We start from the raw sequence: 42,149 nt of genomic DNA, 5'->3' as shown, positions 1-42,149 counted from the left end.
CCTCAGCCACGGCCATCTCGATCCGGGCATGCAGGTCGTGACGAAGCCCTTCGACATGACGGTGCTGGCGAACCGCATCAAGGCCATGGTCTCGGACTAAACCAAGGGGCGCTGTGAAGCGGACCCACGACATAGCGGCCATACATCGTACGCCGGAGTGATAGCCGTGTTGCTGTCGGGTCAGGATGAGTGTCGTCATTAGCCTTCTCGCCACCGTACGCTGAACCCACGGCATATCAATCTCAGTTTACGAGCCCTTGGGGATGATGAACGTTTGGAACCCCTCTCTTTAAGCGCTGTTGTCCGCGCTGCCGGGGCTGTACGGGTTATCCGCCAGCGTTTGCCCGGTACGGGCCGCCGAGGCCCCTCTTGGCAGGCATTCGCGTCCCGGGTCTTTTGTGTTTCGACTTGATGTTCCATCGTGTTTAGACCCCAGGAGTTCAACCGCGACATAGAGGGTCGAGGCTAATCAGGAGGCCGAATGCGTTTCTTCCACTCTTAGGCCCACATCGTACAGTTGGAACAACGACAAAAGGTTGGTTTGCAAGGGTCCTATCGAGCGACGGATCGGTCAAGGGTTACTGGGTCGATCTTTTCCCCTTCGATCTCGCGTGACGCTGCGGCCCAGAACTCGTGCTCTTGCCCCCAAGGGCTCCCAGCCTCCTCCCAAAGCTCGTACGCCCGTTCCCTGACCTTGGCATCGAGATTGGTGGGCTCCATCGTCATCCTCCTTGGCTGTGATCAAGAAGACGTTGACCGACCAGATTAGTTTCCAACTATCGAACACATACGAGGCGAGGGGGCGAACATACTGACTGGGTACAATGTGTCGCGGCCAGACCTCCCGTCAGGCTTAGGCGCGGCGGACCTTCAAGCGGGATTTCGCGAACCTATTCATCCAAGCCTTTCGGAGAGAGAAGTCCTCATGCGTATGAGGGCAATGCCCCGAAAATTGCGCCAGATCAAGACCGAACTTGTAGCCTTCCTGGAAGGCGGTCAGCTTTTGGGAAGAAAGTGTATCGAGGTCAACCTCGTACGGTTTGACCTCAAGACCGCCGATCAACGTTAGTCCCCATTCCTAGCGTGCATGTAGTCCGAAATTTCCGTGAGCCGTCCTTCCCAATCGTCCGTTATGACGGCCTGGATCTGTCGGGCTCGGTCGCGCCAAGCATCACTACGAAACAGTATCGGCTCCCGGACGACGACCTCACTTCTCTGGTTGCGTGTCAAACGGCATGCAAAGCTTGCACGCTGAATGCCAGAAGTGTCGATCGACAGTCAGTACGGCAGCAAGGCGAACTGCTGCTTTGACAGCGAGGATCAAGACCAGAATACAAGGTATTCAGACCGACAGGCAGAACCGCCGGCGAACGTGGCCCTCCAATGGAAATCTTACTCGCTTCAAGCGTCCGCCATCATCCTACAGATCAGACAATCGAGTATTTCGATACAGCACTTCCGCCATGGTATTGATCGTAGCCGGCGAATAGACACTGCCGTTCGTCGTCCAAATCCGAGGGTGCAGCCCTTTCGCTGCCTTGTCGTATCGCATCGCCATGGCGAACGCGATCGCTTCGTTCAGGTTCGGCCAGCGCTCGCCCTCATCTCGGCGCCATGAGGCCGGAGAGGGTTTGATCTGCTCGTCGCCCCACAGGAGAATGACGGGTTGAGGATCCTGCATCTCAGAACGACAAAAGGCCGGGCAGCGCCCAACCTTTCCCCATTTCCAGTTCCCATGCAGGTCCATCCGTGACCCTGGGGTGGATCATCTCAGAGAACCTGAAGATTCTCGGCCGCGTTCTTGCCGGAGCGGCGGTCGGCGACGACCTCGAAGCTGACCTTCTGCCCTTCGGCAAGTCCGCGGATGCCGGAGCGCTCCAGCGCGGAGATGTGGACGAAGACGTCGGTGCTGCCGTCTTCGGGAGCGATGAAGCCGAAACCCTTGGTGTCGTTGAAGAACTTGACGGTTCCAGTGGCCATGATGATGCCCCTTCAAAACAAGGCGAATAGCTCGCAGCGCCGTGTGCGCTCCGATGCGTAGATCGACAGTGAGGATGCGTAGATCGACAGTGAGAAAGAGGATCGCTCGGGCGCCTGAGTGCCAAAAATAAGATCGACTACCAAAGTTCGATCAGTGAGAACTACGCTCTCGCCATCCGATTTACAAGGATGGCTAGAAATAAATCTGGCATCGATTTTCCATTCCATAACGCAAAATCGATCCGGTTCGTCGAATTAACGCAATTGGCGTTTGCTATTCGAGAGATCAGGACTATCTCTAGTGCGAGGGCGATGAAGAAATACGGTCTGGCGAGATCCTCAGCCGTCCGTGCCTCTGGCGCTTCCGCCCTACGGAGCCAGTCCCATGTTCGGATACCAAGGCGGCGAGAGCGGCGAAACCGTCGCGCGCAAACGCGGCTACATGGCTGAAGCGCAGCAGCGCTGGCCCTTCCTGACCCGCTTCGATGTCACGACCATCCATAACGAGCAGCAACTCGCCACGATGGTGCGCGACCGCTCGGGTCGGTTGAAAGCTGACGTCGACGAGGAGGTTCATGCCTGGATGCAAGGCAAGACCTTCTAGGCGCGGTTCGACGCTGGCCATCAATCCACCGAACTCATTCATCCAGGAGGTTTCGCATGTCCGTCTCCCGCTTCGCTCCCACACGGGATGCCCATTTGAAGCTCGTCATCGAACTCTTCCCCGGACTTCAAAGCTCGGAGATGCTGACCATCGTCACCTCAATGGCCGATCAGCGGCTTCGCAGGATTCGCATGGAACTTGAGGATCAGGCGAATGCGATCCGCATGCCAACTTCGACGGTGGGAGTACCAACATGAAACCCTCGCTCGCGCAGTTCTATCTCGATCGAGCGGACGAGTCCCGAATGGCCGCAGCCGACGCCTCGCTCGCGAACGTACAGAAGAAGCACAGCGAAGCAGAGGCCACGTGGCGCGCCATGGCGGATCTCGCCACACTTCGCAATGCGGGTGGATTGTCGACTTGAACGTCATGTACGGGTCCGCCGCGAACCTCGTGCTTCTCGCGATGGAATCGCAGCAGGCGATGCATCTCCGGCTCTACCGTCTTGGACTCGGTGGGCCGAAGGCGATCGACGAAGCGAGCCTGATGGTGCGTGAGAAGATCGTGGCCTTTAGCAACGCGATGGCGGCTGCGATGGCCGGCGGATCGTTCGAGAGCCTGATCGACGACTACAGGACCGTCGTTCGAGCCAACATCGAACGCCTGGAGCCGGCGGACTGAAGCGACCCGAGCCCGCTGCCTGCGACCCCAGCGAAGTTTGCTTTTGGCGAACCATTCCCTGCATTTTTGAAAGGTGTCTTTGATGACCCGCCTCCATGCACTCAACGCTGCCAACAAGCACTTCAAGACAGGGGCCTCCTCGGCGTCGCCCCCGTCGACCTTCGAAGCGGTGACGGCCGCCGCACGGGCGACGCGTGCGAAATCCCTTTCGCTTCGGAAGGGGCGCATGGAGCGAGAGGACGCTGCTACCGCGATCTGTCTTCCCGATAGGACGGTGGGGTCAGGCAAATGAGCGGCGCGAAGACGATCGACTACACTCGGCCGGCCGAGGTTTTCTGGTGCGCGTCCGCCAAGCGGCAGATGCCGAAAGGATCACTGAGGTTTCGAAAGTTCGCCACTCTCGATGCGGCAGTCCGGTTTCTTGTCGCGGACAAGAGCGAAAAGCGTTTCCAATGCACGATCGACACGGAAACAGCGCACTACGAGGGCGGCGAGATCGAAGACTTGTTCGATCGTCCGGATTTTCCGGCATCCGACGCGCTACGGTCGCCTCAACCCTCACGTCGGATCGGCATCGATTTCTTTTCCAGACCAGAGATGGTGGCAGCCTACGCGATCACGCGGGACGACCACGGCACCTGGACAGTGACCTCCGCTGCCACGGGGGAGACGGTCTCGATCAACGACGTCGATATGAACCGGATGAGCCTGCCTGACGCGGAGCGCATGATGGACGTTCTGAACAGTGCCGATGGCCCGGATATGCTGGCTCTCGGGCCGTAAATGGCTGCCTCGGACACATCAGGGACTTCTTCCCGACCCGGCATCCATTTACCTGCGTAAAGGCCGGATCGTTGGAAAGTCGCAGCTACCAAATGTCCGCTTTCCGGCTCATAACCGTGTGCTTCTGAATGACGTAGATTGGTCGAAACCCGCCTGACCGCTTCTGGACGTCCGCTTTTTCGAGACCGATCGGCTCTACCGGGTGGATAGCTTCCATTCCGCATTGAGGCTCCAACAGGAGTGAAGCGGACATTGCAGCGATTGGCGCGCCTTCAGAACAGTCCTTGAATCCGAACTTTCGATTGGATGTTTGGTCCGCGTTGGTTGGGATCAAGCGAGGAGCGGGCCATCATGGTCGAGGTAGGCCCTGTCGAAATCGGCGATCGCCACCAAGCGATCGAAATCGTGGAACGTGACCTGCCCGCGCTGGAAGGTCACCAGACCTCCCTCCCTCAACTCGCGCAGTACCCTGTTCACGTGGATGGCGCTGAGGCCCAGCGCGTCCGCCAGCATGTACTGGGACAGTGGGCAGGCGTATCCGTTCTTCGTGCCAAGCCCGACCAGCTTGAGCCGGGCGCCCAGCTCCAGGAGGAAGTGGGCGGTCCGCTCCAGGGCGTCGCGCCGTCCGATCCCGACGAGATGCTCTACGACCATCGCCTCGTCGCGTGAGGCCGCCCAGAGGACGGCGGTGGCAAGGCGCGGCGTCCGGCTGAAGGTGCTCAGGAGGTCGCTTGCCAGAACCTCGGAAGCCTCGACTTTCGTGACCGGCTCGATGTTGTGGTCGGCCGTCCGGAAGAGCACCGACCTCAGGCCGAGGAAGTCGCCCGGAAGTTGGAAGTCGACGATCTGACGCGTGCCGCCGGGCATCAGCTTGTAGGAACACACCCATCCCGACGCCAGGATGAAGGCGGACTGGTTGGTCTGCCCCTCGAACGCCATGTCCCGTCCGAGTGCGAACGAGCGTCGACGGCTATGTAATTCCGAAAGCACTCGAAGCTCTTCCGGCGACAGTGCGACGAACGCCGCGAGCTTCCGTGCAAGAGGGCTATGTTGGAAGTCCATCGATGGGATTTCCTCGAGACCCGTCCCGAAGGACACGCAAATGATGGCGAGTTTTTCAGCGAAATATTTCTTTGCGGATCCGGTCGGCACTGATCTGCATCAGCAAGTCCTACCACATCCATGCGATATTGCGACCTCATCTGAAGGCAAAGGGCATGAACCCTTTTCCGCGATGCCGAGCGAAGGCTGCCTCGATGATCCCAGTGCCCGACGTGAACGGATCGGCGGCACTCGCGATCTGTGAATCTCTCCTGCTGGCCCTGAACGAACGGAACGTGCTGCCCGAGCGCGAGATCGTCGGAATCCTGAAGGATGCCGCGGCGGCCCACGCCGATGCCCCGGGCACCGACGGGCTGGCGGACCACCACCGGGCCGTCGCCGCGTTGATCGACGGCATTCTGGCGGGCGGCAACTCCGTCCGGCGCCGATAGCGCGCCGACGCCTGCGACAGCCTCAGCCCTTCGGCTTTCCGAAGGTCCGCGAACCGTTCCGTCCGGAACGGTCGCCAAGCCAATGGAGCATCCACCGATGTCACGCCAGTTCAAGAACGTCTTCGTCGTCCTAGCGCCCCAGGAGAAGACCGTCGAGAACCCAACCGCGGCGATGAGGATGGCGCTGGCCTTGGCTCGGGAGGACGGAGCCTTCGTTACGGTCAGCTTCCTGTCCCCTCAGCCCGCCTGGATCCCGGTCAGTCTTTTCTCCGACGCCCCGGGCCACATGATCGCGGCCGAACGCAGGCGGCTCGACGCCCTGGCGGAGTCGTGCCTGGCCGACGCCGCGAAGTCGGCCCACGCCGCAAACGTCCCTTCGAGCACGGAATTCCTGTCCCTTCACTTCCCAGCCTTGATGGGGCGGGCGACGCGATTGGCACAGTTGCAGGACGTCGTCGTGATGGACGCGAGAAGCGCCGCTCTCCTCGAATATCCGGAGATCGTCGAGGGCATGCTGTTCCGGAGCGGGCGCCCGGTCGTCCTTGTGCCCGAAGGCTGGGACCGCGGACCTCCACGGACCGTCTCGATCGCTTGGGACGGCAGCATCCAGGCGACGCGTGCCGTCGCCGACGCGCTGCCGATCCTACAGAAGGCGGAAAAGGTCCGCGTGGTCACGGTCACGGGCGAGAAGGACCTCGGAAACGAGACGCCGAGCGAACGCCTGGCTGTCTATCTCGGGCGCCACGGCGTGCAGGTGCGCGAAGAGGCTCTCACCGCGCCAAACGGAAGGGTCGCCGATACGCTCCGCGCCCATTTCGTGGCCAACGACTCGGACATGCTGGTGATGGGTGCCTACGCGCATTCGCGCCTGCACGAGGCAGTCCTCGGTGGGGTCACGCGCACCCTTCTCGCCGCCGCCCCGATACCCCTGTTTCTGAGCCACTGAGCGTCGGAAACCGGCCGAGGCATCCAACGGAAACCGTGCACGCGCAACTCCAGGATCACGAGACCGAATGGACAACCTCATTGAGCCCGACCTCGGCGCATCCACCACGGCAATTCCCGAGTCGCTGTTCCATGCCCGGTTCTCCGACGACGTCCTTCGATCGGTCGGAGGCTGCCTCGGGGGGGCTAACTGCGCGCGAAGCGGCCGAGAGACTGCGAACCAGCGGACCGAACGAACTCCCTCAGGCCCTCGGTGTCCATCCGGTCGTTCGCTTCCTCGCGCAGTTCAACAACGCACTGATCTACTTCCTCATCGCGGCGGCCGTGGCGACGGCGCTGCTCGGCCAGTTCGTGGACACGACCGTCATCGTGGCGGTCGTGATCGTCAACGCGATCGTCGGCTTCGTCCAGGAGGGCAAGGCCGAGAAGTCCCTCGACGCCATTCGAACAACTCGCAAAGGAAATGAGCCATGTCCACCGTCACGCCGGATACCGTCGAACGTTCTCGGCTACGCCAAGCCGCCCTATCACGCTGGGACAACGAGGGCGGCGCCGGAAGCGGAAGACCCGAAAGGATCGACTCCTTTCGCAGGCAAGAAGCCGATGCCACGAAGCTAACGGATACCGAGCTGGTTCATCTGCGCTTGCGAGTGATCGCACTCGAGAACCTCATGATCTCGATCCTCGCCGGGTCGTCCGAATGGCAGCTTCGAGAGGCGCGGGCGATGGCGGCCTACATCTCACCGCGTCCCGGCGCCACCCAACATCCGCTGACGATCCACGCGGCGGAACACATGGTCGATCTCGTCCAGCGGGCCGTCCATTTCCGCTCCCCGTCAGTGACCTACCCTGAGACGTGACGGAGTTGCATATTCACCAAGACGCGATCGGGCAGGAAGCTTTACCCTGAGACGCAGGCGATCGACTGCTGGTAGCGGAAGCCGCGATAGGCTTCTCAGTCATGGGATCGAACGATCGGTGGGTTGACGACGGGCAGCGGAATGACATGCTACGACAAACGGTTCTGGCTACTGGTCGTGGGCCTGTCCGGGGTTGCCGGCTATGTGGACGCGATCGGGTTCATCAAGCTTGCTGGCCTCTTCGTGTCGTTCATGAGCGGCAACTCCACTTGGCTCGGGGTGGGCGCCGTCACGGATCCGCAGACGGCGGTCACCGCCATGTGCGTCGTTTCCGCCTTCGTCGCGGGCGTGATGGCCTCAACGCTGATCGCGGTGGCCGCTGGCTCGCGCAGGAAGCCTGTCGTGCTGGTGTTCGTCGCGGCGATCCTGGCGATCGCCGCCATTGGGAACGGGCGTTTCCCGGACGAGTGGACGGCGGTTGCGTTGGCGATGTCCATGGGTGCCGTCAACACCGTCTTCCAACGGTCCGGCGAGGTGAGCATAGGCGTCACATACATGACGGGAACGCTCGTGAAGCTCGGTCAACGAATGGCCGGCGCTTTGGTCGGCGGTCCGCCTTGGGCGTGGCTACCGTACCTGGTGCTTTGGGGTACTCTCGTGGGTGGCGCCGCCGTCGGCACGATCGCCCACTCACGGCGTGGCACCATCAGCATCTGGATCGCCGCGGCGGCAATGATGCTCTTATCATGCTACGCTGCGATCCTCGGTCCCGTAGAACCCGCAGCGGCACGGTCTCCAAAAGACGCCTGACGACCCGTCGCCGTTGCGATGTCAGCGCGCAGCCTTCACTAATGTCGTCTCGAGGCTCTGCAAGCCCGTCCGCTGTCGGGTCGCAACGAGCCGCTCGACGAAGAATCGATTTGCCGTTGAGCACAGCGCAGGGCTAACCGCGCGTCGCCAGCGGAATGACTGGTTGATAGCAGCGACCTAGGAGCAAAGAACGCGCAGGTCCATGGATCGGGCATGGACGCACCTCCTAGCGCACGACGAGCACCGACACTTCGGCACCTTGGACCACGCGCGCGGCCTGGCTGCCCATGACGAAGCGCTCGAAGCCACGGAGGCCGTGCGAGGCAAGGACGATCAGGTCGCAGGAGCGGAACCTGGCAGCCTCGAGTATGGCCGCCGCGGGGGCGCTGTTTTCGATGTGGAGCGTCTCGCAGTCCACGGCGCGGGCCGCGGCTTTCCCGCCGGCCTCGGCAAGGATGCGTTCCGCCACCGACTTGCAGGTGGTGTTGTAGCTCTCGATCTCCTTGGGATCCTGAAACAGGCCCATCTTGGAGGCGAGGTCGTAGACCGGGAACGGTTCGCTGACGGTGAGGACGGTCACCTTTGCCCCGGCGAACTCGGCGATGTCCAAACCCGCCGTCAGCCCGCCCTTGGACTGCTCGGATCCGTCCACCGCGATGAGTATGTGCCTGTACATGGTGTCTCTCCGGGTTGCAGGCGACTGGCCGGGGTTCCCGGCATCCGTCGCGGACGTGGTCGGGTGGTACGTGGACGTCAGTTCGGCGACGATCGGAGGCTCTTCATGTAGCCGACAAGCTCGCCGACCTCCTGTGACGACAGCTTGAAGACGGGCATCGGCGAATGGCCGACGAAGATCCCTTCCGCCAAGGCCTCCTCGATGCTCTCGACGGGATAGCGTTCGTGAAGGGAACGGAACTGCGGCGCCGACTCCAGAGGGCTCATGCCGGAGGAGCCGACCGCATGGCATTGGGAGCACTTGGTCTCGGCGATCGCGCGCCCGGCTGACAGGTCCTCGGCCATCGTGGCCGTGACGGCGCCCGAGAGCAGCGCGCACAAGCCCAGAGCCCCGCGTTGGAGGCGCAGGTTGCCGAGCCGGACCCGCCAATGAAGAACGGGCGTCGCGGCCATGCTTATCTCCCCGGTGGCCAGTCCGGGACGGCCCGGCGGTCCGTGTCTTATGGGGCGGGTTTTCACTTCCCTCGCTAACCTGGATCAGCTTTCCGGATCGCAACCGTGCGAAAGTGCGCGATCACCTTCTGACAGGGAGCCGACCCGGCGCGGCAAGACGTCCGGTCCCCGACGCGGACCGCGTCGCCACTTCCGTTTCCGCATTGTCCGCTGATGCGTCCGATACGGGTGCATGAGAGATCGCATGTCCTCCTGCATTCAAAAACCTTCCGAGGACGACGACGCAATGTACACTCATCGATCGATTATCGCTTGGTGCAGGACGGCGCCGTCATGGGCCGGTGCCGGCCCCATTCGTGAAGAACTCTTCGGAGCGGACCGTCTCGAGCAACATGCCGAGACCTTGGCCGCGGCCGACTCCGTCGAGGACAGACACGCAGCGGTCTACTCCCTCCACGACCGCCTTGCGGAAAACGCGAGGGTCCTGCTCGCGGCCTACCGGGCGAGCGCCGCCGACGTCGCGTCGGGACAGGGTGTCGTCCCCGCCGCGGAGTGGCTGCTCGACAACTACCATATCGTCGAGAAGCAGGTCCGCGAGATCCAGACCGACCTGCCGAGGGGATACTATCGGCAGCTACCCAAGCTCGCCGCCGGTCCCTTCGTTGGCTATCCCCGTGTGTTCGGCATCGCCTGGGCGTACGTGGCCCATACGGACAGCAACTTCGAGCCCGAAAGCCTCGAAAGGTTCGTTGCGGCCTACCAACGCGTCCAGCCGCTGACGATCGGAGAGCTCTGGGCCATCGCGATCACCCTGCGCATCGTGCTGGTCGAGAACCTGAGACGCTTGGCGGACCAGATCACCACCGCGAAAATCGCCCGCGACGATGCGGACGCCATGGCGGATGCCGTGCTCGTCGCGGGGCACGAACGCCAGGCGCTCGAGATCGACATCCTGTCGCGTCCGAAAGACCCGTTGTCCGAGCACTTCGCGGCACAGTTGGCCAAGCGGTTGCGTGACCAGGATCCTCGAACCACGCCAGCCTTGCAGTGGCTTGAGGAGCGGCTTGGACATCAGTCCCTTTCGGTGGATCAAGCTGTCCATCACGCGCAGCAGAGTCTCGGCATCTCCAACGTCACCATGCGGAACATCGTCACCAGCATGCGCATGATGTCGGACATCGACTGGGCCGACTTCTTCGAGAGCGTCAGTCTCGTGGATGTCCTGCTTCGGCGGTCGGGCAGCTTCGACGCCATGGATTTCCCGACCCGCAACCTGTACCGGAGCGCGGTCGAGCACCTCGCACGCGGTTCCGCACTCACCGAGCAGGACATCGCCGACAGGGCCGTGGACGTCGCCGCCGACGCCGCGCGGTCAGCGACCGACGACGAGGCGCGACGTGTCGGGGACCCGGGCCATCACCTCGTAGGGGAGGGGCGGCCGGCCTTCGAACGGACCGTTTCCTACAGGCCCGGACCGCGGGCGTCGTTCCGGCGCCTCAGTTCGCGTCTCGGCATCTGGGGGTATCTGGGATCGATCCTGGTGCTGACGGCGGCGTTCCTGGCGCTCGCCGCGTGGGCGATGTCCCTTGCGTCGCTCGGCGTCGGCTGGCTCGCCGCTTTCCTCGTTCTCGCCTTCGTGCCGGCCAGCGAGGTCGCGACCGTCCTCGTCGACCGCGCCTTGACGCTCGGCCTCGGAGCCACTGCCCTTCCGGGATTGGCTCTCGCGGACGGCGTTCCGACGGCCGAGCGGACGCTCGTCGCCGTGCCGACCCTGATGACGGACGAAGCCGATCTTCTCGAGCAGATCGGACGCCTTGAGGTCCATCATCTCTCGGGAGCCGGGGGCGACCTCACCTTCGCCCTGCTGGTCGACGGCCTCGACGCCGACTACGAAACCGTCGAGGGCGACGAGGCCCTGCTGCGCATCGGGGTCGCCGCCATCGACGAACTCAACCGTCGCCACGGCCCGGGCCCGGGCGGGGCACGCTTCCTTCTTCTCCACCGTCGCCGTGTCTACGACGCGGGCGAAGGGGTGTGGATGGGGTGGGAGCGCAAGCGCGGCAAGCTGCACGAGCTGAACCGTCTCCTGCGCGGCGCCGAGGATACGACCTTCGAACCGATCGCAGGACGTCTGCCGAAGGTGCCGGGCGGCGTCCGCTACGTCATCACCCTCGACGCCGACACGCGCCTGCCCCGGGACGCCGCGACACGTCTCGTCGGCAAGATGGCCCATCCCCTGAACCGTCCGAGGTTCGATGCGCGGAGCCGTCGCGTCGTTTCGGGCTACGGCATCCTCCAGCCACGCGTCACGCCCTCGCTCCCGATCGGGCGTGAAGGCTCGTTCTTCCAACGGGTCGTCTCAGGGCCGGGAGGCATCGACCCCTACGCCGCGGCCGTGTCCGACGTCTACCAGGACCTTTTCGGGGAGGGGTCGTTCACTGGCAAGGGCATCTACGACGTCGACGCCTTCGAGATGGCGCTGGCGGGCCGCGTTCCCGCGAGCGCGATGCTGAGCCATGATCTCTTCGAGGGAATCTTCGCCCGGGCCGGCCTCGCGTCCGACGTCGAAGTATTGGAGGAGCAGCCCTCTCGGTACGACGTGGCCGCCAAGCGACGGCACCGCTGGACGCGGGGCGACTGGCAGCTCCTTCCCTGGGCGCTCGGCCGGTCGCCGATCGGCGACGGCCTTCCGGCGGTCGGTCGCGGCAAGGTCGTCGACAACCTGCGACGTTCGCTGGTCGCGCCGACCACCTTCGCGTTGATCGTCCTGTGCTGGCTGCTTCCGTTGCCGTCCGCGGCCGTCGGCATCCTTCTCGTCCTCGCGGCCCTTGCGGTGCCAACAATTCTCCAGGCGATCTTCACGCTCGTTCCCGGTGCACCCCGCATCCGGCTTCGCAACCACATCGGGATGCTCGTCGGCGATCTGCGCATGGGACTGGCACAGGTCGTCCTGTCGCTGGCCTTCCTGCCCGACCAGGCTTGGCAGATGGTGGACGCCATCTCGCGGACGCTGTGGCGCCTCTACGTCAGCCGCCGCCACCTCCTGGAGTGGACGACGGCGGCGCAATCTTCTGGCAGTCCGCGACTGGATGCGATCGGCTTCTATCGCCGGATGGCCGGGGGGACCGTCGTTTCCCTCACGGCCGTCCTGTTCGCGCTTGCCGTCGCGCCGGGCTCCTGGCCAGTCGTCGTGCCGTTCGCGTTGCTCTGGCTGGCGGCGCCAGCCGTGGCCCTCTGGTCGAGCCGCTCGCCGACCGCTTCCGGCCGCCTCGGGATCTCGACGGACGAGGCAAGGAGCCTGCGTCTGATCGCGCGGCGCACCTGGCGCTTCTTCGAGACGTTCGTCACGCCGGCCGACAACATGCTGCCGCCCGACAACTTCCAGGAGGACCCGAAGCCCGTCGTCGCGCGCCGGACCTCGCCGACCAACGTCGGGCTCTACCTGCTGTCGTCGGTCGCCGCGCGGGACTACGGCTGGACGGGAACGTTGGAGACCGTGGAACGGCTGGAAGCGTGCTTCGCGTCCCTGGTCAAGCTCCAGCGCTTTCGGGGACACTTCCTGAACTGGTATGCGACCGAGGATCTCCGGCCGCTCGATCCTGCCTACGTCTCCTCCGTCGACAGTGGCAACCTTGCGGGCCATCTCATCGCCTTCGCGAACGCTTGCGAGGAGTGGGAGAAGGCCCCGATCGAGGCCGACGTGCGCTCGGGTCTGTCCGACACCCTGGACATGGTGCGTGGCGCTCTCGCGTCATTCCCCATCGCCGATCCGCGTCCGCTCGGCGACATACTCGACCGGATCGAAGCCCTCCTGAAAGATGCCTTGCCCATCGAGGCCAGTCTCGCGGTTATCCGACACCTGACGCAGGACGCGTCCCGGGCGGTCCCCGACGACACCGCGACGACCGGCGGGGAGTGGTCGGACGTCCGCTACTGGACGCGGGCTTTGGGCATGCGCGTCGACGAGCACTCCCGCGACCTGTCGAACGTCGCCAGCGCGCCGGGCATGTTGGAGCGAAGGCTCTTGGAGCTGGCCGCCGGAGCGCGGACGATGGCGATGGAGATGGATTTCGCCTTTCTCGTCGATCCCGACCGCAAGCTTCTGTCGATCGGGTATTCGGTTGCCGACGAGCGGCTCGATGCCAGTTGCTACGACCTCTTGGCGTCCGAGGCGCGCCTCGCCAGTCTTTTCGCCATCGCGAAGGGCGACGCACCGACACGCCACTGGTTCCGCCTAGGGCGGACGGCGACACCGCTCGGCAACGGCTCTGCCCTGGTATCGTGGTCGGGCTCGATGTTCGAATACCTCATGCCATCTCTTGTGATGCGCGCCCCGGCGACCAGCTTGCTCGCCGACACCAACCGTCTCGTGGTCGAGCGCCAGCAGGCCTATGGCCGATCCCTGAACATCCCGTGGGGCATTTCGGAATCGGCCTACAACGCCCGCGACATGGAGTTGACCTACCAGTACTCGAACTTCGGCGTGCCGGGACTTGGACTGAAGCGAGGCCTTGCGGACAATCGCGTCGTCGCTCCCTATGCGACCGGGCTCGCTGCGATGGTCGACCCGCTGGGTGCGCTGCGCAACTTTGGGCGTCTCGAAGGGCTCGGGGCACGGGGCCGCTTCGGCTTCTACGATGCGCTCGACTTCACGCGTTCGCGGGTCCCTGAGGGTGCCGAGGTCGCGATCGTGCGCAACTACATGGCCCATCATCAGGGCATGACGATCGTCGCGATCGCCAACGCCGTCGGCGGCGGCCCCATGCGGGACCGTTTCCACCGGGAGCCGATGATCCGCGCAAGCGAACTCTTGTTGCAGGAACGCATGCCCCGGGACGTTTCCGATGCCCACCCGAGGGCGGAGGATGTCCGGGACATCTCCTCGAACCCCGCGTCGGCGAAGTCGACGGTCCGGCGCCTGAAGACCTCGCCAGGGGCGGCGCCGGTGACACATCTCCTGTCCAACGGACGCTACACGGTCATGCTCACGGCGACGGGGGCTGGCTACAGCCGCTGGCGGGACATCGCGGTGTCGCGCTGGCACGGCGATCCGACCCGCGACGCGCAAGGTTCGTTCGTCTTCCTCCGGGACGTCGCGACCTCGAAGGTATGGTCTCCCGGTCTCCAGCCGGACGGCCCATCCGACGCCGATGAAGTCGTCCTCTTCGACGAGGACCATGCCAAGTTCTCAAGACGCGAGGACACGCTGACGACGGCCATGGAGGTCTTGGTTTCCGGTGAGGACGACGGAGAGGTTCGCCTTGTCTCCATCACCAACGCTGGTTCGGAGCGACGTGAGATCGAGCTTACCTCCTACGCGGAGCTTGTCCTGACGACACCGGCGACAGACGATGCGCACCCGGCTTTCGCCAAGATGTTCGTGGAAACCGAGTATCTGTCGGAGTTCGGTGCCCTCGTTGCGACACGCCGCCGGCGTTCTCCCGCCGAGCCGGAGATCTGGGCCGCCCATACGGCTGTCGTGCAGGGCGAAGTGTCCGCTCCGCTGCAATACGAAACGGATCGAGCGCGTTTCCTCGGGCGAGGACGTACCGTCGCGACGGCCATGGCCATGAGCAACGGGACGTCACTGACGAACACCGTCGGCACAGTCCTCGATCCCGTCTTCTCGCTGCGCCATCGGGTCGGCGTGCCGCCCGGCAAGGTCGTGCGCATCGCGTTCTGGACGCTCATCGCCTCCTCGCGGGCGGCCCTTCTCGATCTTATCGACAAGCACCAAGACCGCAACGGCGTGGAGCGGGCCCGGACGCTAGCCTGGACGCAGGCCCAGGTGCAGCTTCGTCACATCGGCGTCACGCCCGAGGAAGCGGCCGACTTCCAGCGGCTTGCCGCACCGCTCATCTATGCCGACCGACGGTTCCGGCCGTCCTCTGACGCCATCCTGCGCGGTGCGGGTCCGCAGTCCGGCCTCTGGCAGCATTCGATATCCGGCGACCTCCCGATCGTGCTTCTGAAGATCGACGACATCCAGGACATCGAGCAGGTCCGACAACTGCTCCGCGCCCACGAGTACTGGCGCATGAAACGGCTTGCCGTCGATCTCGTCATCGTCAACGAGCGGGCATCCTCCTATGTTCAGGATCTTCAGGTCGCCATCGAGACGGCAGTCCGCAGCAGCCAGTCGCGGCCGCGCCTAGGCGCTGAACTCGCGGAGGGTTCCGCGTATGTCCTGCGCGCCGACCTGATGAGCACGCAGTCTCGCCTGCACCTCGACGCGGTCGCCCGCGTCGACTTCGTCGCCCGCCGCGGCGCGATCGCGGAGCAACTCGCTCGCGTGCAGCGGGAGTACCCGGGTTCTCCGCCCGCGTTTCCCTCGAAACGTCGGCCGGCCCGGGGAACGCTCCGGCCGAACCTGCCGGACCTCGAGTTTTTCAACGGTTTCGGCGGCTTCGACAAGGAGGGGCGGGAGTATGTCACCGTCCTCGAACCCGGCGTCGCCACGCCCGCGCCATGGATCAACGTTGTCTCCAACCCGTCGTTCGGCTTCCAGGCTTCGGCCGAGGGCGCGGGGTACACCTGGGCCGGGAACAGCCGCGAGAACCAGTTGACGCCCTGGTCGAACGATCCGGTGAGCGATCCTCCGGGCGAAGCCTTCTACGTTCGGGACGAGGACACCCTTGAGATCCTCAGTCCGACGGCCCGACCCGTCGTGAGCCACGGCGCGCATATCGCCAGGCACGGTTGGGGCTACAGCCGCTTCGAACACGAGGCGGGAGGGCTCCATCTCGATCTCTTGCAGTTCGTGCCGCTCGCGGATCCCGTGAAGATCTCCCGGCTGAGGATCCGAAACACTTCCGAAGCGCCGCGCCGGCTAACCGTCACGGCTTATGCGGAACTCGTGCTAGGCACCTCGCGAACCACCTCGGGATCATTTCTGACGACTGAGATGGACGAAGCCACCGGGGCCATGTTTGCCCGCAATCCCTGGAGCACGGCGTTCCCCGGTCGCGTCGCTTTCGCCGATCTTCTCGGACGCCAGACGAGTTGGTCGGGGGACAGGACGGAGTTCCTCGGTCGGGGGGGATCGCTGGGAGTTCCTGCTGCGCTCGAGCGGCATGAGCCCCTTTCCGGCAGGACAGGCGCCGGTCTGGATCCGTGCGCGGCGCTGGCGACCCATGTCGAGGTCCCCGTCGGCGAGACCGTCGAGATCGTCTCGTTGCTCGGACAGGGCGGTTCCGCGGAGGAGGCGCGCGGCCTCGTCGAGCGCTACCGGGCGGCCAGCCTCGACGCTGTCTTCGCCGAGGTCCGCAATCACTGGACCGATCTTCTGGGCACCGTCACTGTCAGGACGCCGGACCGGGCGATGGACATCATGCTGAACGGCTGGCTCCTCTACCAGACGCTCGCGTGCCGCATCTGGGCACGGTCGGCCTTCTACCAGGCGAGCGGAGCCTACGGTTTCCGCGACCAGTTGCAGGACGGCATGGCGTTGACCTTCGCCCGTCCGGAGACGACGCGTCATCACCTCCTACGAGCCGCCGGTCGCCAGTTCGTCGAGGGCGACGTGCAGCATTGGTGGCTGCCGCAGTCGGGGCAGGGCGTGCGGACGCGCATCTCGGACGACCGCGTCTGGCTCGCCTTCGCCGCGGCGACCTACGTTCGCGCCTCGGGCGATGCGGCCGTGCTCGACGAGGACGTTCCGTTCCTGACGGGCCCTCAGTTGGCTCCGGGCGAGCACGATGCCTTCTTCCAGCCCATGCAGGCGGACGAGTCGGCAACGCTCTTCGAGCACTGCGCGAGGGGACTGGACCAGTGCCTCGAGCTAACCGGAGACCTCGGCCTGCCGTTGATCGGCACCGGGGACTGGAACGACGGCATGAACCGCGTCGGCGAGGCGGGACGGGGCGAGAGTGTCTGGCTCGGCTGGCTTCTCCTGCGCACCATCGCGATCTTTTCCCCGCTGGCCGAAGGCCGCGACCCCGAGCGCGTCGACCGCTGGCGCAAGCACGCGGAGGAAGTGCGGTCGGCGATCGAGCGGGAGGCTTGGGATGGAGCGTGGTACAGGCGCGCCACCTTCGACGACGGGACTTGGCTCGGATCGACCGCGAGCGAGGAATGCCGGATCGACAGCATCGCGCAGTCGTGGGCCGTCTTGTCCGGGGCGGCCCGGCCCGAACGGGCGAAGCAGGCCATGGCGTCGCTCGGTGCGGAACTCGTTCGCCCGGACGAGGGGCTGGCGCTGCTCTTCACGCCTCCCTTCGACCGTACGCCGCACGACCCAGGCTACATCAAGGGGTATCCGCCGGGATTGCGCGAGAACGGGGGCCAGTACAGCCATGCCGCGATGTGGGCCGTGTTTGCCCACGCTCAACTCGGCGACGGTGAGAAGGCCCATGCGCTCTTCGCTCTCCTCAACCCGATCAACCATGCGCGGAACCGCGCGGATGCCGAACGGTACAAAGTCGAGCCCTATGTCGTCGCCGCGGACGTCTATTCGGTACCTCCCCATGCGGGACGCGGTGGCTGGACCTGGTACACGGGTTCCGCCGGATGGATGTACCGGGCAGGGATCGAGGGCATTCTCGGAATTCGCCGGGAAGGCGACACGTTCGTGATCGACCCCTGCCTGCCGCCGTCCTGGCCGATGTTCGAGGCCTCCATGGCGACGGGCGCCTCACGCTGCGACGTTCGCGTCCACAACCGCCACGGCGCAGACGGACGCCGTGTGGAGGTCGACGGTCGACCGCAGGAAGCGTCCGGCACCGATGTTCGCGTTCCCATCGATGCAGTGGCCCGGAGGGTTGAGATATGGCTGTAGGCAACACATCGAGGATGCCCCCGACCCATCGACGCGGTCTTGGCGGGCGCACCGTCGTCGCCGACGGGAGGGGCGTCCCGGCAAGACCGCGGTCTTCAGCGCCCAGTCCTACGACCGTCGCTCGCTCAACGAGGCGAACGCTCGGGAAGACGCTCATGGAGGGCTCGACCTAGTCTATCTGGACGCCGCGCTGTCCGCGCGGACGGCTGCCCTGGCGAACGGCTGCGAAGCCGTCTGCCTCTTCGTCAACGACCAGGCGGATGCCAGGGTACTGGAGGCGCTCGTCGCCGCCGGCGTGCGCGCTGTGTTCCTCAGATGCGCCGGGTTCAACAACGTCGACGTCGCCGCGGCATCCCGGCTGGGCCTCTTCGTCGCGCGGGTCCCGGCCTATTCGCCCGAGGCCGTCGCCGAGCATGCCATCGCGCTGGTCATGACGTTGAACCGCCAGACGCACCGCGCCTTCAACAGGGTGCGGGAGGGCAACTTCATGCTCGACGGACTGTTGGGAATGACGCTGCACGGCAAGACGGTCGGCATCGTCGGTACCGGACGGATCGGGCTCGCGACGGCCCGCATCCTGAAAGGCATCGGCTGCCGGGTGCTCGGAAGCGATCCGGTCCGCTCGGAGGCGTTCGACGCGATCGGCGAGAGGGTCGACCTCGAGACGCTGCTGTCCCGGTCCGACGTCGTCACGTTGCACTGTCCGCTGTCGGAGGCGACGCGACATCTGATCAACGAACGGTCGCTGGCGCTGATGAGGCCGGGAGCGATGCTCGTCAACACCTCCCGCGGCGCGCTGGTCGACACGGGCGCCGTCATCCTGGCGCTGAAGTCCCGCCACCTCGGATCCCTGGCGATCGACGTCTACGAGCAGGAGGGGCCGCTCTTCTTCCAGGACCGCTCGTCCGAGATCATCGACGACGACGTCTTCCAGAGGTTGATGACCTTCCCGAACGTGCTCGTCACGGGACACCAGGGGTTCTTCACGGTCGAGGCCCTGCGGGAGCTCGCCGAGACCACGCTCGACAACATGCGGTGCTTCCTGGACGGCACCGACTGCGAGAACAGGGTCCCCGGTACCTGACCCGCCCGGCACGCAACCGGGCGTCCCCGCGACGACGCACGTTTCGAGGACGATGACCGCATGTGGCAGCAACTCTACGACCCGCTTGGCAACCCGTACCTCTCGGCGCTGGCGGGCACGATCCCGATCCTGTCCTTCCTCTTCGCCCTGACGCTCCTGAAGCTGAAGGGCCTGACAGCGGCGGTGGCGGCCGTTGCGATCTCGATCCTCGTGTCCCTCGCGGTGTTCGGCATGCCGTTCGCGAAGGTCCTCGGCGCGGCCCTCTTCGGCGTCGCCAGCGGGCTCTGGCCGATCGGCTACATCGTCGTGATGGCGGTGTGGCTCTACAAGCTGGCGGTGGAGAGCGGGATGTTCGAGGTCATCCGCGGAAGCATCACGACGATCTCCGCCGACCAGCGGATCCAGGTCATCCTGATCGCCTTCTGCTTCGGCGCGTTCCTCGAGGGCGCCGCCGGCTTCGGGGTTCCCATCGCGATCTGCGCCGCGCTCCTCGTCGAGCTGGGCTTCAAGCCGATCAAGGCGGCCATGCTGTGCCTTCTCGCCAACGCCGGCTCCGGCGCCTACGGCGCGATCGGCATTCCCGTCCTCGTCGGCGCGCAGCAGGGCGCCGTCGATCTCGGCGAGCTGTCGCTCATGATGATCGCCATCGTCCAGCTCTCGACGCTCTTCGTGCCGACCTTGCTGATCCTCGTTCTCGACGGGTGGCGCGGGGTCCGCGAGACCTGGCCTGTCCTGGCCCTGGTCGGTGTCCTCTTCAGCGGCCTCCAGACGGCGACGCTCTACCTCTTCGGTCCCGAGCTCACCGACATCGTCGCGCCGCTGGCGTCGATGGGCGCGCTGGCGCTGTTCATTACGCTACTGGAAGCCAGCGACCCTTTACAGGGAGGCGGACGCGCCCGAGGTGTCCGACCGTCGGTGGACGCTCGGCCAGGTCGTCGCGGCATGGTCGCCGTTCTACATCCTCACGGGCCTGATCCTTCTCTGGAGCCTTCCGGCGTTCCGGTTGCTGTTCGCCCCGGACGGCCCGTTGGCAGCCACCGTGGTGACGGTGCCGATCCCCTTCCTGCATCTCGGTGTCCAGGAGCTTCCGCCGATCGCGGCGGCTGCCCGCGAACTCCCGGCGGTCTGGAGCCTATCGCTGGTCGGGGCGCCTGGGACGGCGATCCTGATCGCCGCGGTGTTGACGGCGGTGCTGTCCTCCCGGCTGTCGATGCGCATCGCCGGCGGGCAGTTGGTCCGAACATTGAAGGAGCTGTGGCGCCCGCTCGCCACGATCTCGCTGATCATGGCCGTCGCCTATGTCGCGAACTTCTCCGGGGCTTCCGCGAGCATCGGCCTCGGCTTGGCCGAGAGCGGGCGGGTCTTCCCGCTGCTCTCCCCCGTCATCGGCTGGCTCGGCGTCTTCATCACCGGATCGGTGGTCAACAGCAATACGCTCTTTGCGCACCTCCAGGCGGTGACGGCTTCACAGATCGGCATCAGCGAGGCCCTGCTAGTCGCGGCCAACACGAGCGGCGGCGTCATGGGCAAGCTCATCTCGCCGCAGTCCATCGCGATCGCCGCCGCGGCCGTCGGCCTAGTCGGCTGTGAGTCCGAGATCATGCGCACGACGCTCGTCTACAGCGTGGGGCTGCTGGCCTATGTCGCCGTTTGGAACTTCATCTTGTCTTTCATGGTCTGACGCTAAGCCGACGCATGAGGCTGCCTTATGGTGGTACGGAGGGCGAGTTTTGACCTCTCGGCGAATGGCAGCTTCCGAGATCAGGCGGCCGGGCCAAGTAGGACTTTGACGGGTCGAAAGCGGATGGGCCGCTTCAAAAGGTCCGCTCCCTTGGCGCTGATCGGCTCGGCTGGGTGATGGGGTGGACGCCCCCGACGGCATCGTTGCGCCAGAATGGGTGTTTCAACTCATTCACAGGAGGCGTCCGTGTCCGAGGTTACCACGATTGGCCTGGATATCGCGAAGACCGTGTTCCACGCCCATGGCGCCGACGAGCGGGGCCGGGGCGTGTTCTCGAAACGCCTGACGCGGGCGAAGCTGCTCGCCTTTTTCGCTGCGCAGCCGCGGTGCATCGTGGCGCTGGAGGCGTGCGGCGGAGCGCATCATTGGGCCCGCGAGCTGACGACGCTGGGCCATGACGTGCGGCTCATCCCGCCAGCCTACGTGAAGCCGTTCGTGAAGCGGCACAAGAACGATGCGGTGGATGCCGAAGCGATCTGCGAGGCGGCACAGCGTCCGACCATGCGCTTTGTGGCCGTGAAGAGCGAGGAGCAGCAAGCGTCGGCGCTCGTGTTCCGAACCCGAGACCTCCTCGTTCGCCAGCGCACCCAGCTCATCAATGCCATCCGGGGACACCTGACCGAGTATGGCTGGGTCGCACCGAAGGGTCCTGCCTACGTCTCGATGCTCGGCGATCTTCTCGAGGACGAGATGGGCGCCTCCTTGCCACCCGCGGCCCTCTCGATGTTCCGCGTCATGCTCGACCTCCTGGCTGATCTCGACGAGCGCATCGCCGCTCTCGACAAGGAGATTGCCCAGCGCGCCCGTGAGGAGGAGACGGCGCGAAGGCTGATGACCATTCCCGGGATCGGGCCGATCACCGCGACGGCGCTGATGGCTCTGGCGCCGGCGGCCGAGACGTTTGCCAAGGGACGGGACTTCGCTGCCTGGGTCGGACTGACGCCGACGCAGCACTCCACAGGCGGCAAGCAGAAGCTCGGCGCGACGTCCAAAATGGGCGAGCGAACGCTGCGACGGCTTCTGATCATCGGGGCCAGCGCGGTGATCCTCCAAGCCACGCGGCGCGGGACAGGGAAGGGATCGTGGCTAGAGCAGATGCTCGCGCGCAAACCGCGCATGCTGGTGACGGTGGCACTCGCCAACAAGATGGCGCGGATCGTCTGGGCCCTTCTGGCGAAGGGTGGAACTTACCGAGCTCCGACGGCGGTCGCGGCGTAAGCCGAGGTCGTCGTCAGAGGCCGTCGGGACGCGAGGTCGGTCGAAGGAGGGTATGGCGCAATAGTCGGCGAGACGGGGCCGGAAGAACCAGTGGTTTCCACCGTGCCGTCGAGCACGCCGTGGGTGTTTTGGTTCCGGTCCGCGAACTTGGTCTGCCCCCTGAAAAGTGGCCCTCCCTGAAGTAGGCTTTTGAGCCTTTGGAGGATGCCGAGAATGCCGAGGAAGAAGCCAAGCCCGGAAGAGATCGCTGGTCTGCCCCCTGAAAAGTGGCCCTCCCTGAAGTAGGCTTTTGAGCCTTTGGAGGATGCCGAGAATGCCGAGGAAGAAGCCAAGCCCGGAAGAGATCGTCGCCAAGCTGCGGCAGGTGGACGTTCTCGTGTCGCAAGGTCGACCTGTTGCTGAAGCGGTGCGCACGATCGGCGCGACGAGCTTCACCTATTATCGCTGGCGCAAGGAGTATGGCGGGCTGAAGGTCGACCAGGTGAAGCGGCTGAAGGAGCTCGAGAAGGAGAACGAACGCCTGCGCAAAGCAGTGTCGGATCTGACGTTGGAGAAGCTGATCCTCAAAGAGGCCGCCTCGGGAAACTGGTGAGCCCCTCCCGCCGTCGCCGATGCATCGAGCGCGCAAAGCAGTGTCGGATCTGACGTTGGAGAAGCTGATCCTCAAAGAGGCCGCCTCGGGAAACTGGTGAGCCCCTCCCGCCGTCGCCGATGCATCGAGTGGCCTGCCCCCGTTAGGTGGCCCGGTTCAAATCTAATGCATGGTGGGCTTGTCGGCGACGTTTGGTGTGGCCGGCGAAGCGGGTTGGGGTGGCGCAGCCGGCCACGGCACCGCGGCTGGTGCCGGGGGACGGTAGCCGAGCGAAGAGTGTGGTCGCTTGGTGTTGTAGTGCTGGCGCCAGCTCTCGATGACGATCCGGGCTTCGGCGAGGCTGTAGAAGATCTCGCCGTTCAGGAGCTCGTCCCGGAGCTTCGAGTTGAAGCTCTCGCAGTACCCGTTCTCCCAAGGCGAGCCCGGTTCGATGAACGCAGTCCTGGCTCCGACTGCCGCGATCCAGTCGCGCACCGCCTTGGCGATGAACTCGGGACCGTTGTCGGAACGGATGTTCCCCGGCACGCCGCGTAGGATAAAGAGGTCAGATAAAGCGTCGATGACGTCCGAGGACTTCAGCTTCCGGTCGATCCGAATGGCCAAGCACTCGCGGGTGAACTCGTCGATGACGTTCGGCATACGGAACTTGCGCCCGTTGTGGGTTCGGTCCTCAACGAAGTCATAGGACCACACGTGGTTGGGACGCTCTGGTCGAAGCCGAACACAGGAGCCATCGTTCAGCCAGAGCCGACCACGCTTAGGCTGCTTGGCCGGCACCTTCAGACCTTCCTGCCGCCAGATGCGCTCCACCCGTTTCACGTTCACGAGCCATCCGGCATTCCGCAGCAAGGCCGTGATCCGGCGGTAGCCGTAACGCCCATAGCGGGTCGCCAGCTCGATGATGTCGGCTGTCAACGCCGCATCGTCGGCTCGACCCTTGGGCGCCTTGCGCTGTGTTGACCGGTGCTGCCCCAGGACCCGGCACGCCAAACGCTCCGACACGTTGAACTTCTTCATGACGTGCTTGATGCATTGGCGACGCCGGGAGGGGCTTACCAGTTTCCCGAAGCGGCCTCCTTGAGGATCAGCTTCTCGAGCGTCAAATCGGAGACCGCCTTGCGCAGGCGCTCGTTCTCCTTCTCCAACTCCTTCAGCCGCTTCACTTGGTCGACCTTCAGCCCGCCATACTCCTTGCGCCAACGATAGTACGTGAACGGCGTCACGCCGATCGTGCGCACCGCTTCAGCAACAGAGCGCCCCTGCGACACGAGAACGTCTACCTGCCGCAGCTTGGCGACGATCTCTTCCGGGCTCGGCTTCTTCCTGGGCATTCTCGGCATCCTCCAAAGGCTCAAAAGCCTACTTCAGGGAGGACCACTTTTCAGGAGGCAGACCACATTCTCTCGTAGCGGCGAACGTCCTTCTCCGCCATGGACTCACGCGCTCGGATTTCCTTTATGTAGCTCGCGCAAGCGGCAGAGAATAGAACACCCGCTGGGGCGCTCGGCTGTGTCGGGCCGACATCTACGAAAACTGGGATGCCGTCAACGACAGAACTATCTCCCCCGAGGCACTTAAGCATCGAGCGCACGGCCTCGCGTGCCGGTTCATGGAAGCTTTGCGCGATTGAGGGTTGGAGGCGCGCTACCGCCTCAAAAGCTTTCAGCTGATCAAGCACCGGTGCGAGAGCGAGGTGCGGCGGAACTCGATTAAACTGCCCCACCTTCAGGCGCGAGAGCGCCTCGGTTGTCACCGCAAGGACCTCGTCGACCACTGCCCGCTTTTCTGCCGAGAGGTTCGCGTATCTTGAGTCTCTTAGATTGGCTCCTTCTTCCGTTCCGACATTCAACATGCCTCGCAACCTTTCTAAACCAAGTCCGAAAATCGATCGGCACTCTGCGGCCGCCGTCTCGCTCATCCTCCGCGCCTCGCGGCACATCATCGGTCCGAAGCTGGCGCGCACGAAGGGTGCGGCAGGGCGCCGAGCCGAATCGTCAGCAAGAATACCACGCATGGTGCTTGGCAAGCGCAAGGTGAAGCGCCAGCCCTGACCAACACGCTCCATATGCGGTACGCGAGGTGGTTTGCGAGCAGGAACATTCGCTGGAACACGCGGCAAAAATTCGATCCTCCACAATTGAGGACCGACCAAAAACGCAAATGATTTCAGCTACTTCTTACGGTTTCCCAAACGCCGAACGGTGTGGCGGAGGGAGGGGGATTCGAACCCCCGATACGGTTTCCCGTATACACACTTTCCAGGCGTGCGCCTTCAACCACTCGGCCACCCCTCCTGACCTGCGGATCGGAAGCCAAGGAGGCTCGGGCCGACGCCGGTACGGTGGCGCGGACTATCACTGGAACGCTTCGTCTGGCAAGCGGTTTCGTCGGCAGAGCGCTCGTGATCGGACGCTTTTCCCGGTGGTGCGTCGCAGCCTCCAGCGTTGCGGGGCGGATGACGCGACACCATATCGGGTCCATCATGCGGGCGCGATCGAAGCGACGGTGGCGGGGCGCCGGCCATGTCGCTGATCCTTGGCGAAGGAGGACGAGGCGATGCGGCTCTTGGCTTGGTTGCTGCGCGTGGCGGGCTGTCTCGTGCTGGCGGCCGCGACGGCGCTGGCGGTGGGCGACATCGCCCGTTCGCTGGCATCGGGCACCACGGTGCTGATGCCACTCGAAAGCGCTGCGCGGATCGTCGGGCTGACCGTGTTCGACGCGGCTTCCAATGCGGTGGCGGCCAGCGGCGTCTTCGCGTCCGAGGGCCGCGGGGCGAGCCTTGCCACCGAGATCGGCCGCCAGCCCGCATCCATCGTCCTCGGCCTCGCCGGGGTGCTCCTTCTCGTCGTCGGCCGGCCGCCGCGCCGCGCCACGCGAACCCAGAGGTGAAATTCATGTCCTTCCTCGACCGACTGATGAAGAAGACGACGCTGCCCACCGCCGAGGAGGCGCTGCCGGGCCGCCCGACCGCCATCCCGACCGCCGATCGCCATTTCGTGTCGGGCGCGCCGATCAAGGGGCCGTTCCCGGCCGGCACCAAAACGGCGATCTTCGGCCTCGGCTGCTTCTGGGGTGCGGAGCGCAAGTTCTGGCAACTGCCGGGCGTCGTCACCACGGCGGTCGGCTACGCCGCGGGCTCGACGCCGAACCCGACCTACGAGGAGGTCTGCTCGGGCCGCACCGGCCACAACGAGGTGGTCCTCGTCGCCTACGATCCGGCGAAGGTGTCCTTCGAGGAACTGCTGAAGACGTTCTTCGAGTCGCACGATCCGACGCAGGGCATGCGCCAGGGCAACGACGTCGGCACGCAGTATCGCTCCGGCATCTACTGGACGGACGAGGAGCAGCGCGAGGCGGCGGAGGCCGCGCGCGACGCCTATCAGGCGGCGCTCGCCAAGGCCGGGCATCGCGGGCAGATCACCACCGAGATCCTGCCGGAACCCGAGTTCTATTATGCCGAGGACTATCATCAGCAGTACCTCGCCAAGAACCCGCGCGGCTATTGCGGGCTCGGCGGCACCGGCGTCAGCTGCCCGGTCGGGCTCGGCGCGGTCGCAGCCGAATAGGCGGTGGAGCCGCGGCCTAGCGCCCTTGCGGGACGCGGGAAATTGAGTTGAGTATGGCGGCCGGCCATGCCAGTCCGATGGGCGGCATGGCCGGCCTTTTCAATTGCGGGAAACGCCGCATGATCGGCTCCAAGGCGTCTTCGCGAAACAGGGACACGACCCGACCCATGAAGCATCTTCTCGCCGGCCTGATGGCCGCCTGCACGCTGGGCCTCGCGGGCCACGCGCTTGCCGCCGAGTTCAAGCCCGCCGTGATCTTCGATCTGGGCGGCAAGTTCGACAAGTCCTTCAACGAGGCGGCCTTCAACGGCGCGGAGCGCTTCAAGAAGGAGACGGGCGTCGCGTATCGCGAGTTCGAGATGCAGAACGAGACGCAGCGCGAGCAGGTGCTGCGCCGCTTCGCGCGCGACGGCCATTCGCCGATCATCGGCGTCGGCTTCGCCCAGCAGGCGGCGATGGAGAACGTCGCGAAGGAATATCCCGACCTCCAGTTCGCCATCATCGACACCGTGGTCGACCGGCCGAACGTGCGCTCGATCCTCTTCAAGGAGGAGGAAGGGTCCTACCTCGTCGGCATGCTCGCGGCGCTGAAGTCGCAGACCGGCACGGTCGGCTTCGTCGGCGGCATGGACATTCCGCTGATCCGCAACTTCGCCTGCGGCTACAAGGGCGGCGTGCTCGCGGCCAAGAGCGACGCCAAGTATCTCGAGAACATGACGGGCACGACGGCGGCCGCCTGGAACGATCCTGTGCGCGGCGGCGAACTCGCCCGCTCGCAGATGGACCAGGGCGCGGACGTCGTCTTCCACGCCGCGGGCGCGACCGGCATCGGCGTGCTGCAGGCCGTGGCGGACGCCGGCAAGCTCGGCATCGGCGTCGATTCCAACCAGAACATGCTGCATCCCGGCAAGGTCCTGACCTCGATGGTCAAGCGCGTCGACAACGCCGTCTACCAGGCGTTCAAGGATGCGCAGGGCGGCCAGTGGACGGCCGGCACGCAGACGCTCGGCCTGAAGGAGGACGGCGTCGGCTATGCGGTCGACGACAACAACAAGGCGCTGATCACGCCCGAGATGACGGCGGCGGTCGAGAAGGCCAAGGCCGACATCATCGCCGGCACGATCAAGGTCCACAACTACAACACCGACAACGCCTGCCCCTACTGAGGGCACGGCTCGTCTCGAACGACACCGGCGGCGCCCCTTGCGGGCGCCGCTTCGCGTTTCGGGCATCGCAATGCTATGCGCGGCGTGAAAGGCATGACGGAGGTTCCCCTTGCGCAAGATCATCTTCGACACCGACCCGGGACAGGACGACGCGATCGCGATCCTCGCCGCGCTCGGCTCGCCGGAGCTGGACGTCCTCGGCATCGTCGCGGTGGCCGGCAACGTGCCGCTGCACCTGGCCTCCGCCAATGCGCGGCGGATCGCGGAGCTCGCCGGGCGCGCCGACATTCCCGTCCATGCCGGGGCCGAGCGGCCGTTCCTGCGCCCGCTGGTGACCGCCGAGCACGTGCATGGGCAGACCGGGCTCGACGGCCCCGACCTGCCGCCGCCCGCCAACCCCTTGCGCGAGGGCCACGGCGTCGACTTCATCATCGACACGGTGCGCGCGCACGAGCCGAAGAGCGTGACGATCGCCGCCCTTGGCCCGTTGACGAATGTCGCGCTGGCGCTTCTGAAGGCGCCCGACATCGCCGAGCGCCTCCAGGGCATCGTCCTCATGGGCGGCGCCTATTTCGAGGTCGGCAACGTCACGCCGACCGCCGAATTCAACCTCTATGTCGACCCGGAGGCGGCGGCCTCGGTCTTCGCCAGCGGCGTCGACATCACCGTCCTGCCGCTCGACGTGACCCACCAGATGCACTCGACCCCGGCGCGGATCGAGGCGTTCGCCAGGCTCGGCAACAAGTCGGGCGCAGCGGTCGCGGCGATGCTGTCGTTTTCCGAGGTCTATGATCTTCAGAAGTTCGGCTGGGAGGGCGCGCCGCTGCACGACCCGTGCGTGACCGCCTTCCTCCTCGCGCCCGAACTCTTCGAAGGCCGGCGCGTCAACATCGAGGTCGAGACCGGAAGCCAACTGACGCGCGGCATGACGGTGGTGGACTACTGGGGCGTCACCGACCGCGCGAAGAACGCCTTCTTCGTGCGGTCTGGCAACGCGGATGCCTTCTATGCGCTGCTCGTGGAGCGCGTCGCGCGGCTGCCCTGATCAGTAGTGCGGCGGCCGGGTGATCTCCGCCCGCGGCGTCGCGCTCTCCTCCAGCTCGAGAAGCCGCTGCACCAGCGCCTTCAGCGTCTTCTCCAGCCGATCGATGCGCTGGCCCTGCGCCGCCATCTCGGACGAAAGCTCCTCGACCGTGTGAGTCTGGTGGGCGAGCGCGATCTCGAGCTCGGTGATGCGGGTCTCGTCGCTCATACGGCCAGCGCCTCCAGCGCGCGGCGAAGGATGTCGGGCACCGGCGCCGGGCGGCGCCTCGCCTTGTCGACGTGGACATGGACGAACAGCCCTTCGGCCGCGGCGAGGTCCTCGTCGTTGCGGAAGATGCCGATTTCGTAGCGGATCGAGGTCGTGCCGAGGTGCCCGACCCGAAGGCCGACGCGCACGCGATCGGGATAGCCGACCTCCGACAGGTATCGGCAGCCGGTCTCGGCCACGAAGAACATCGAGTCCTCCGCCGACAGGCCTGTGCCGAACAGCCAGTTCGTCACCGCCGTGTCGAAGAAGGCGTAGTAGGCTGCGTTGTTCATGTGGCCGTACATGTCGTTGTCGGACCAGCGCGTCGTCACGTCGACGAAGGCGCGATAGTCGGCGCGGCTCTGGCGGGGGCGTTTGGGCGTTTCGGACAAGGGAACTCCGTCTCGTCGTCTCGTGCCGTCACATGGGGCACGCACGGTCTGTGGATCAAGGCCCTGTGCGGCCTACTTCAGCGGGACAGGCGGTCTGGCGCTCCGGCGCGCGGATCGATACCCTGACGCAAACGTAAGAACGGCGATGGGATCGGCATGGCCCCTGCGATCGAGCTGATCGGCATCTCGAAGACCTTCGGCGCGGTGCGCGCCAACCGCGACATCAATTTGCGTGTGGAGAAGGGCACCATCCACGGGATCGTGGGCGAGAACGGCGCGGGCAAGTCGACGCTCATGTCGATCCTCTACGGCTTCTACCAGGCCGACGAGGGCGAGATCCGGGTCGGCGGCCAACCGGTCGCGATCCCCGATTCCAACGCGGCGATCGCGGCCGGCATCGGCATGGTCCACCAGCACTTCATGCTGGTCGAGCCCTTCACGGTGCTGGAAAACATCATGCTCGGAGCCGAACAGTCGGGCCTCCTGTCACCCGGCATCCGCCGCGCGCGGGCCGAGCTGCTACGCCTCGAGAAGGAGCACGGGCTGGCGATCGACCCGGACGCCGTGGTCGAGACACTGCCGGTTGGCCTTCAGCAGCGGGTGGAGATTTTGAAGGCGCTCTATCGCGGCGCCGAAATCCTGATCCTCGACGAGCCGACCGGCGTGCTGACGCCCGCCGAGGCCGACCAGCTCTTCGCCGTGCTTCGCCAGCTGCGGGCCGAGGGCAAGACGATCGTCCTGATCACGCACAAGCTGCGCGAGATCCTCGACGTCACCGACAACGTCTCGGTCATGCGTCGCGGCGAGATCGTCGCGACACGGGCGACGCGCGAGACCAGCGCCGGCGAACTTGCCGAGCTGATGGTCGGGCGCCGCGTCCTTCTGCGTGTCGACAAGAAGCCGGCGGCGCCCGGCGTTCCGCTTCTGGAGGTCGAGGGACTGTCGGTGCGCGACGGGCGCGGCGTCGCCATGGTCGACGACGTGTCCTTCACCGTGCGAGCCGGCGAGATCGTCGGCATCGCCGGGGTCGCCGGCAATGGGCAATCCGAGCTTCTGGAGGCCCTGTCGGGCATCCGCCGCGCCGAACGGGGCCGGATGCGGCTGAAAGGCGAGGCGCTCGATCCGACCGGCGCGCTCGATCCCGCGGAGATGCGGGCCAGGGGGCTCGCCCACGTGCCGGAGGACCGGCACCATGTCGGTCTCGTCCTGCCCTTTCGCGAGGCCGAGAACGCCGTCCTCGGCTACCATCGCGATCCGAAGCTCGGCTCCGGTCCGTTCCTCGACCCGAAGGCGATGCGCCGGGACGCCGAGGCGAAGATCGCCGCCTACGACATCCGCCCGCCGTCGGCAGACCTTCGCACCGCCAATTTCTCCGGCGGCAACCAGCAGAAGATCGTGCTGGCGCGCGAGATGGAGCGCGACCCCGCCGTGCTCCTGATCGGCCAGCCGACGCGCGGCGTCGACGTCGGCGCGATCGAGTTCATCCACCGCCGCGTCGTCGAGATGCGCGACGCCGGCAAGGCCGTCCTCCTCGTGTCGGTCGAGCTCGACGAGATCCGCTCGCTCGCCGACCGCATCCTCGTCATGTTTGCCGGCCGCATCGTCGGCGAGGTCGGGCCGGAGGCGGACGAGGGCGAGATCGGCCTCCTGATGGCGGGCGAAACGCGGCGCGAGGCCGCCGAATGAGGGACGCGCGCGTTTCGCTCATCACGCTCGGCGTCGCCGATCTCGCGCGATCCTCCCGCTTCTACGAGGCGCTCGGCTGGACGCGCACGGACGCGGGCAACGACAAGGTCGTGTTCCTGCAAGGGGAGGGGATCGTTCTCTCGCTCTTCGGACGGGACGATCTGGCGGCAGACGCCGGCCTGACCGCCGAACCGCTGCCGCGCTTCCGGGGTGTGACGCTCGCGATCAACCTCGCGTCCGAGGCCGAAACCGACCGCCTGTTCGCGCAAGCGGTCGCGGCCGGAGGCGACGCGGTGAAGCCGCCCGAAAAGGTGTTCTGGGGCGGCTATTCCGGCTACTTTTCCGATCCGGACGGCCATCTCCGGGAACTCGCCCACAACCCGTTCTTTCCGCTCGACGCGAAAGGGCGCATCGACCTGACCCCGCCTTCCGAGGAGCCGGCATGAGCCGACCCTATGCCAAGCTGCCCGCCTGGATCGACCATGGCGTGATCCCGCTTCTCAACGTCGTCGTCGCGTTTCTCGTGGCGGGGCTCGTGGTGCTGGCCGTCGGCGAAAGCCCGGTCGAGGCGGCGCGGCTGATGCTGCGCGGCGCCTTCGGCTACGGCGAAGGATTCGGCTTCACGCTGTTCTACACGACGAACTTCATCCTGACGGGCCTTGCCGTCGCCGTCGCCTTTCATGGCGGCCTCTTCAATATCGGCGGCGAGGGGCAGGCCTATGTCGGCGGGCTCGGCGTCGCCTTCGTGGCGCTCAATCTCGGCTCGGTCCTGCCCTGGTGGGTGAACCTGCCGCTGGCGGTCGTCGCCTCCTTCGCGGTCGGCGCGGCCTGGGCCTTCCTGCCGGGCTACCTCCAGGCCAAGCGCGGCAGCCACGTCGTCATCACGACGATCATGTTCAACTTCATCGCCTCGGCGCTGATGGTCTATCTCCTCGTCGGCCCCTTGCGGCCGATCGGCACAATGCAGCCCGAAACGCGCCAGTTCGATGCGGGCGGACAGTTGCCCAAGCTCGGCAGCCTGTTCGATGCGCTCGGCTTCGACCTCGGCGGCGCGCCGCTCAACGTGACGTTCTTCGTCGCGCTTCTCGCCGCGTTCGCCGTCTGGGTGCTGATCTGGCGCACCCGGCTCGGCTACGAGATCCGCACGCTCGGCTTCTCGCCGTCCGCCGCGCGCTACGCCGGCATGAAGGAGACGCGCCTCGTCGTCACCATCATGCTGATCTCGGGCGGCCTTGCCGGCATGATGGCGCTGAACTCGGTGATGGGCGACCAGTACCGGCTGCAGCTGAACTTCCCGGCCGGCGCCGGCTTCGTCGGCATCGCCGTCGCCCTCATGGGCCGGGGGCACCCAGCCGGCATCATCCCGGCCGCACTTCTCTTCGGCACACTCTACCAGGGCGGGGCGGAACTCGCCTTCGACATGCCGACTATCTCGCGCGACATGATCGTCATCATCCAGGGACTGGTGATCCTCTTCGCGGGGGCGCTCGAGAACATGCTGCGCCCCGGCGTCGGGGTCATGTACGGGTTCCTGCGGTTGCGAGAGACCGGGCCGAAGCCGGCCGGCGGGGAGGCACGCTGATGGATCTCGCCGGTCTCCTCAATCTCCTCGATTCCACCATCCGCCTGTCGACGCCGCTGATCTTCGCGGCGCTCGCGGGGCTGTATTCCGAGCGCTCGGGCGTCTTCGATATCGGCCTCGAGGGCAAGATGCTGGCGGGCGCCTTCGCCTCGGCCTCGGCCGCCGCCGTCACCGGCTCCGCCATCCTCGGGCTGCTCACGGGCGTCGGCGTCGCGGTCCTCTTCGCGCTCGTTCATGGCCTCGCCTCGATCACCTATCGCGGCAACCAGATCGTGTCCGGCGTCGCGCTGAACTTCATCGCTTCGGGCCTTACCATCATTCTCGGCAGCGCATGGTTTAGCCAAGGCGGCGTCACCCCGCCGCTCGGGCCCGACCAGCGCTTCCTCGGCATCGAGCTGCCCGGCGCGGATGCCCTGCGCGAGGTGCCGGTCGTCGGCTTCCTGTATTCCGGCCTCCTGTCCGGCCAGAACGCGCTGGTCTGGCTCGCCTTCCTCGCCGTTCCTTTCACGTGGTGGGTGCTCTATCGCACGCGCTTCGGCCTTCGCCTCCGGGCTGTCGGCGAGAACCCCGGCGCCGTCGATACGGCCGGAATCTCGGTCGCCTGGCTGAGATACCGCGCCGTGATCATCTGCGGCGTGCTGACGGGCCTTGCCGGCACCTATCTCGCCATGGCGCAGTCGGCGGGCTTCACGCGCGAGATGACGGCCGGGCGCGGCTACATCGCGCTCGCGGCTCTCATCTTCGCCAACTGGAAGCCGGTGCCGACGCTGCTCGCCTGCCTCCTCTTCGGCTTCCTCGACGCCGCCTCGATCCGGCTGCAGACGACGCCGCTGCCGGGCATCGGGCAGATCCCGCCGCAGTTCGTCCAGGCGCTGCCCTACATCCTGACGGTGATCCTGCTGGCGGGTTTCGTCGGCAAGTCGCGTCCGCCGAAGGCCGGCGGCGTGCCCTACGTCAAGGAGCGCTGACCGTCCGCGCTCCGTCCTCGAACGCTTGAGAGTTTCCATGTCCGAAGACCTCTTCCTCAAGGCTCGCGCGGCGATGAAGAAGTGCCATGCGCCCTATTCCAACTTCCCCGTGGGCGCGGCGCTGCGCACCGAGGACGGGCGCATCTATTCGGGATGCAACATTGAGGTCGTGAGCTTCCCGGAGGGCTGGTGCGCGGAGACGACCGCGATCGCCCACATGGTGATGGACGGCGGCGGCAAGATCGCCGAGATCGCCGTCGTCGCGGAGCGCCTGCGCGCCTGCTCGCCTTGCGGCGGCTGCCGCCAGCGCATCGCCGAGTTCGCAAGGCCCGAGACGCGGGTCTTCCTGTGCGACGCGACCGAGGGCGTGATCGAGACGGTCCTGATGGACGAGCTCCTGCCCAAGGCCTTCCCGCGGGACGCCGTCTGATGAGCGAACTCGCCGATGCGCTCCGCTCGCAGCTCGGCGCCCGGGCGCCGCGCGTCGCGCTGATTCTCGGCTCGGGTCTCGGGGCGCTTGTCGACGCGGTGCAGGAGCCCAAGCGCGTGCCCTATTCCGCCCTGCCGGGCATGCCGGTCTCGGCGGTGAGCGGCCATGCCGGGGAGATCGTGATCGGCTGGCTCGCCGGGATCGAGATCGTGATCCTGTCCGGCCGCATCCACTATTACGAAGCCGGCGATCCCGCCGCCATGCGCCCGGCGCTCGAGGCCCTGAAGGCGGTCGGCATCGAAATCCTGGTGCTGACCAACGCCGCCGGTTCGGTCAATTCGTCGATCCAGCCCGGCGAGGTCATGCTGATCGAGGACCATATCGCCTTCTCCGGCCGGAACCCGCTGATCGGCGAGCCGACCGACGCGCGCTTCGTCGGCATGACGACGGCCTACGACGAAGCGCTGCGCACGGCGATGCTGCGCGGCGCCGTGAAGGCGGAGGAGGGGCTGCATCGCGGCGTCTACATGTGGTTCTCCGGCCCCTCCTTCGAGACGCCGGCCGAAATCCGCATGGCGAAGGTGTTCGGCGCCGATGCGGTCGGCATGTCCACGGTGCCCGAGACGATCCTCGCGCGCTTCCTCGGCCTTCGCGTCGTCGCCGCCTCGGTCATCACCAACATGGGCGCGGGCATCACAGGCAACGAGTTGAGCCACACCGAGACCAAGGAGGTCGCCCCGCGTGGCGGCGCGCGCCTTGCCCGCATTCTGGCGGCGGCTCTGCCGGACATCGCCGCCTGATGCTGCCGCAGGAGATCATCCGCCGCAAACGTGACGGCCACCCGCTCGAACCCGCCGAGATCGCCGAGTTCGTGGCGGGGGTCACGGATGGCCGGGTCGGGGAAGGGCAGATCGCGGCCTTTGCGATGGCCGTCTTTCTGCGTGGCATGGACCGGGCCGAGACCGTCGCACTGACCCTGGCGATGCGCGATTCGGGCGGGGTGCTCGACTGGTCGGACCTGCCCGGCCCCGTTCTCGACAAGCATTCGACCGGCGGGGTCGGCGATAACGTCTCGCTGATGCTCGCGCCGATCCTGGCCGCCTGCGGTGCCTTCGTTCCCATGATCTCGGGCCGTGGTCTCGGCCACACCGGCGGCACGCTCGATAAGCTGGAGTCGATCCCCGGCTACACGGTGACGCCGGACGGGGACACGCTCCGCCGCGCGGTATGCGACGCCGGCTGCGCCATCGTCGGGCCCAGCGCCCGGCTGGCGCCGGCGGACGGCCGGATCTATGCGGTGCGCGACACCACGGCGACGGTGGAATCGATCCCGCTCATCACCGCCTCGATCCTGTCGAAGAAGCTCGCATCCGGCGTCGACACGCTGGTGCTCGACGTGAAGACCGGCTCCGGCGCCTTCATGGCGGCGGCGGACGACGCGCGGGCGCTGATGCGCTCGCTGGTCGAGGTCGCGCGGGGTGGTGGCCTGCGCTGCAGCGCGCTCCTCACCGGCATGGCCGAGCCGTTGGCCAGCGACGCCGGCAACGCGCTGGAGGTCGCCAACGCCATCCGCTTCCTCACCGGGGAGCACCGCGACGCCCGCCTGGAGGCTGTGACGCTGGCGCTGGCCGGCGAGGCCCTCTGCGCCGGGGGCCTCGCGCCCACGATCCAGGCTGCGGAAATCATGGCGCGGTCCGCACTCGACGACGGTCGGGCGGCCGAGCGCTTCGCCAGGATGGTGTCGTTGCTCGGTGGTCCCGCCGATCTTCTGGACAACCCCGAGCGGTTCCTACCGACGGCGCCGATCGTGCGGCCCGTGACCGCCGAGCAGGCCGGCACGCTGGCCGCCATCGACACCCGCGCGCTCGGGCTGGCGGTCGTCGAGCTTGGGGGCGGGCGGACGCGGCCGGGCGATCCCGTGGATTTCGCGGTCGGACTTTCGGCCCTCGCGCCGCTTGGAGCGAGCTTGAGCGTCGGCGAGCCGCTGTGTTTCGTCCATGCGCAAAGCCTTGACGCCGCGGACCGGGCGGCGGCGCGGGTTCGCGCCGCGATGATGATCCGCGAGGCAGGGACGGCATCGCCGGCGGTGATCGAGCGGTTCGGCTGATGTCCTAGTTCAGGACGCGCCGTTCGGCCGGCGCGTCCAGCGAGAAGGCTGGGATTTCGACCTCGAACAGGCTGCCGTCGATCGACTGCATCCGGTAGTGGCCCCGCATGATGCCGGACGGGGTCGAGAGCGGGCAGCCCGACGTGTAGGTGAAGCTGTCGCCGGGCTCGAGGATCGGCTCCTCGCCGACAACGCCCGGACCTTCCACCACCTCGACCCGGCCGAGCCCATCGGTGATCTGCCAGCGTCGCGCACGCAGTTGCACCGTCTCGCGCGAGCCGTTCTCGATCTCCACCCGGTAGGCGAACACCCAATGCCCCTCCGACGGTTCGGACTGGTCACGGAGGTATGACGGGGTCACCTTGACGGTGATGTGGCGCGTGGTCGCCTGATACATGGCCCTTGCGTTCGTTGCGGGCGCCGAAGAGCGCGAAAAGCTTTTGCCGCAATCCGCAGACAATTGCGGCAAAACCGGGTCGATGGAGCCGGAACGAGGCTCCGGTCAGACGCTGGCGAGCGCGCGCTCGACGTCATCCACGAGATCGGCGCCGTCCTCAATGCCGGTCGACAGACGCAGAAGTCCCGGTCCGATGCCGAGTTCGGCGCGCGCCTCGTCGGTGAGGCTCTTGTGAGTGGTGGTCGCGGGATGCGTGATCAGGCTCTTGGCGTCGCCGAGATTGTTGGAGATCTTGATGATCTCGAGCGCATTCGAGAAGCGGAACGCCGCCTCCTTGCCGCCCTTCAGGTCCAGCGCCAGAAGGGTCGAGCCGCCCGACATCTGGCGGGCGATGACCTCGGCGTCCGGATGGTCGGCGCGACCGGGATAGATGACGCGCGAGACCTTCGGCGAGGCGGCCAGCGCATCGGCGAGACGGGCGGCGTTCGCCGTCTGCTGGGCGACGCGCAGCGGCAGGGTCTCGAGGCCCTTCAGCAGGCACCAGGCGTTGAACGGCGACAGCGACGGGCCGGTGTGGCGGAAGAAGTCCTGCAGCTCCTCGGCGATCCACTGGGCGTCCGACAGGATGACGCCGCCGAGGCAGCGGCCCTGGCCGTCGATATGCTTGGTCGCGGAATAGATCACGACGTCGGCGCCGAGTTCCAGCGGCTTCTGCTGCATCGGCGTGGCGAACACGTTGTCGACGATGAGCCGCGCACCGGCCTCGTGGGCGATCTCGGCGACGGCGCGGATGTCGATGACCTCCAGCGTCGGGTTGGTCGGGCTTTCCAGGAAGAAGAGCTTGGTCTCTGGCCGGACCGCCGCCTTCCACTGCTCGAGATCGCGCCCGTCGACCAGCGTGCAGGCGACGCCCGCGCGTCCCAGCACCGTCTCGATGATGTAGCGGCAGGAGCCGAAGAGCGCGCGCGCAGCCACCACATGGTCGCCGGCCCGGACGGAGCACTGGAGCGCGGCCGAGACGGCGGCCATGCCCGACGCCGTGGCACGCGCGTCCTCGGCGCCCTCCAGCGCCATCATCCGCTCCTCGAACATGCGCGTCGTCGGGTTGGCGTAGCGCGAGTAGACGAAGCCCGGCTCCTCGCCCTTGAAGCGCGCCTCGGCCGCCTCGGCGGTCGGGTAGACGAAGCCTTGGGTCAGGAAGAGGGCTTCCGACGTCTCGCCGAAGCCGGAGCGCATGGTGCCGCCGTGAACCATGGCGGTCGCCGGGCGCAAGGGGCGGGCTGCGTCGTTCTTCTTCAGCATGGACGTCTCCGAGGCCGCTTTGCAAAACGGGGCAACAGACGCGAAGAAGCCGCTCGGGGTGAGGCGAAACGGCCTTTAGCGACTTGTTTTACGTGGCTGCAAGCCGGCCGGCAAATCACCACGAACGCGGCGAGCCTTAATCCTGTCCGCAGCCGAAATCAATCCGCCCGTTTCCAAGCCTCGCCGGGCCTGCTAACGCGTGGATCAGCTTGGAGTTGAGTTCATGGCCGGCGGCATCCTTCCCGATCGCGATATCGCGCAACTGTCCGCGGACGGTCGCATCGCGTCCGAGCGCCCCTTCGACGCCGACCAGATCCAGCCGGCGAGCCTCGATCTCCGGCTCGGTGCGAAGGCCTACCGGGTGCGTGCGAGTTTCCTGCCCGGCCGCGGCAATCCGGTGGAGGCCAAGCTCCGCCGCCTGTCGATGCACGAGATCGACCTGTCGGGCGGCGCCGTCCTGGAGACGGGCTGCGTCTACATCGTGCCGCTGCAGGAAGCGCTCGACCTTCCTGCCGAGATCCGCGCCGCGACCAATCCGAAGAGTTCGACCGGCCGCCTCGACATCTTCACCCGCGTCCTGTCGGACGGAGCGCAGGAGTTCGACAAGATCCCGGCCGGCTACCGGGGGCCGCTCTTCCTCGAGATCAGCCCGCGCACCTTCCCCATCGTCGTGCGGCCGGGCTCGCGCCTCACCCAGATCCGCTTCCGCACCGGCGACGCGCAACTTCTCGAAGCGGAGCTCGCCGCCCTGCACGAGACCGAGCGGCTGACCAGCGCGGCGGACGCCAATATCTCCGGCGGCGGCATCGCGCTGTCGATCGATCTCGTCGGTGACGAGACGGGCCTCGTCGGCTATCGCGGCAAGCGGCACACCGGCGTGGTGGACGTCGACCGTCGCGCCGCGCTCCCGATGCTCGATTATTGGGAACCGATCCGGCGCGGAGCGGTGGGCGAACTCGTTCTCGACCCCGACGAATTCTACATCCTCGTCTCCAAGGAGGCGGTGCATGTGCCGCCGGCCTTTGCCGCCGAGATGACGCCCTTCGACCCGCTGGTCGGCGAGTTCCGTGTCCATTACGCGGGCTTCTTCGATCCCGGCTTCGGTCATTCGGCGGCGGGCGGCTCGGGCTCGCGCGCCGTGCTCGAGGTGCGCAGTCACGACGTGCCGTTCATCCTGGAGGACGGCCAGATCGTCGGACGGCTCGTCTACGAGCGCATGGCGAGCCTGCCGAACCGCCTCTACGGGTCCGATCTGAAGTCCAACTACCAGGCGCAGGGCCTAAAGCTCTCCAAGCATTTCATCTGACGGCGCTTGACGGAATCCTGCCTTGCGGGCAGTGTCTCGGCTCGAGCGCGGGCGTAGTTCAGCGGTAGAACGCCAGCTTCCCAAGCTGGATGTCGTGGGTTCGATCCCCATCGCCCGCTCCAACCCGGTTACAACGGCCGGCTCTCGATCCCTGCATGGCCCCTTAGGCAATCCGTTGCTGCGTGTGTCACCGCGGATCGTATGTCCCCGCCACCCGTGGAACTTCGACAGCGTCATGACGCCTTCGCCGAAAGGGATGCGGGACATTCCTCCGGCCTTCCATGGATTGTGGGCGGATCCAGCTCGGTTTTGAAACACGTGTAACGATCTGCCGCAGTCAAGATCGCTGTCGTGCATCCGTCGTCGTTCATCAAGCAGATGACATCGTGTTGACTTTCTCGTGAGTGTCGCGGCATCGTGCCTAGAACGTTTCGGGAGGAGAGGCCGATGACCGCGGTTACGTTCAACTACAGGCTCGACGATTTCATCGGCACCGGTCGGGGACCTGCTCTCCTCGGCCCCTTCACGATCGGCAACGTTCCTCAGGTCGCCGATAGCGATGCTGTCGTGACGCTTCGCTACTACGGCGACTTCTCGCCGGGCGAGCAGGCCGAGACCTTCAACGTGCAGATCGAAGGGTTCACCAGCCAGTCCTTCGGGGCGATCGCGCCGAACGACGAATACAACGGCGTGAACGTCGTAAGCTTCACGATCCCGCAGTCGGTGCTGGCCGGCATCGTGGCCGACGGCGCCATCGACATCCGCTACGGGATCGGCCGCGACGTGGACGACTTCAGGTCCATCCGCGAGGAATACATCGACCTCACGATCAACTATCAGGGCACCTATGTCGTGCGTCCGCCGAGTACCTCGATCGATGGAACGGCGGGACCCGACACCCTGACCGGCACCGATTTCGGCGACACGATCAACGGGTTCGCCGGGAACGACACGATCACCGGCTATTCCGGCAACGACCTGATCAACGGCAATCAGGGGGCGGACGTCATCTTCGCCAACCAGGGCAACGATTCGATCTTTGCGGGACAGGACGACGACGTCGCCTATGGCGGTCGCGACAACGACGCCGTGTTCGGCAATCTCGGCAACGATGCCCTGTTCGGCGACAAGGGCAACGACACGGTGGGCGGCGGCCAAGGCAACGACTACGTGCGCGGCGGCCAAGGCGACGATCTCGTGTTCGGCGGGGCCGGCAACGATCAGATCTGGGGTGATCTCGGCAACGACACCCTGTCCGGCGGAACGGAGGCGGACGTCTTCTTCTTCGCGGCGGGGTCGGGCAACGACGTCATCGTCGATTTCAGCCGGACGCAGGGCGACAGCCTCAACCTACAGGGACAGACCTACACGGTCTCCGACGTGAACGGGTCGGCGGTCATCGCGCTGTCCGGGGGCGGGACGGTCATTCTGACCGGCGTCTCGTCCGCCAGCCTCGACGCCGGCGCTTTCGCCTGACGCGTATCAATTGCGGAGACTTGCCGAAGCCCGCCCGGTTCGCCGGAGCGGGTTTTTTGCGCCGATGACGCAAGGCGAATGGGTGACCCGCTCGGTCGTGATGCGTCGTTTCGACCGAGCGGGTCGCCGCGACATGGTCTGCAAGGGCAGGGCGCGGTGATCGAGAATGTTGCGCTGCGATCATCGCTGTCAACTGCGCTGCAGCATCGCAGCTTTCGGAACGCTGGCTTGCTGCCGCTTTTTCTTCGGGCTGGTAGCCGGCTCGTGAAACCGAAGGGTCCCATCGTCGGCATTGCCGACCGATCTCGAGGATCGAGGCCTTAAGGCCCAGAACCTTGACCATCTCAAAAGCTGGTTGAGGTGAACCGGGTTCGTCCGGACCCGCGCGTCAGGCGGCCATCTGAGATGACACGTGGCGGCATTGCCGATGAGCCTGAGCACTCTCGTCCGGCATCCGGGCGCTTGGGCTACCGCCACATGTCCCGTCGTTAGGACAGGCCGGCGCGCGCCACTCGCTTCCGCGCCACTGCCTTCCTCATTCTTTAAGAAGATGCCGCCAAACTGTTGGATGGCAAAGGAGGCGGGCCAACAGGCCCCGCGCTCCTGCGCGCGTTCCATTCTCAAGGTCGAGGCGCTTCCGTGAGCATCCGCGCTCTTTTCATCGCGTTCAGTCTGGCCACCGCGAGCCTCCTGGCGGCGTTCTTCGCGTCCTTCTACTTCTACCAGAAGGCTGGAAGCGACATCGTGCGCACCTACGATCGTCGCTACGAGGCCTATCAGCTCGCCGACGGGTTTCGGCAAACCTCGTCCGAACTGACGCGCATGGTGCGCACGTTCGTGGCCACAGGCGACCGCATGTACAAGGAGCAGTATTTCAAGGCGCTCGACATCCGCGACGGCAAGGCGCCGACGCCGGTCGACTACTACACGCGGCCCTATTGGGAACTCGCGACCACACGAGGCGCGCAGCCGCGGCCCGACGGCGACACCGTGTCGCTGCGCGATCGCATGGTCCAGGCCGGCATCCAGGGCGACGAATTCCAGCTTCTCGACACCGCGATCGAGCGCTCCAACACCCTGGTGAAGCTCGAGACGGACGCGATGGAAACGCTGGCGCGCCCCGGGCTGACGGCCAGCCAGCGCCAGCAGGCGAACGGCAACCTCGTGTCGAAATCCTACCATGCGGCGGTGGCGAGCGTGATGGAGCCGGTCGACGCTTTCTTCGTGAAGCTCAACGAGCGGTCGAGCGCGGAAGTTTCGTCGGCGACGGCGCGCCAGACGACGCAGTTCTGGCTGATGCTCGCGAGTTCCTTTGCGCTTCTTCTCGATCTCGGACTTTTCGGCTGGCTGATGATGACCCGTGTCGTGCGCGGGGTCGGCGGTTTGGAACTGGCCATGGACCGGGTTGCACGCGGCGACCTCGGCTCGGCGATCGACGGCCTCGATCGCCGCGATGAGGTCGGCGCGATGGCGAGAGCGCTCGAGGTCTTCCGCGGTGCCGCGACGGAAAAGCTTCGCCTGACAGCGGAGGCCGAAGCGGCCCGTCTCTCGCAGACGGCCAGCGCCGAGCGCCAGCATGCCCTCGACCATGCCAAGGCGGAGGACCTTCGCACCTTCGTCGGCCTCGTCGAGACGAGCTTCGCGCGCCTGTCGGCGGGCGACCTGACGGTGCGCATGGGTGAGGCGGTGGCGCCCGAGTTCGAGCCGATCCGCGCCGAGTTCAACCGCGCCGTCGTGCAGCTGGAGACGACGATCGGCCAGGTGGTCTCGGCGGTCGGCGCAATG

The 42,149-nt window shown here is 66.0% G+C and carries 41 protein-coding genes, 2 tRNA genes, 1 pseudogene and 1 riboswitch; of the genes and pseudogenes, 30 read left to right on the top strand and 14 right to left on the bottom strand.

Annotated elements, in window-relative coordinates:
• Positions 1-552: 552 nt before the first annotated feature.
• The 3 genes from ASF65_RS20900 to ASF65_RS11770 all read right to left on the bottom strand — a co-directional run bounded on the left by ASF65_RS20900 (position 553) and on the right by ASF65_RS11770 (position 1,980).
• On the bottom strand, positions 553-720 hold the full coding sequence (locus ASF65_RS20900) for a DUF2934 domain-containing protein (RefSeq protein ID WP_082505491.1): 168 nt from the start codon (positions 718-720) through the stop codon (positions 553-555).
• Between the two features lie 700 nt (positions 721-1,420).
• Positions 1,421-1,747, bottom strand: a complete 327-nt coding sequence (locus tag ASF65_RS21415) for a hypothetical protein (RefSeq protein ID WP_156369282.1) — start codon at positions 1,745-1,747, stop codon at positions 1,421-1,423.
• Positions 1,748-1,770: 23 nt separating this feature from the next.
• Positions 1,771-1,980: a cold-shock protein gene (locus tag ASF65_RS11770; protein ID WP_055889324.1), complete on the bottom strand. Its 210-nt coding sequence runs from the start codon at positions 1,978-1,980 to the stop codon at positions 1,771-1,773.
• A 385-nt stretch (positions 1,981-2,365) separates the two neighbouring features.
• On the opposite strand from ASF65_RS11770, the gene ASF65_RS11765 reads away from it, so the two are divergent.
• From ASF65_RS11765 to ASF65_RS11750, 5 genes are all read left to right on the top strand, one after another.
• Complete coding sequence (locus tag ASF65_RS11765) at positions 2,366-2,584, top strand: hypothetical protein (protein WP_055889321.1); 219 nt, start codon at positions 2,366-2,368, stop codon at positions 2,582-2,584.
• 56 nt (positions 2,585-2,640) lie between these two features.
• Positions 2,641-2,841 carry a hypothetical protein gene (locus ASF65_RS11760; RefSeq protein ID WP_055889318.1) on the top strand — a complete coding sequence of 67 codons (201 nt, stop codon included), beginning with the start codon at positions 2,641-2,643 and terminating at the stop codon, positions 2,839-2,841.
• Complete coding sequence (locus tag ASF65_RS21410; RefSeq protein WP_156369281.1) at positions 2,838-3,008, top strand: hypothetical protein; 171 nt, start codon at positions 2,838-2,840, stop codon at positions 3,006-3,008. The genes ASF65_RS11760 and ASF65_RS21410 overlap by 4 nt, the downstream gene beginning before the upstream one ends.
• 5 nt (positions 3,009-3,013) lie before the next feature.
• Complete coding sequence (locus ASF65_RS11755) at positions 3,014-3,265, top strand: hypothetical protein (RefSeq protein WP_055889316.1); 252 nt, start codon at positions 3,014-3,016, stop codon at positions 3,263-3,265.
• Between the two features lie 288 nt (positions 3,266-3,553).
• Positions 3,554-4,048: a hypothetical protein gene (locus tag ASF65_RS11750; protein ID WP_055889313.1), complete on the top strand. Its 495-nt coding sequence runs from the start codon at positions 3,554-3,556 to the stop codon at positions 4,046-4,048.
• Positions 4,049-4,378: 330 nt separating this feature from the next.
• On the opposite strand, the gene ASF65_RS11745 is transcribed toward ASF65_RS11750, so the two are convergent.
• The gene (locus ASF65_RS11745) at positions 4,379-5,200 is read right to left on the bottom strand and encodes a Crp/Fnr family transcriptional regulator (RefSeq protein ID WP_244486638.1); all 822 of its coding nucleotides are present in this window, start codon (positions 5,198-5,200) and stop codon (positions 4,379-4,381) included.
• A gap of 104 nt (positions 5,201-5,304) precedes the next feature.
• Between ASF65_RS11745 and ASF65_RS11740 the strand changes: the two genes are divergently transcribed.
• The 5 genes from ASF65_RS11740 (at position 5,305) to ASF65_RS11725 (ending at position 8,156) form a co-directional block, all read left to right on the top strand.
• A complete protein-coding gene (locus tag ASF65_RS11740) occupies positions 5,305-5,541 on the top strand; it encodes a hypothetical protein (protein ID WP_055889308.1) in 237 nt (78 codons plus the stop codon).
• Positions 5,542-5,638: 97 nt separating this feature from the next.
• The gene (locus tag ASF65_RS11735) at positions 5,639-6,487 is read left to right on the top strand and encodes a universal stress protein (protein WP_055889305.1); all 849 of its coding nucleotides are present in this window, start codon (positions 5,639-5,641) and stop codon (positions 6,485-6,487) included.
• 35 nt (positions 6,488-6,522) lie between these two features.
• Positions 6,523-7,104 carry a cation-transporting P-type ATPase gene (locus tag ASF65_RS21840; protein WP_244486637.1) on the top strand — a complete coding sequence of 194 codons (582 nt, stop codon included), beginning with the start codon at positions 6,523-6,525 and terminating at the stop codon, positions 7,102-7,104.
• Positions 7,105-7,130: 26 nt separating this feature from the next.
• The gene (locus ASF65_RS21835; protein ID WP_200940045.1) at positions 7,131-7,346 is read left to right on the top strand and encodes a hypothetical protein; all 216 of its coding nucleotides are present in this window, start codon (positions 7,131-7,133) and stop codon (positions 7,344-7,346) included.
• A 123-nt stretch (positions 7,347-7,469) separates the two neighbouring features.
• Entirely contained in the window at positions 7,470-8,156 is a 687-nt protein-coding gene (locus ASF65_RS11725) for a YoaK family protein (protein ID WP_200940044.1), read from the top strand.
• Positions 8,157-8,382: 226 nt separating this feature from the next.
• Here the strand turns inward: ASF65_RS11725 and ASF65_RS11720 are convergent, their stop codons facing one another.
• A complete protein-coding gene (locus ASF65_RS11720) occupies positions 8,383-8,832 on the bottom strand; it encodes a universal stress protein (RefSeq protein ID WP_055889298.1) in 450 nt (149 codons plus the stop codon).
• A 77-nt stretch (positions 8,833-8,909) separates the two neighbouring features.
• Positions 8,910-9,284: a cytochrome c gene (locus ASF65_RS11715; protein ID WP_082505486.1), complete on the bottom strand. Its 375-nt coding sequence runs from the start codon at positions 9,282-9,284 to the stop codon at positions 8,910-8,912.
• Positions 9,285-9,570: 286 nt separating this feature from the next.
• Between ASF65_RS11715 and ASF65_RS11710 the strand changes: the two genes are divergently transcribed.
• Together ASF65_RS11710 and ASF65_RS11705 are read left to right on the top strand one after the other, a co-directional pair.
• A complete protein-coding gene (locus ASF65_RS11710) occupies positions 9,571-18,060 on the top strand; it encodes a glucoamylase family protein (RefSeq protein ID WP_055889295.1) in 8,490 nt (2,829 codons plus the stop codon).
• Positions 18,008-19,144: a 2-hydroxyacid dehydrogenase gene (locus tag ASF65_RS11705; RefSeq protein WP_244486636.1), complete on the top strand. Its 1,137-nt coding sequence runs from the start codon at positions 18,008-18,010 to the stop codon at positions 19,142-19,144. Before ASF65_RS11710 ends, ASF65_RS11705 begins: the two co-directional genes overlap by 53 nt.
• Before the next feature lie 323 nt (positions 19,145-19,467).
• On the opposite strand, the gene ASF65_RS22080 is transcribed toward ASF65_RS11705, so the two are convergent.
• Entirely contained in the window at positions 19,468-19,671 is a 204-nt protein-coding gene (locus tag ASF65_RS22080; protein WP_244486635.1) for a hypothetical protein, read from the bottom strand.
• 218 nt (positions 19,672-19,889) lie between these two features.
• Here ASF65_RS22080 and ASF65_RS21825 point away from each other — a divergent pair, with 218 nt between their 5' ends.
• The 3 genes and pseudogenes from ASF65_RS21825 to ASF65_RS11690 form a co-directional block, all read left to right on the top strand.
• Positions 19,890-20,825, top strand: a complete 936-nt coding sequence (locus ASF65_RS21825) for an L-lactate permease (RefSeq protein WP_200940043.1) — start codon at positions 19,890-19,892, stop codon at positions 20,823-20,825.
• A 246-nt stretch (positions 20,826-21,071) separates the two neighbouring features.
• On the top strand, positions 21,072-22,103 hold the full coding sequence (locus ASF65_RS11695) for an IS110 family transposase (RefSeq protein ID WP_055889293.1): 1,032 nt from the start codon (positions 21,072-21,074) through the stop codon (positions 22,101-22,103).
• A gap of 313 nt (positions 22,104-22,416) precedes the next feature.
• Positions 22,417-22,724, top strand: a pseudogene (locus tag ASF65_RS11690) (transposase); the annotation flags it as partial.
• A 133-nt stretch (positions 22,725-22,857) separates the two neighbouring features.
• On the opposite strand, the gene ASF65_RS20890 reads toward ASF65_RS11690, so the two are convergent.
• The 3 genes from ASF65_RS20890 to ASF65_RS11675 all read right to left on the bottom strand — a co-directional run bounded on the left by ASF65_RS20890 (position 22,858) and on the right by ASF65_RS11675 (position 24,989).
• A protein-coding gene (locus tag ASF65_RS20890) for an IS3 family transposase (protein ID WP_156369280.1) occupies positions 22,858-24,026 on the bottom strand; the annotation gives its coding sequence in 2 pieces (ribosomal slippage) (positions 22,858-23,762 and positions 23,762-24,026; 1,170 coding nt in all).
• 50 nt (positions 24,027-24,076) lie between these two features.
• A complete protein-coding gene (locus tag ASF65_RS21405; RefSeq protein ID WP_156369279.1) occupies positions 24,077-24,613 on the bottom strand; it encodes a hypothetical protein in 537 nt (178 codons plus the stop codon).
• 286 nt (positions 24,614-24,899) lie between these two features.
• Positions 24,900-24,989: transfer RNA gene (locus tag ASF65_RS11675), tRNA-Ser, on the bottom strand.
• Between the two features lie 262 nt (positions 24,990-25,251).
• On the opposite strand from ASF65_RS11675, the gene ASF65_RS11670 reads away from it, so the two are divergent.
• From ASF65_RS11670 to ASF65_RS11655, 4 genes are all read left to right on the top strand, one after another.
• A complete protein-coding gene (locus ASF65_RS11670) occupies positions 25,252-25,584 on the top strand; it encodes a hypothetical protein (RefSeq protein WP_156369278.1) in 333 nt (110 codons plus the stop codon).
• Between the two features lie 5 nt (positions 25,585-25,589).
• Positions 25,590-26,261, top strand: a complete 672-nt coding sequence (gene msrA, locus ASF65_RS11665) for a peptide-methionine (S)-S-oxide reductase MsrA (RefSeq protein ID WP_055889329.1) — start codon at positions 25,590-25,592, stop codon at positions 26,259-26,261.
• Positions 26,262-26,428: 167 nt separating this feature from the next.
• Positions 26,429-27,427: a BMP family ABC transporter substrate-binding protein gene (locus tag ASF65_RS11660; RefSeq protein WP_055889326.1), complete on the top strand. Its 999-nt coding sequence runs from the start codon at positions 26,429-26,431 to the stop codon at positions 27,425-27,427.
• 109 nt (positions 27,428-27,536) lie between these two features.
• Complete coding sequence (locus ASF65_RS11655; protein ID WP_055889280.1) at positions 27,537-28,472, top strand: nucleoside hydrolase; 936 nt, start codon at positions 27,537-27,539, stop codon at positions 28,470-28,472.
• Here ASF65_RS11655 and ASF65_RS11650 read toward each other — a convergent pair whose 3' ends face one another.
• Both ASF65_RS11650 and ASF65_RS11645 read right to left on the bottom strand, forming a co-directional pair.
• Positions 28,473-28,679 carry a SlyX family protein gene (locus ASF65_RS11650; protein WP_055889278.1) on the bottom strand — a complete coding sequence of 69 codons (207 nt, stop codon included), beginning with the start codon at positions 28,677-28,679 and terminating at the stop codon, positions 28,473-28,475.
• On the bottom strand, positions 28,676-29,110 hold the full coding sequence (locus ASF65_RS11645; protein ID WP_055889275.1) for a thioesterase family protein: 435 nt from the start codon (positions 29,108-29,110) through the stop codon (positions 28,676-28,678). The genes ASF65_RS11650 and ASF65_RS11645 overlap by 4 nt, the downstream gene beginning before the upstream one ends.
• A gap of 156 nt (positions 29,111-29,266) precedes the next feature.
• On the opposite strand from ASF65_RS11645, the gene ASF65_RS11640 reads away from it, so the two are divergent.
• Genes ASF65_RS11640 through deoA form a run of 7 tightly spaced genes read left to right on the top strand, consistent with a single transcriptional unit; the run spans position 29,267 to position 35,883 of the window.
• Positions 29,267-30,796 carry an ABC transporter ATP-binding protein gene (locus tag ASF65_RS11640; RefSeq protein ID WP_055889271.1) on the top strand — a complete coding sequence of 510 codons (1,530 nt, stop codon included), beginning with the start codon at positions 29,267-29,269 and terminating at the stop codon, positions 30,794-30,796.
• Positions 30,793-31,242: a VOC family protein gene (locus ASF65_RS11635; protein WP_055889268.1), complete on the top strand. Its 450-nt coding sequence runs from the start codon at positions 30,793-30,795 to the stop codon at positions 31,240-31,242. Before ASF65_RS11640 ends, ASF65_RS11635 begins: the two co-directional genes overlap by 4 nt.
• Entirely contained in the window at positions 31,239-32,378 is a 1,140-nt protein-coding gene (locus ASF65_RS11630; protein ID WP_055889266.1) for an ABC transporter permease, read from the top strand. The genes ASF65_RS11635 and ASF65_RS11630 overlap by 4 nt, the downstream gene beginning before the upstream one ends.
• Positions 32,378-33,346 carry an ABC transporter permease gene (locus ASF65_RS11625; RefSeq protein ID WP_055889262.1) on the top strand — a complete coding sequence of 323 codons (969 nt, stop codon included), beginning with the start codon at positions 32,378-32,380 and terminating at the stop codon, positions 33,344-33,346. The genes ASF65_RS11630 and ASF65_RS11625 overlap by 1 nt, the downstream gene beginning before the upstream one ends.
• A 37-nt stretch (positions 33,347-33,383) precedes the next feature.
• A complete protein-coding gene (locus ASF65_RS11620) occupies positions 33,384-33,776 on the top strand; it encodes a cytidine deaminase (protein WP_055889259.1) in 393 nt (130 codons plus the stop codon).
• Positions 33,776-34,576: a purine-nucleoside phosphorylase gene (locus ASF65_RS11615; protein WP_055889256.1), complete on the top strand. Its 801-nt coding sequence runs from the start codon at positions 33,776-33,778 to the stop codon at positions 34,574-34,576. The genes ASF65_RS11620 and ASF65_RS11615 overlap by 1 nt, the downstream gene beginning before the upstream one ends.
• Positions 34,576-35,883 carry a thymidine phosphorylase gene (deoA, locus tag ASF65_RS11610; RefSeq protein WP_055889254.1) on the top strand — a complete coding sequence of 436 codons (1,308 nt, stop codon included), beginning with the start codon at positions 34,576-34,578 and terminating at the stop codon, positions 35,881-35,883. The genes ASF65_RS11615 and deoA overlap by 1 nt, the downstream gene beginning before the upstream one ends.
• A gap of 4 nt (positions 35,884-35,887) precedes the next feature.
• Here the strand turns inward: deoA and apaG are convergent, their stop codons facing one another.
• Positions 35,888-36,280 carry a Co2+/Mg2+ efflux protein ApaG gene (gene apaG, locus ASF65_RS11605; protein WP_055889252.1) on the bottom strand — a complete coding sequence of 131 codons (393 nt, stop codon included), beginning with the start codon at positions 36,278-36,280 and terminating at the stop codon, positions 35,888-35,890.
• Between the two features lie 105 nt (positions 36,281-36,385).
• Complete coding sequence (locus ASF65_RS11600) at positions 36,386-37,582, bottom strand: O-succinylhomoserine sulfhydrylase (protein WP_055889250.1); 1,197 nt, start codon at positions 37,580-37,582, stop codon at positions 36,386-36,388.
• 56 nt (positions 37,583-37,638) lie between these two features.
• Positions 37,639-37,714, bottom strand: a riboswitch (SAM riboswitch).
• Positions 37,715-37,805: 91 nt separating this feature from the next.
• Here ASF65_RS11600 and ASF65_RS11595 point away from each other — a divergent pair.
• The 4 genes from ASF65_RS11595 to ASF65_RS11580 all read left to right on the top strand — a co-directional run.
• Positions 37,806-38,888: a 2'-deoxycytidine 5'-triphosphate deaminase gene (locus ASF65_RS11595; protein WP_055889247.1), complete on the top strand. Its 1,083-nt coding sequence runs from the start codon at positions 37,806-37,808 to the stop codon at positions 38,886-38,888.
• Between the two features lie 47 nt (positions 38,889-38,935).
• Positions 38,936-39,010, top strand: a tRNA-Gly gene (locus tag ASF65_RS11590).
• Between the two features lie 325 nt (positions 39,011-39,335).
• On the top strand, positions 39,336-40,364 hold the full coding sequence (locus tag ASF65_RS11585; protein ID WP_055889244.1) for a calcium-binding protein: 1,029 nt from the start codon (positions 39,336-39,338) through the stop codon (positions 40,362-40,364).
• 639 nt (positions 40,365-41,003) lie between these two features.
• The coding region (locus ASF65_RS11580) for a methyl-accepting chemotaxis protein (RefSeq protein WP_156369277.1) at positions 41,004-42,149 on the top strand (1,146 nt) is incomplete at its 3' end.

This window comes from Aureimonas sp. Leaf324 (assembly GCF_001423245.1).
GTDB lineage: Bacteria > Pseudomonadota > Alphaproteobacteria > Rhizobiales > Rhizobiaceae > Aureimonas.
Note: the sequence above shows the minus strand (reverse complement) of the source record. Positions and strands in the feature narration are given on the sequence as shown.

What these genes read in the sequence shown, in the direction of transcription:
- ASF65_RS11615 (WP_055889256.1), top strand. Translation starts at nt 33,776, where the DNA reads ATGAGCGAACTCGCCGATGCGCTCCGCTCGCAGCTCGGCGCCCGGGCG.
- ASF65_RS11720 (WP_055889298.1), bottom strand. Translation starts at nt 8,832, where the DNA reads ATGTACAGGCACATACTCATCGCGGTGGACGGATCCGAGCAGTCCAAG.
- ASF65_RS21405 (WP_156369279.1), bottom strand. Translation starts at nt 24,613, where the DNA reads ATGAGCGAGACGGCGGCCGCAGAGTGCCGATCGATTTTCGGACTTGGT.
- ASF65_RS11630 (WP_055889266.1), top strand. Translation starts at nt 31,239, where the DNA reads ATGAGCCGACCCTATGCCAAGCTGCCCGCCTGGATCGACCATGGCGTG.
- msrA (WP_055889329.1), top strand. Translation starts at nt 25,590, where the DNA reads ATGTCCTTCCTCGACCGACTGATGAAGAAGACGACGCTGCCCACCGCC.
- ASF65_RS11755 (WP_055889316.1), top strand. Translation starts at nt 3,014, where the DNA reads ATGTACGGGTCCGCCGCGAACCTCGTGCTTCTCGCGATGGAATCGCAG.
- deoA (WP_055889254.1), top strand. Translation starts at nt 34,576, where the DNA reads ATGCTGCCGCAGGAGATCATCCGCCGCAAACGTGACGGCCACCCGCTC.
- ASF65_RS11735 (WP_055889305.1), top strand. Translation starts at nt 5,639, where the DNA reads ATGTCACGCCAGTTCAAGAACGTCTTCGTCGTCCTAGCGCCCCAGGAG.
- ASF65_RS11620 (WP_055889259.1), top strand. Translation starts at nt 33,384, where the DNA reads ATGTCCGAAGACCTCTTCCTCAAGGCTCGCGCGGCGATGAAGAAGTGC.
- ASF65_RS11760 (WP_055889318.1), top strand. Translation starts at nt 2,641, where the DNA reads ATGTCCGTCTCCCGCTTCGCTCCCACACGGGATGCCCATTTGAAGCTC.
- ASF65_RS11640 (WP_055889271.1), top strand. Translation starts at nt 29,267, where the DNA reads ATGGCCCCTGCGATCGAGCTGATCGGCATCTCGAAGACCTTCGGCGCG.
- apaG (WP_055889252.1), bottom strand. Translation starts at nt 36,280, where the DNA reads ATGTATCAGGCGACCACGCGCCACATCACCGTCAAGGTGACCCCGTCA.
- ASF65_RS11670 (WP_156369278.1), top strand. Translation starts at nt 25,252, where the DNA reads ATGCGGCTCTTGGCTTGGTTGCTGCGCGTGGCGGGCTGTCTCGTGCTG.
- ASF65_RS11625 (WP_055889262.1), top strand. Translation starts at nt 32,378, where the DNA reads ATGGATCTCGCCGGTCTCCTCAATCTCCTCGATTCCACCATCCGCCTG.
- ASF65_RS21415 (WP_156369282.1), bottom strand. Translation starts at nt 1,747, where the DNA reads ATGGACCTGCATGGGAACTGGAAATGGGGAAAGGTTGGGCGCTGCCCG.
- ASF65_RS11635 (WP_055889268.1), top strand. Translation starts at nt 30,793, where the DNA reads ATGAGGGACGCGCGCGTTTCGCTCATCACGCTCGGCGTCGCCGATCTC.
- ASF65_RS11765 (WP_055889321.1), top strand. Translation starts at nt 2,366, where the DNA reads ATGTTCGGATACCAAGGCGGCGAGAGCGGCGAAACCGTCGCGCGCAAA.
- ASF65_RS20900 (WP_082505491.1), bottom strand. Translation starts at nt 720, where the DNA reads ATGGAGCCCACCAATCTCGATGCCAAGGTCAGGGAACGGGCGTACGAG.
- ASF65_RS11770 (WP_055889324.1), bottom strand. Translation starts at nt 1,980, where the DNA reads ATGGCCACTGGAACCGTCAAGTTCTTCAACGACACCAAGGGTTTCGGC.
- ASF65_RS11600 (WP_055889250.1), bottom strand. Translation starts at nt 37,582, where the DNA reads ATGCTGAAGAAGAACGACGCAGCCCGCCCCTTGCGCCCGGCGACCGCC.
- ASF65_RS11710 (WP_055889295.1), top strand. Translation starts at nt 9,571, where the DNA reads ATGTACACTCATCGATCGATTATCGCTTGGTGCAGGACGGCGCCGTCA.
- ASF65_RS22080 (WP_244486635.1), bottom strand. Translation starts at nt 19,671, where the DNA reads ATGGCCGCCTTGATCGGCTTGAAGCCCAGCTCGACGAGGAGCGCGGCG.
- ASF65_RS11595 (WP_055889247.1), top strand. Translation starts at nt 37,806, where the DNA reads ATGGCCGGCGGCATCCTTCCCGATCGCGATATCGCGCAACTGTCCGCG.
- ASF65_RS11705 (WP_244486636.1), top strand. Translation starts at nt 18,008, where the DNA reads ATGTTCGCGTTCCCATCGATGCAGTGGCCCGGAGGGTTGAGATATGGC.
- ASF65_RS11750 (WP_055889313.1), top strand. Translation starts at nt 3,554, where the DNA reads ATGAGCGGCGCGAAGACGATCGACTACACTCGGCCGGCCGAGGTTTTC.
- ASF65_RS21410 (WP_156369281.1), top strand. Translation starts at nt 2,838, where the DNA reads ATGAAACCCTCGCTCGCGCAGTTCTATCTCGATCGAGCGGACGAGTCC.
- ASF65_RS11650 (WP_055889278.1), bottom strand. Translation starts at nt 28,679, where the DNA reads ATGAGCGACGAGACCCGCATCACCGAGCTCGAGATCGCGCTCGCCCAC.
- ASF65_RS11660 (WP_055889326.1), top strand. Translation starts at nt 26,429, where the DNA reads ATGAAGCATCTTCTCGCCGGCCTGATGGCCGCCTGCACGCTGGGCCTC.
- ASF65_RS11740 (WP_055889308.1), top strand. Translation starts at nt 5,305, where the DNA reads ATGATCCCAGTGCCCGACGTGAACGGATCGGCGGCACTCGCGATCTGT.
- ASF65_RS11715 (WP_082505486.1), bottom strand. Translation starts at nt 9,284, where the DNA reads ATGGCCGCGACGCCCGTTCTTCATTGGCGGGTCCGGCTCGGCAACCTG.
- ASF65_RS11585 (WP_055889244.1), top strand. Translation starts at nt 39,336, where the DNA reads ATGACCGCGGTTACGTTCAACTACAGGCTCGACGATTTCATCGGCACC.